Here is a 57,669-nt window from a genome sequence, read left to right on the forward strand (position 1 = left end):
AACGCTTCGATACCGTGTCGACGATTTCCGGGAAGATGATCCAGCACGCGATGCGCAAGGGCATTCATCCGCACAAGCTCGTGCATTTCGCGAACTGGGCCGACACCCACTCGATTCATCCGCTCAAACGTCCAAGCGAATTGCGAGCGACGCTACACATATCGCCCAGCGCAACCGTGGTGCTGTATTCCGGCAACATGGGTGCCAAGCAAGGGCTGGAGATACTGGCTGAAGCGGCACAAAGGCTCGCATTGCGCGACAACCTCGTGTTCGTCTTCTGCGGCAACGGGCCCGCGCGCGACGATCTGATCGCGCGCTGCGGCAGCCTCAGGAACTGCCGGTTCATGGACCTGCAGCCCGCCAACCGGCTCAATGAGCTGCTCAATCTGGCCGACATTCACGTGCTTCCGCAACGTGCCGACGCTGCCGATCTTGTCATGCCGTCGAAGCTGACCGGTATGTTCGCGAGCGGCCGCGCGGTGATTGCGATGGCGAGCCCGGGGACGGAGCTGCATGACGTGGTGTCGCGGCGTGGCGTCGTGGTGCCGCCTGGCGAACCGGATGCGCTGGCGTCGGCGATTGATGCGCTGGCCGTCAACGCAGCAGAGCGCAGCCGGCTGGGGTTGACCGGGCGCCAATTCGCCGAGGCCGTGCTGTCGCGCGAGGCCGTTCTGAACGAATTCGACGCCAGGCTGCGCACATTGCGCGCCGCTCCGTCCAGCACCACTGTGTCCGGTACGCAGCATCCGGATTTCTGAAACCGCATTCGATCCTTCTACACACGGCAACATGAAAATCACCATCATCGGCACCGGCTATGTGGGCCTCGTCACGGGCGCATGCCTTGCCGAGATGGGCAACGACGTCTTTTGCGTCGACGTCGATCAACGCAAGATCGACATCCTGAACGACGGCGGCGTGCCGATTCACGAGCCCGGCTTGAAGGAGCTGATCGATCGCAATCGTGCAAGCCAGAGGCTGCACTTCTCGACCGACATCGAGGCCAGCGTCGCGCATGGCGATATCCAGTTCATCGCGATCGGCACGCCTCCCGACGAGGACGGTTCCGCCAATCTTCAGTATGTGCTCGCCGCAGCGCGCAATATCGGCCTGTACATGGACGGCCCGAAGGTGGTCGTCGACAAGTCGACCGTCCCGGTCGGCACCGCGCTGCATGTGCGCGATGCGATCGCCACGGAGCTCACGCGCCGCGGGCTGCGCCACGAATTCTCGGTCGTTTCAAACCCGGAGTTTCTGAAGGAAGGTGCGGCCGTTGACGACTTCATGCGGCCCGACCGCATCGTGATCGGCACCGACGGCGACGACGCTGGTGAGCGTTCGCGTGAGCAGATGAAGCGGCTTTACGCACCGTTCAACCGGAACCATGAGCGCACGCGCTATATGGACGTGCGCTCCGCGGAGTTCACCAAGTATGCGGCGAACGCAATGCTGGCGACGCGGATCTCTTTCATGAACGATCTCGCGAATCTCGCGGGTCAGGTCGGGGCAAATATCGAAGCGGTGCGGCGGGGGATCGGCTCGGATCCGCGCATCGGGTATGACTTCCTTTACGCCGGTGTGGGATACGGCGGCTCGTGTTTTCCGAAGGATGTGCGCGCGCTGGTGCAGACCGCTGCCGAGTACGGCCGGTCGCTGCGGATTCTCGAGGCGGTTGAAGCGGTCAACGACGCGCAGAAGAAGGTGCTGCTCGAGAAGATCAACGAGCGGTTTGGTGACGATCTGTCGGGGCTCACGTTCGGGCTGTGGGGGCTTGCGTTCAAGCCGAATACGGACGATATGCGTGAGGCACCGAGCCGTGAGTTGGTGGCCGGGCTCCTGAAGCGCGGTGCGAGCGTACGGGCTTACGACCCGATCGCGACGGATGAAGCGCGGAGAGTGCTCGCGATCGATCTGGGAGACGATCCGGCGGCGCATTCGCGACTTGAGTTCGTGACGACGTCGGAATACGCCGCGGCCGGCGCCGATGCGCTCGTGATCGTCACCGAATGGAAGGTGTTCAAGAGCCCGAATTTCGCGGCGCTGGTCGAGTTGCTGAGCGAACCGGTGATCTTCGATGGCCGGAATCTGTATGAACCGGAGACGATGGCCGAGCTGGGGATTGAGTATTACAGCATTGGGCGGCCGTATGTGACGGGAATGCGTAAAGCGGTGAGGACGTTGAGAGTCGCAAAAGGGTGAAAATGCCGCCCGAGCGTTCAGGGTCGCGGTCCCGTCGCGACGGCCTTTGGCGAAGGTGCGTGCGTTTGTCGAGGTAATGCGGGAAAGGATCGGTGAGATGCCGGGGCGAACCGCGAAGGACCGCAAACTTCGCGGCCCCACACCGTTTACAACGCCGTGATGACCAGCCTGCCAGGCTCGATCGCTATACGTGCCTTTCGGCCTGGGACAAAACCTGCGTCATTAATGATCCAAATTCCACCTACCCTGAACCCGTCGGCTTATACACAATTTCCATCGTGACCGCCGGCACGCAACTTCTGCAATGTCTTGGCAGTGACATGAACCTGTTTGAGTCCCAGCCAAATAGCTTTTGCGCCGGGTTCGCCGTCGCCCTTGCGGCCGAGTAATCCGCCCAAGCGCGCGATCAAGCGCAGCACCTCGTTGAGTTTTGGCTTGGCCCGCAGCTTGACGTCAGTCAGCAAATACGCACCGCGAATTTCATCGGTATCGAAGAACAGTTTGGCATCCAGATCGGGGCAACGGCGGCCCATGTGCATCAGATGAGTGATCCCCAAGCCACGACCAGAAACAGCGCCAGCGCGCATTCGAGCCGGTCGATCGCGCCCAATTGCAATGCCTCGATACGGTAACCGTTCGTCAGCACGTTGAACAAAATCTCGATTTCCCAGCGCGCCCGATACCAGTCGATCAGTTCAATTGCTTGCTGCAGCGTCGTGGCGTCGCGATTGGTCAGCAAGCGCCATTCGATCGGCTTGACGCCGCTTGGCGCATCGAACTCGCGCGCCACCAGACAGATGGCCGCCACGCTTTGTCCCACGCCGGCCGGCAGTTCGATGCGCTGCAGCCACACGCGCTGACGCACTTGGCGGGCCTTCACGCCGTGACGCGATCCCAGCGTGAAGGCGATCTCGCCAAGCGGTATGCCTTGTGTCGTCGTCGCCCACAGCTTCGCCGCCTCGGGCAACGCGCGGTCGTGGGTCCAGCGAATCAGCCAATCCGCCGGCGTGCCCAATTCTTGCGCTCGCACCATCAGCGCAATCACGTCCGCCTCGTGATCAGCGACGTACACCGGCCGTGTGTTCGGCAAGCGCGATGCCGTTTCCGCAACCCGCTCGTAACCCCCGATCCAGCGCAGGCTTTCCTTGAGCCCGCCACGCTTGCCCTGCGCGTCCTTGGGCTCGCGTGCCCACATCCACGCGTCCAGCACGCCCAGCGGCACGCGCTCGGGCGTCACTGCGTAGGTCGGATGCAAATACATCCCGCGCTGCGCCTCGTAAGACAACGGCCCAAGGCCCATCGCGTGCCGGCCGTTGAAATCCAGTTCCGTCGTGTCCTGCAGGCACAGCACGACCGACTGAGCGGCCATCCGTTGCTCGGTCTGCCGCCAGTGGGGCTCCAGAATCGCTCCCCACTCGGCCTCGTCGTTGTCGAAGAAGCGGTACGCTGCCATCGTCTCGCCCCGGCCCCGACATGCCCGCGGTACGCCGGCCGTCGGCCGTCGGCTTCGACGACAATCGTTCCATCAATGTCTTCGCTCGCCTGTTCAAGCGCGCGTCGCCAAGGTCGAGGTCGGCAAATTCGATTTCCGTCCAGCCGGGTGCTTCCAGAGCCAAGGCGTTCACGCAAAAAAGCGAAAGTAAACGCGATGCGCAGAAAGTTTACAAGCCCCGGTCCATCTCATTGCTCGGCAGCAGTTTGTTTCGGCCTACGGTTGCGGAGGGGCGACTTGTGTATAAGCCGATGCTTTAAACCAGCTTCTGAAAAGCGGCAGGAGCATCCGCTGTTGTAAGGCTACCCGCGACGCAACACATTGGTCATTGACCTGCGTCGCGTTTCTGAAGCTCGACGGCTTTCACCGAGATCAAATACTCGTATACACACTGCAGAAATGTGTAGTGCCACCCGGCAGACCCGTCGAGAAACGACCGGCGAACAATCAGCATGTAGAAAAACTTGAACAGCGGCCGACATGGCATCCGGTAAAAAAGCGCTTTTTGATGAAACCGCCGCACGTTGAAGTCACGATCGAACAACGCCTTGACCAGCGAATATTCGGTCCTCCGGCGTTGGAGCAACTCGCCCGCTTCCATCGATGAGTAAACATTGTGCTTACCGATCCAATGAGACATGCCCTTCGAAAATGGAAAATGGATCAGCGGCCCCGACAACTCGTGAATATGTCCATCCACGATCAGCACTTCGTTGACTTCGCGCTCGTAATGAACACGCGACGGCCGAACGAGCCGGACAAAGTACGGCGAAATCTGTGCATGCTTCAGCCATGTTCCCAGAAAATAGTCTCTTCGACGCAGGCGAGCTGCCGCGACGTCATGCGGCACATCCAGCACGAATTTCCGGATTTCACTCAGCAATTCCGGAGAAGGCCGCTCATCCGCATCGAGGATCAGCAGCCACTCGTACTTGAAGTCAAAATTCCGCAGCGCATGGTTTCGCTGCGCCGCAAAGCCATCGAACTTTCTCGACACGACGTGTGCACCAAATGACTTCGCGATCTCTACCGTCCGGTCTTCGCTGATCGAATCCAGAATCCAGACGTCGTCGACGCCGGCGATGCTCTCGAGGCATCCCGGCAAGTCGCGCTCTTCATTCTTCGCCAGGATCAGGACAGAAATTCCGTTCGTCATTCCACCACTCTCCGCACGCGCGTGTTGATCCGGCGGGCAGGCATCCCTGCATACACTGCCCACTGCTCCTTTGGCGATCGCGATACGACCGACCTCGCCCCGACCACCGCACCCTCGGGAATGACGACCCCAGGCGCTAGAAAGGCCTCCGCGCAGATCCACGCGTGGTCGCCCACCGTGATCGGACTGGCGATGAGTTGGAAGTTCTTCGAATTGATATCGTGCGATCCGCCACACAAGTGTGCGCCCTGTGACACGACAGCGTAATTTCCGATCTTGATATCCGCCATGTTGTAGATGACCGCGTCGTCCGCAATGCCAACATACGAACCAATCTCCAGCTTCCACGGCGCCCAGATCTTCACTCGCGGATAAACGTGCACATGACGGCCCAGCTTGGCCCCAAACAATCTCAGCACGAACGACCTCCATCGGTGAAATGGCCGGGGGCTGAATCTGAATAAGACAATATACGCGACACCCCATACAGAGCGAAGCAACCGGTTCGAGAAACCGAACGACGGTTGAGTGGTTGGATCGTTACCGTCAATAATCATACGATCAGAAAATGGAGATAGGTACTGAGACCGGACGGGTCAGCACGGTACCGCGCGCCGCGAAGCCGCAACGGATGTGCCGATTTGTAAGTCTACCGTCGCGCCTCACACACCAAATCGCATCAATCCGCCAAAATCTAGCTCTCCTTGCACATCGCGCTCAGGTAACGCTTCGATACCGTGTCGACGATTTCCGGGAAGATGATCCAGCACGCGATGCGCAAGGGCATTCATCCGCACAAGCTCGTGCATTTCGCGAACTGGGCCGACACCCACTCGATTCATCCGCTCAAACGTCCAAGCGAATTGCGAGCGACGCTACACATATCGCCCAGCGCAACCGTGGTGCTGTATTCCGGCAACATGGGTGCCAAGCAAGGGCTGGAGATACTGGCTGAAGCGGCACAAAGGCTCGCATTGCGCGACAACCTCGTGTTCGTCTTCTGCGGCAACGGGCCCGCGCGCGACGATCTGATCGCGCGCTGCGGCAGCCTCAGGAACTGCCGGTTCATGGACCTGCAGCCCGCCAACCGGCTCAATGAGCTGCTCAATCTGGCCGACATTCACGTGCTTCCGCAACGTGCCGACGCTGCCGATCTTGTCATGCCGTCGAAGCTGACCGGTATGTTCGCGAGCGGCCGCGCGGTGATTGCGATGGCGAGCCCGGGGACGGAGCTGCATGACGTGGTGTCGCGGCGTGGCGTCGTGGTGCCGCCTGGCGAACCGGATGCGCTGGCGTCGGCGATTGATGCGCTGGCCGTCAACGCAGCAGAGCGCAGCCGGCTGGGGTTGACCGGGCGCCAATTCGCCGAGGCCGTGCTGTCGCGCGAGGCCGTTCTGAACGAATTCGACGCCAGGCTGCGCACATTGCGCGCCGCTCCGTCCAGCACCACTGTGTCCGGTACGCAGCATCCGGATTTCTGAAACCGCATTCGATCCTTCTACACACGGCAACATGAAAATCACCATCATCGGCACCGGCTATGTGGGCCTCGTCACGGGCGCATGCCTTGCCGAGATCGGAGTCAGTATCAGATCGTACTGCACCAAGTCTGACAATGTCGCCCAATTCGTTGAGCAACTCGAGTCGAGCCGATCCAAGCGCCAGCATCTTTCGATCTCCTTGGCAATCGGCCCTGACCGTGTCAAAGAAGCTCCGGATATCGGTATCTAGAATCCCGCTCACAGGCCGCCACCTGATCGCTGCCGCCAGTGCATCGAGCGCGTCGTGCTTGCGTCGCCCCATGTAGCGCGAACGCGCCAGTTCGCGGTTGGAATCCCCCTGGCGCATGCGCACGAGAACCTGTCGATATTGGTGCATCTCGATTCTCCGCCCGCCCATCGCTGCCCCCCTTGGGGGATCACGCACCACAAGTTAAGCCGGCAATGAGCGTCACGATTTGAGATTCCCGTTTCCTTCCTGGCTCCTTTATGCCGAAAGTCGATTGGCTCCTATATGGCGGAACATGACAGCTAGTGTCAGCATCCCTGAGACTAGTTAATTCACCGTGGCGATCGTACATAGAAATCACCGAGTTCGATTGGGATTGGCGGAACCCACCAGTATCTTGACGGGTTTGCGAGAGAAGCGTTGATTCATTGGCCGCGGCAGTCATCAATGAGGCCCAGCCAGTGCGTTTGGTACCTTCGAGAAAATATGAACACAGCCTACTGCCGCGCAGCAGGAAGCTGAGACGACTGCGGCACGAATGCACGGATCCGCCGAACAATCATCGTGTACTCCATGCGTTTTCCATGTGTCTGGGCACTCATGATGAGATAGAAATGCTGGCGCGCAGCGATCTCGGGAACCTCTGGCCCGGCGGCGCTCATTTCCTCGACTCCGTCGACCCACCAAGTCACACGCCTCGCAATCGGATCGTAGCTGGCTCCATATGTGTGGAATTTCGTCGGGTCAACGCGGCGGCGAGACACGTTGTTGTGATTCTGGTGTCCGGAATAATGTGGCCATTCACCTTGCCAGTTGTGAACGGTCCCAGTAATGCCGGGACCATTCCCGCCCTCGTGCACATCGAGTTCCATCCAGCGTTCGAATCCGGGCGGATCCCCGGGATAGTGGTCCGTTTTTTTATTATCATGCTCGACCGGCAAAAGCCATAGTGCAGGCCAGTTGTCGCGGTCGTCGCGCGTCATCCTCGCTTCGAATTCGACGTAGAATCCTTCCCGCCCAGGAAGGAGAGGGATTGCCCCAAGCGAAAAATCTCTCGCAACGCTCACGAGATCTCCGCCTTGTGCGATCGCAAGCATCCCGTCTTGGTCCGAGTAGAGATCCATGGATGGCAGGGTCTTGGCGTACCATTTTCCGCTATAAAATTTATATTTCCCGTTTCCGTCCGGCGATATGTCTTTGATAGAAACTTTTTCGTTAAATACTAGTTTCGTGTATCCCAAATGCATGGCGCCCGGCGGTAAATTATTCTGACTTGCTAGAATGTTTGTGGGTTGACATAAAGTCAAAAAAAATAGAAACAACACGCTTAATTCGAACCCCAAAAATCTCATATTCCACCTCCGCGTTATTCAACAAAATAATATTGCCCGAGACGGACAAAATATAGTATTGATCAGACAATGATGTTGGGCGTGTTCTTTGCTGGGCTGACTGAAGCATAATTGCATCCGAATTCTATACGCGCGAGGGGTGCGAAATGCTCGTTTTGAGAAGAAGTGGTGGCCGCTTGGCCCTCGTAAACGTATTGCGCTCCCGATCTGAAGGGAAGATACATCTTCCCTTGCTGATTGCTTTCATCGGCGGATCCTGCTATGGAACTAAAAACTCGATCGCCGAGGCAATGCTGATACTGCCTTCCGCGATTCTCGCGGCGCTTGCTGTTTTGTTCGCGGTCGTACGGCCAAGCAAGGCTGATACTGCGATGGGCCGCACGGTCGTCGTTGGAGTTGCTATCGCATGCTTTGGTCTGGTAGGGGCCCTGTTTCAAAGTGATGCACAGAGTGCTGTGTTCGCGGCCATCTTTTTGGGGACGTGGCTTTCCATCGCCGCATGTGCCGGTGCACTCGAAATTGCAGACGTCACAAAATCATTCGCCTTGTCCGGCGCAATCGTGATGCTAGGTTTCGTAGCCATAGACCACGCGAATATCTCCACATCGCTCAGTGTGACCGGCGTTGGGAAAGACATTCTTTCACGCTATATGGGGCCATTTGGGGCCCACCCGAACCTAATGGGTCATATTGCAGGCAGTTACCTAGTGGCAATGTTCTGGCAGGCGCGCGACGAGCGCTTTGTCGTAAAGATCATGCTCTGGGCTGGCATGGTGGCGAGCGCACTTATCTGTGTCGCCGCGTCGTCTCGAGGAGGTCTGTTCGCCGCGATCGGCTCTTGCATGCTCGTGTACGCGTATGAGAAGTCGAAATCACTGAAGGGAACCCTTGGCCTCGCCGTTATGGCAACTGCAGCGCTCGTTGCGACAATTCTGTTCTTCCCGAATATTCTGGAGCGGACGGATATTCTGCTCGACCTCTCGAATTCACAGCGCGGCCTCAACAGCGGTTTTTCTGGTCGTACACAAATGTGGCAGGTTGTGCTCGACCAGTTCGGAACGGCTAATGAGCCTTTAGTGTGGGGGGCTGGTTTTCGAAGCACTTGGCTCACCCAACTGACGGACGCAATCGACAATGGATACCTTATGATTGCTGCGGAGATTGGTGTTATTGGTCTGGCTCTTTGGCTGTATCAGGTCCTTCGGTCTCTTCGGGGCGCATACATGGCATCGAGGGCGACCGGTAGCACCGTCAATCTGATGATCCTCTCAATCATTATTTTCTTTCTCGCAGAATCGATTGTTGCACGATATTTTCTTGCGATCGGAAATGGCGCATCAGTATTCTTCATGATTCTGATCATCTTGATTCCGAGTCAATTCAAGTTCCGGCGCGTAGTAAGTGTTAGGGGTACGCCGTCGGAGCATCGGGCACCACGATCATCAGCGACGATTCCGCACAAATTCGGTCATGGTAAGTCCCGCTCCACCGGACTCGACGATACGCAGCTCGCCTCGTCTTCGCCAGGCTGTGAATCGCTTTAGAGGGTGCTCCCAAAGGAGAGGCTCGGAACTGTTTGCTCCGGACCTAACGTGCTCACATCGCCCGCGGTAATCAACGGACCGAGGAGGCGGGCATAGCCCCCAATACCGCTGAGCGTGCGCGCCTCGGCAAAGCCGGGCGCGATTTCGCTCCTGCAGGGTTGTCACGCGATGCCGTACTACGTGCGTTCAAAGCCAAGCTGTACTCGCTGCGCTCCGTATCATCCGATACCTAGCGTGCTTTTGAACAGCACCCCGTCTTGACGAACCGGGGCCGGCGCGGAGGATTTGGTATGCGTCATGTTGTGAGTAAGGCAGTCGCGCACAAGATCACGCGTTTCGCAGTCTGGTGTCGGCGCCAAAAATCTTGCAGAAGATCACGGCATGCAATCGAGCACCCGCCAGACACTCGAGCGGCCGATGAAACCATCATTTTGGCGAAAGGCTTATTGAATCGCAAAAGCGCTTGATTGACCAGTTGCAGGATCGGTCGCATCGGGTGATCAGTTGGAACAAAGTCCTCCAACTTGACTATCGTTGGCTGCGGATTTTGCGTTTTTTAATTTCTAACGTCTCATTCACCGCCATAGTCCACGAAAACAAAGTTCCTACGGCGCACCCTAAGAGTCGGCCTACACCGGGATCAATCCGAGGTGCTTTGTTGACGGCAGTCGAACTATTCTTTAACATTTGCAAAAATCAAGTGAATTTTAAATCGATCTCGACACATATATCTTCCGGTAAAAAATACATATGACTAATAGAATTTTAATGATCACTATTGCGCTGGCAATATCTATTTCTGACTGCACATCAGCCAACGCGCAGAGTGCATCAAATGATAGGCAGGCGCGTCGTCAGTGGCGCAACCTGGCAACGCCCGCGGGAACGTTGATGTCGCCTCATTTTGGAGCAACGCAAGGGAATAAGGATTGGGGAAACGGTGTCGCTGGTCGCGCAAATAATCAAGCTGCGTCAGGCAACCATCAGGCGCAAAAGTCGAAAATGACTCCCCGAACATCCATGATTCCGTTGTTCGGCGCACCGAAGGACTATGACGAGAGATACGAATCGAATCTCGGTGACGAACTTGGTAATACACGATTTTCCAAGCAGACGGAAGGCTACAGCCTCACGCCGAATGAACGGTTGATTTCACCCGAATCTGCTACGCGCGCGGTGGACGCCTGGACCGATGTAAACGGCTCTGCTGGCCGGAGTGTCAAGGGAGGGGGCAGAGCACAAAGCAAGAAATTTAACGTGAATGCTGCGGTGACTTCGTCTGCGTTGCACGATGCATCACAGTTCGGATCATTCAACAACGCACACGGTGCAGATACTGGAAACAGCGTTTACCGCTCACCTTGGTAAGCGAACTAAAAGGTAGGTTAAAAAGACCCCTCCGAACGTAAGGGAAACTCTAAAAAATGGCCGGTGATTGTGCTTGCAACGAATCGTCAAGCTAGCGAGCATGTAACGCATGCAACAAACTGACCTTGGACTGAACTTTTCGACGAAGCGCGGGTGCAAACGAGAATTCCTGGATCCTCGCGGTGGTCAACGACATCGTGCGCGACAAAGGGTTAACGCTGCGTGCGGGCACAGTGGTAGACGCGACGCTGATCAGTGCCCCGAGTTCGACCGCGAACGCCTCGGGCGAACGTGCCCCGGCGTTGCACCAGAGCAAGACAGGGAGCCAGTGATATTTCGGCATGAAAGCGCATATTGGTGGCGATGCTGCAAGCTGACTGGCACACACCGTTCGAGGCACGTCGGGCAACATCAGCGACGTGCTCGAAGCCTACAGTCTGCTTCATGACGAGGAACCCGACGCGTTTGGCGATGCGAGCTATCAGGGCGTGCAAAAGCGCCCGACCGCGCGAGGGGCTGTGAAGTGGCATGTAGCGATGAAGCCAGACAAGCGTCGCGCTCTGGACAAAAGCAAGCCGCATGACCCGCTCAGCGAACGAGTCGAGCGAATCAAGGCCGACATTCGGACTACGGGTCGAGCACCCGTTCCGAATGTCAAACGGCAGTTCGGCCACCCCAAGGTCCGCTATCGAGGCCTGAGGAAGAACACCGCGCAACTTACAACCTTGTTTGCGCTGTCCAACCTATGTGTGGCGCACAGCAAGTCGCTTGATGCTGGGGCATGAGCGCATCTCTGGCGCGTGCCGATGCCATACGCCGCCCGCAAAGCTGCTCGGCGCGCGCCCGCCAGCTTGGCTTCGGGTTGATAGATTGGCGACCTGACGCATTCACTTCCTAGTTAAACCATCAAGCACACCTAATCCGAATTTGCGAAAACCACCCTTAACGAATTTTCCCAATTCTTAATTTTATCAATCGATAACAAAAGCTGGTTTTTTTTCAATTCCAATCAGCCAGTTATATACGCCTGCCATTTGCATCGCAATTGCATTCCAAGAAAATTTTTCTTCAGCAAGCGATCTCCCGAGCTCACCCATTTCTCTGAGCTGCGCATCAGTTACGCCACAAAGTTCCACAATAAAATTTCGCAATTCTTCGACTGAATTTCCAATTTCGAACGCAGCGCCGCGCTCAACTCCAATTGGCAAATTGCACTCACGCGTGATTGCAACTGGTTTTCGGAAAGACCATGACTCCAGTGGCACCATTGGCAATCCCTCGCTGAATGAAGGCAAAATTACGCAGTCGCATGCCGCATAAGTTCTCGCCTTGTCCGCGCCGAACTGTGATCCAATAAAATGGACGCCGTCAGCGTTTACTCCTTCGCCGACCATACTCCGCAATTTATCGGTATAAGATGCGCTACCCCATCCCCCAACAATCAAATTCCAACGGTCTTTAATAGATCCATTTTTAACACATTCCTTCCAAGCAGAGAGCAAATTTTCGATGCCTTTCTTCGGATGTAATCTGCCAAAATACAACAATAAATTTTTCGACGAGAAACCGTCTTGCCACCAGGATGGTAGTTCATTACCGTTAGTATCATGAATCACTACTCCATTAGGTACTACCGCAATCGGCTGCTTAAGTCCGGCTGCGCGAATCGCATCTGCCTCTTCAAAATTAAGGGCATGAAAGCAAGCGGCTCGATTCAAATGACTACGCTCGTAGGCACGCAATGCTATCCACTTCTTTAACCTAGAACGATTGAGAATCCATGGATCGAGCATGCCGTGCGGCGAAATAATATAAGGCTTACTTTGTCGTCGGTGCCATGCAATGACGTCAGCCGACGGATGCATCCAGATTCCGTGCGTATGAATAAGATGCACATCTGTCGCCAATAGCGCCTCACGCAACTGGGGGGAATAGCCGAGCATCGCGGGTCCAACTGGATCGAATGTCGTAACTTGAACGCCGCCCCACTGCGCAAGATCCTCCTCAGTGTGAGCGTCCCGCAGAGCGAACACTTGAGGTGTCACTCCCGCCCCCGGAAGATCGAGCGCGAGCCCACGCATCGCGTCAAAAAGACCGCCGCCCGAGCGCGAGGCGGATGCGGTGACGAATCCGACGCGATGGCTCACACGGCGTTCGGACTTTGTTGCAGGCGACAACTTCATACATTCTCCCGCAGCAAGTCCGCAAACCGCGGGTATTGGCCCCTATAGCGCCGAACCGCCAAATCGATAGCCTCCCGTCCCTCGGAAGGGTCGTTGTAATCGGAAATCATTCTTTTCGCGACCAGTGGGACATCGAAGGTGTCGATGTCGTGGACACGCGAGCTAAGTCCCAAGTCAGCCATGATGCCACTTGTCTTTGGTAAGTACGAAAGCGCAACCAGAGGCAATCCTGCAATCAATCCGAAAATACATGAATGAAAACGGCTTCCCAGAAATACGGAAGCACCCGCGATGATTCGTCTGACATCGGCGACCGGACGATCTTTCTGATCCAAGATAACGAACCCCGGACAGCGCGTCACTATCTCACGCCCAACCGGCAAATCGGAGGCAACCTGATTCACGATGACAACTCGGACATCTAGTGTCTTATGCAAAATATTCAAGAGCTCGCACAGCTTCCGCACATATCTTTCCTTGGCTTCAACTCGATCGCCTGCCAGGGGGAAGGCCCATTCAATCACTGAGACAGCGATATATCGCTCGTGCGGACCGATTCCAAATTCCGACTCCACCAACTCTCTTGCCGCGGGTACCGCCTCATGCCAGAACGCGAGATCGCCGGTCCGGACCACGCGATCTTCCGACAGCGCCAGCGTCTCTACCGCGAAGTTGTAAGACTCACTTTCGCGCGCGCAGACAAGATTTGCCTTCGAAAGAATCTTTGACGCAAACCATTGTCCAACGCGCGACCTGATGGGGCCAACGCTTTGCGGGGCGAGGATGATCTTTGTCCCGAACCTCGCTGCCGCCCAAATTTGAATCAAATTTGCATAATAAGATGGGTTCGAGTCCTCAAGATAACCACCAGGGCAACTTATCAAAATATCAGCCTCCCTGATTGCGCTTATTGCCTTTCTCTGTTCGTAGGGAATCAACAAGCCCAACAGCCATGGCTGCCCAAAAAGAACATAGCCGATCGTGACTCCTTGACGGACAACATTACAAATTCGCCTTCGCCACACATTTTTCGACATGCAATTCCCAAGGCGCTCATACCAGATAACCTGAGGAAGGTGAGCACGTTGCACCGCAGGTTGATAAGCGATGCCACTGACCGACGCACCTGGAAATGCATCGTAAATTTCGTCAATGCACACTTCGATCAGCGCCGCATCACCCTTATTCACGGCACCAAATACATTCGCCACAACCACGTTGCCAACTTTCATTTTGAAAGACCTTTAGCGAAATTTAATACATTTTCTGAGAACCTCTGAAGATTCCAATCATGGAGATTCCATGGATAGCAACTCTTTAGTTTTATTAAAATGTCGTCGTCTAGTAACGTGCTTACGCCCAAATCTATATCCGACTCCGTTCCATCCGTCACGAAACCGTTCTCACCATGTCTAACTAGCTCGTGTGCCGCGCCACACCGATCCGTACACAGAACCGGAGTTCCGCATGCCAACGCCTCGTTCAAACACAGGCCCCACTGGTCGTAGTCACTCAGAAGCATCAAAAATCTTGCCAAAGATAAAAAAATGGGCATATCACGATTAGGCACAACTTTCCTGAATATCACCCAATCGGCGAGACCTTGCCGATCACAACGCGCACGCAATTCTTGCTCCAGTTCTCCAGAACCAATGATGACCAAGAAAACCCCTTTGTCTCTCGCCTGAGAGCGGGCATACGTATCGATGACTCTATCAACACGCTTACGCGCGATAAGCCGTGAGACGCAAACAATATATTTTTCCGGCAACTCCAATTGCGCTCGATGTTCAGCCTCGCGCTGACGTGCGGCCGCCGCTGCTCTCATAAAGACATCGTTATCCACGACGTCGTAGCCGATACGTATATTTTCCCCGGGAATTCCCAGAAATTGAAAATAATAGCTCTGCCTACGTCCCGCCACGATCGCACCATCATACATACGTGCGAGCAATGCCTTTAAAACCTCTCGACTCGGTCGACGCAAGCCGTCGTCGAATTTACTGTCAGCACAAAATATGATTCTGGCATTTCTTTTAAATAATCTATAAATCAACCCAATACATGAATATGAAAAATTATATCCAATCGTTACTATCAAATCCGGAGCTTCTCGTGATATTTCGTCAAGTAGCCGAGCCACGAACTTCACGCGCCCTCGCTGTCGCCCGCCTTCATCCAGGTACCTCCAATTTCTTTCGCGAGCGTCATTCTCAGAATTTTTGTATTCCCGATGAAGATAATCCCCTGAATTACAACTCATAATCAGCACGCCAAGGCTAATCCTCTCTCTCGACAGCCGATCTTCAAGGTCTTTCAGGCGAGCCGTATGATAATCTCCAACGCTACCGATTAAAAACAGGACCTTCATGCTTTTTCTCGCTGTATTTTTGAGATATTTCGTATTCACCGAACAAGACCAAGAAAATATCGAGACCAAGTAAGCAAATCGCAACAGACAAAAGCCCACCACGGTGAACAGCGACTAGCGCAAACACAATCACACCAATCGCAGAAATTAGATAAGCAAGTGCGAAGCGCATATGACGATTAATCGCAATTACGAATATAGAAGCCGACTGCCACATCGAATTTGCAATCATGGATAGCAACAGCACGTCAAAGAGCGACGAATCAAATGAGACGTGCTTTCCGGTCCACGACTCATAGAACCGCTCACCGAGAAAGCTCATTCCAATTCCAATTGCCCCCGCTACTAAAATCGTTACAAGCATCAACCGCCTCTTTATTTTTTTCACTTCATTTATTTTTCCCGTGGCGTACATTTTTGACACTTCCGACCATACCGAATTCGACAGCAGATTCATCATTTGCACGGCCACACGTGTTAGCGTTCTCATTGTCGAAAACACCGTCACCTGCGCCGGCCCCAGCGCGGTCCCAATTACCCATAGGACGCCCTGAAAGTTCAATCCATTACTTAACGGAAATCCTAAAAATGCTAGCGAAGGGATTATGGATTTTTTGATCCAGGCCCAGTCGATCGCAATCGGAAATAACGTAGCCCAAGGGCAATATCGATTCTTTACAATTTGCTGCACAAAAAATCCGACCAATCTTGCGACTGTCATTCCTAGAGCTACGGCGACCGGCGTCTTGAACACCAGAAGCGCCACGAGTCCAAACGCCAACGCCATGAATCGGGTAGAATTCAGGATCGCAATCGACAACGCATAACAATTGGCACTACGCAATGCCGCCGTATTGGGTCCGTACATCACACTCAAACAGACGTCGCAAATAAGAATCAATGCAACAAACCGCACCTCGTCCGACGTCATGTATTGGAACACTTGAAATCCTGCCCCGAACGCCCACCACACGACCCCCGAGACGATAAATACAAATGAAACAAAGAGCGCAACTGTGGCCGTTAGCGTTCGATAAATAATTTGAAGGCGATCATAATCTCCAACCGTGGCGCGCTGGTCCATCTCGTTTGCCGCGACAGTCGATAGCCCGAGATCGCTTAACGCCAAGTAAGTAGGGATTGTGGAGATAAGAATCCATTCCCCGTACTTCGCCGCCCCCCAGACGGACAGAAATAGAGGAATCGATACCACTTGCGCGAAAATACTTACGACCGGGCCGAGGCCGTGGGCAAAAAATGCCTTGATAACGCGATTTTCCGTCATGGTGGGATCCTGCGTATGCCTGTAACTATCAGCTAGTCATACCGGGACTAGACAGTACTTTTTTGCATTCTTATCTCGTATTTGTACTCAAATTTTTTGTTTCCGTATGTGTGACTACACGTGTTCACGGGATGACCGGTGAAATTCAATTCGTTCAGAATTCAGCCCACCCTATTTAATTGTATTAACGCTAGTTTGATTTCTCTCGCCGCGCCCACACTAGAGAGCGACACCAACAGAGTAAATTCCTCCAGGCACCCCGATAACTAGCAAGTCCTTTACTGTCAACACTGGCCTCTACAAGCACGTTGTCGCATTCTGCCCACCATCCCATCAAGGTTCCTTCGAGATTCGGATGCAGCAGCAGATCGGCAGCAATAGATGGCAGTTGGCCGGTGGGGGTGAAGTCGAAACATCTGACCATGGCATCTCGCCGAATACCGACATCACAACGTTCAAGACGAAGCTCTTAGTGTCGTATCGCACACTATGATTGCCGTCCACTGTACGTCCAGGCTGCATCGATCAAGCAACTCAATCTGTAGGATCAGCGTATGGCTCCAATCCATTTCAGTCGGCGATTCCGCATATGAGACAATTATCAGACTGAGGTAGTCGGATCGGTCGACTCCGACAGGTGTGCCAGAAGAGGGAACCTGAGTGCCGCGAGTGGACACGACAATCGTTGTCACACGAACACGTCGATAGGACAGCTCTCATCAAGTCACATCGCCGCCGTCCACTGTCGCTACCCGATCAAACTCGCTCGGCTACCTGTGCTTCATTACACTGCAGAAAGTCCCGGTAAGTGGAAGCCAGTCCGTCGTCCAGACCGATCTTCGCCGTCCACCCCAACTCGTCGAGCTTGCCCACATCGAGCAGTTTCTGAGGCGTGCCGTCCGGCTTCGTCGTGTCGAATTCGATATGTCCGTCGAAGCCGACGGCCCGCATCGCAGCGCGCGCCAGTTCCTCGATTGTCACGTCCGCACCGCAGCCGACGTTGTATAGGCCCGAGTCAATGCCCTTCTCCAGGATAAAGACGGTTGCATCGGCCATGTCGTCGACATGCAGGAACTCGCGGCGTGCACGGCCAGTGCCCCATACCTGGAGGCTGTCCCGCCCTTCAAGTTTCGCCTCGTGTGCCTTGCGCAGAAGCGCTGGCAGCACATGGCTGGTTTTCAGGTCGTAGTTGTCGTTCGGGCCATAGAGGTTCGTCGGCATCAGCGACACATATTTCGTTCCGTACTGCCGGTTGTACGACTCGCACAGCTTGATGCCCGCGATCTTCGCGATCGCATACGGCTCGTTCGTCTTCTCCAGCGGACCGGTCAGCAGATATGCTTCCTTGATCGGCTGAGGGCACTCGCGCGGATAGATGCACGACGAACCGAGGAATGCCAGCCGCTCGACGCCTGCCCGATAGGCTGCGTGTATCACGTTGGCTTCGATCATCAGGTTCAGGTACAGGAAATCGGCCGGATACGTATCATTGGCCAGAATCCCGCCTACTTTGGCGGCCGCGAGTACCACGACGTCGATTGCGCCGTCGCGGAAAAATGCTTCGACGGCGGCCTGATCGGTCAAATCGAGCTCGGATCGGCTACGCGTTACGACATTGCGATAACCCTTCGCCTCAAGATCGCGCACGACTGCCGAACCGACCATTCCGCGGTGTCCGGCAACGAAAATTCGCGTGTCCTTGTCCATGGCTCTCACTCGTTGTATTCGAACGTCTTGAAGCCAGCGAGCGTCACGAGCGCGTCGCGCTTCGCCACCTGATAGTCCGATCGCACCATTTCAGTGACCAGCGACTCGAACGACGTTGTCGGCTTCCAGCCCAGTTTCTCGTGCGCTTTGGTCGGATCGCCCAGCAACGTTTCAACTTCAGTCGGACGGAAGTAACGCGGATCGACACGCACGATCACAGTGCCGGGAGCCACTTTCGCTTCTGAGCCCTCGACTTTTTCGACGATGCCAATCTCGTCTACGCCTTCGCCCTCGAATCGCACGGTAATACCGAGTTCCGCGGCCGCCTGATTGACGAAATCACGCACGCTGTATTGCACGCCCGTTGCGATCACGAAGTCTTCCGGCTGCTCTTGCTGCAGCATCATCCATTGCATTTCGACGTAGTCACGTGCATGCCCCCAGTCACGCAGCGCGGACAGATTGCCCAGGTACAGGCAATCCTGCAGACCGGTTGCGATACGCGCGATGGCGCGCGTGATCTTGCGCGTCACGAAGGTTTCGCCGCGCACCGGCGATTCATGGTTGAACAGGATGCCATTGCACGCGTAGATACCGTATGCCTCGCGGTAGTTGACGGTAATCCAGTACGCGTACATCTTGGCGACTGCATACGGGCTGCGTGGATAGAACGGTGTCGTCTCCTTCTGGGGGATTTCCTGCACGAGACCATAGAGTTCTGACGTCGACGCCTGGTAGAAGCGTGTCTTCTTCTCGAGCCCGAGAATACGGATGGCCTCGAGAATCCGCAGCGCGCCAATGCCGTCGGCGTTCGCCGTATATTCCGGCTCCTCGAACGAAACGGCGACGTGGCTCTGAGCGGCGAGGTTATAAATCTCGTCAGGCTGCACACGTTGGATGATGCGCACGAGGCTCGTCGAATCCGTCAAATCACCGTGATGCAGCACGAAGCGCCGGTCGGATACATGCGGGTCTTGATAGAGATGGTCGATCCGGTCAGTGTTGAATAGTGACGCGCGGCGCTTGATGCCGTGTACTTCGTAGCCTTTGTTCAGCAGCAGCTCTGCGAGATACGATCCGTCTTGCCCCGTCACACCGGTAATCAAAGCAACTTTACGATTCATGGTTTGATACTCCTATTGGGACGTGCTGCGCGTGTCGATGTCTCGCACACAGTCCGCGATGTTGTTCACTCTGAAACGCTCTCGTATCCGTAGTAGCCGGAGTAGTAACTGCCGTAGCCGAATCGATGACGCGGCACGTCAGTCAGCAGCGCACCCTTCAGCGCCGCGCCGCCACCGCGAAGTCGATTCGCACATTCGATGAGTTCCGCGCGCGGATGCTGGCCATGCCGCACCACGAGCAGCGTGGCTCCCGCATGCCGGCCAATCACCGTCGAGTCGGTCACTGCCAGCACCGGCGGGGTATCGACGATGACAATGTCGTAGCGTCGCGAAACCTCGTCGAGGAGTGCCTTGAACCGATCACTCAGCAGCAGCTCGGCCGGATTGGGCGGCAACGATCCCTTCGGAAGCAGGTCCACACCCGTCACGACATCACGCTGCAATGCGTCGTCGAGGTTGAAGCCCGTAATGACGTCCGATAGCCCAGGCTGTTTTGTCACCCCGAGATATGAGTGAACGTTGCCGCGCCGCATGTCCGCATCGATCAGCAATACGCGCGTGCCACCGCTCGCGAGCACGGCAGAGAGGTTCACCGAGACGAATGATTTGCCAACATCCGGACGGGGGCCAGTGATCACGATCACGTTGTTGGAAGCGTCGAGCAAACCGAACTGCAACGCCGTGCGCAGGCTGCGTATACCTTCGATAGCCAGGTCCTCGGACTCGAGCGATGCAAGTACGTGCGGCCCAGCCCGACCGCGATCCATCGCCAGTTGCAGTTCGATCTGCGCCTGACTGTGAGGAATCGTCGCGTAGACTGGTAGGTCGATGACCTTTTCGATTTCGTCACTGTGCTTCAGACCACCGAACAGCGCATGCTTTGCGAACGCCGTCACCGTGCCGATGACGAGCCCGAGGAACGCAGCCAGCGCGATGACGAGCGGCCGCTTTGGCTTCACCGGGTCATCGGCCACCACGGCAAAGTCGACGACGCGAACGTTTCCGACCTGACCGGCCTTGACGATGCGCAGTTGCTGCGCGCTGTCCAGCAAGTTCGTGTAGAGCTCAGTGTTCACGCGTACGTCGCGCAACAAACGCAATGCCGATTGTTCGGTATCCGGCAGGGTCAACACGCGCTTATTTAGCTGTTCTTGCTGCGCGTTGAGAGCTGCAATCTGGGCCGTCAACGCGGCAAGGGCTGGGTGCTCGCCCGTGAAGCGCTGTGCCATTTCAACGCGTTGTTGCTCCAGATCGACGAGCTTTGTCTTGCCGTCGACAATTTGCTGCAGCAATAGGCGGCTCTCTTCGGACAGGTCGACGGTGCCCTTCTGGTTGCGGAACGCGTTGTACCTGTCCTCGGATTGATCGAGCTGCTTGCGCAATTGCGGCAGTTGCTGATCAAGGAACGCAAGTGTGTGCTCCGCCTCGGCAGACTTCCGGTCAATGTTCTGTTGCACATATGCGGATGCAAGCGTATTGAGGATTTCAGCCGTCCGCGCACTATCGACACCATCCAGCGAAACGCCGATCACGCCGGATTGCTTTGTTTTCTCGCCAATGACAAGATCGTCCTGCAGTCGCTTGATCGTCGCCTGCGTCGATGCGCGACTGAGCACAAATTCCGAATTCGGGCGGGCTCGAAGACGCGCCACCATCAGTTCGACCGGGCCGTACTGATCCATACCGCGTGCGATCTTGCCGACCGTTCCCTTCAGGACGACGTCGCCCTCCGGGTCGACCAGTTCATAACCGCTTCCGTCGCGGGCGATCAGCTTGTAATTCGCGTCGTAGCGTTCCTTCGGGACCTCGAACCGGGTGACTTCGATCTTCTCGCCGCCCCATGCGAAGCTTGTCATCCCGAACCACGGCGAAGCCAGTTCCTTATTTCCGGCCAAGCGCGCCAGCATGGCCCCAACTGCCGGGAAATAACGTGGCTGCGCCGATATGTCGAGGTGCAGCGCCTCGACCGTGTGACCGACCACAAGGCGCGAACGAATCAGTTCGATCTCTGCGTCGGCGGTCTGCTTCGTGTCGAAGATCGATGCGAGCTCGCCCAGTGCATTCTGCGCTGAGTTAGCACTGTCTTCTACCTGAATCATCACGTCCGCACGATAAGCCGGCCTCGCAACGAACGCGTAGACCGTGCCAAGTAGGAGCACGAACGCGGCAGTCACAACAATGAGTTTCCAGCTCTCGGCGACCACGGCGATATAGTCTGACAGGTGAATCTCGTCACCATCCTGCATATCGATGATTCTGGATTTATTTACGGATTCCATAGTCAATTCTTGATCCGATTCATTTTGTCAACCCAACGCTTCATACTCTTTTCGATTTGATTCAGCGCCAATTCAAAAACCGATCGTCCTCGCCGGTATGGATCGATAACGTCGATCTTTTCGAACTCGCCGATACGAAAAACTCGGCCCTTCGAGAATGGATAGCCGGCTTCGATTCTTCTTCGCTGGCTCTCCGTCATCGTGAGAATCAGGTCCGCTGACCGCATGTGCTGCAGGTTCAAATCGATTGCGATGTGTTCACCAAGGTCAATACCGCGCTCAGCCATCAATTCGACGGCCAGTGGATCTGCGCGCCGCCCTGCCAGCGCCGAACATCCAGCTGATCCAACTCGAGCCGACGGCAATTCCCGGGCCAGCAGCGCTTGCGCCATCGGGCTCCGGCAAATGTTCCCTTCACACACGACAAGGATGTTGTCGATCATTTCGCCAACACTGCGCCGGTCAAACCTGCATTGATTGCGGGCAGCAGCAGGCTCAGCACGCGACTGACACGCACCAGCGCGTTACCGTCGACATACACGACATCCTTTGGCTGCAGTTCAAATTGGTTCGCTAGCACCATCGAAACTGGCGAGCGAGCATTGAGATGAAAAACCTGAGGGTTGGCTTCCGACGCTCCGCGAATCACGTACAACTGAGCAGCATCCGCACTGGCGCTATTCACACTGCCAGCCTGGGAGAGTGCATCACTCAACGTGAGCCGTCCGTTCCTCAACGGCAGTGCCGTAATTGGCTTGTTGACTTCGCCCATGACGAAAGCACCGTTGTCTTCTCGTGAGACGATGCGTAGCAGATCCCCGTTTCTAAGCAAAATTCTCGAGGGATTCACGTTTCGGTCCAGCATCCGCGTGAGGTCGATCCGGTACGACTTGCCATTCCGCACGACAACCATCCGGCTCTGGTCTGCCGTTGGATTGAATCCGCCCGCTCGGTTGATCGCCTCGTTCAACGTCATGGGGACATCATTGACTGCCACGACACCGGGTGTATGGACTTCTCCGTCGACGTAAACTTGCTTCGCCCGGAACGAAGAGACGCGCACCGAAACCTGCGGCCTCACAAAAACGCGTTGCAACGCGGACTGGACGGCGCGTTGAGCTTGTTCGATACGCATACCGGAAACATGCACGTTGCCGGCGTATGGAACCTGTACGTTGCCGTTATCGTCGATGACGAAGCCCTGAACAGGGTCGTTCGGCCGTGAGTTCGTCGACGTTTGCGCACCCTGTGCAACAGCAAGTTCGGGGTGATCCCAGACCGTGATCTGCAATACGTCACCCACGCCGAGCGTGTACGGCTCCGGTTTTCCTATCAGGTCTTCAAACTGCGTTTCGCCTGTCCGTTTCCCCTCCTCGCGCATCTCCTGAATCAACGCCATGTTGATATCAGTAATCGGAATATGAAGTTCCTGCTGCGACGTGTTTTCATCGCCAGCAGTCACCGGCAATGTCGCTTGCGACGACATACGCATACCCGGCGCAACAGCACAAGCCGACAGCACCGCGCTCATCGTTGCACCGATCACGATTCGGGCGCCATGACGGCGAAATTCCGCTGCCCGGCTTTCGCGCCGATCCCAAATACATCTCATCTCGTCTTCCCCGGTTTATGTTTAGAGATGCGACAAATCACGACGTCGAAACCCGCTCAGTAAGCATTCGCATTCACCAACCCCTTCGCCACCGTCGCCAACACGATCCGCATATCCAGCGCGAACGACCAGTTCCGCAGGTAATAGAGGTCATACTCGACACGCTTCTGCATCTTCTCGAGACGATCGGTTTCCCCGCGATACCCGTTCACCTGGGCCCATCCGGTGATCCCCGGCTTGATCCGATAGCGATGGATGTACCCGTCGACGACTTTCTGATAAAGCCGATCGTGCTCGATCGCATGCGGCCTCGGCCCGACCACCGACATCTCCCCGCGCAGCACGTTGAGAAACTGCGGCAGCTCGTCCAGACTGGTTCGCCTGAGAAAGCGTCCGACACGGGTGATGCGCGAGTCGCTCTTCGTCGCCTGCGTGACCACGCCAGCCTGTTCGGCGTGCACGCGCATCGTGCGGAACTTCAGGATCTGGAACTTGCGCCCGTCCGCACCCTTGCGGTATTGCTTGAAGAACACCGGCCCGCGCGACGACAACTTCACCGCGATGGCGATCAGCACCATCAGCGGCATCAGCGCCACCAGCGCGACTGCGGCGAACAGGCGATCGAACACCTCCTTCTGCCACATCGCATGACGCGGAAGCGGCGACGCCACGAGATTGATCGCCGGCGCGCCGATGAGGTCGATCATCGCGCCGTCGAACAGCGCGACGCTGCGCACGTCGGGAATGAAGCGGATGTTCACGAGATCGTCGCCGAACGTATTGACGAACCGCAGAACGGTCGCCTCCTCCGACAAAGGCAGCGCGAGCCAGATTTCCTGGACACCGTTCTCCCGGACGAACTGCGCGAACGCGTCGAGCTCCGTGAATACCGGCAAGCGATGCGAAGCATTCGCGGCAACCGGGCGCAGGTCGAATACAGCCGCCGGCCGGAATCCGCTCGCCGGCGACTCCTCGATGTTTCGAACCACCTGTTGGCAGTGCTGAGCGTGTCCTACAACCGCGACACTGCGCAGGTTGATGCCCGCATGACGAACACTGCGCAGAAACAGATGCGTGCCGATTCGCGACGCGATCAGTGCGCCCCCAGTCATCGCGGTCCAGTACACGAACCACAGCCTGGAAATCACGTCCGAGCGATGGAGCGAGAACATCAACACGATCCCGCACGCCTGAACGACGAGCCACGCGAGCGAGATCTTCCCGCTCAACCTCAGCATCGACCGTCCCCGCCACGATTCGTACACGCCGAATACCGGAAACAGCACCAGCGTGAACGCGATCGCGAACGTGACGAGCGCGCTGTCGAAGTGCCCCTCGGAAACCGTCTGATAGCGAAATTGCGACGCAAGCAACGAGCCGGCGACGATCAACGCGATATCCACGAGTCGAGCCATCAAGCCTTGTAGACCGAACATTTCAATCTCCCGTCTGACGCCAACGATCACAGTCGAATCGGGGCATTACGCACGCCCGTACGTATCGTCGAACCGCACGATGTCGTCCTCGCCGAGATACGATCCCGATTGCACTTCGATGAGCTCGAGCGGCAACTTTCCCGGGTTCTCGAGCCGATGCGTCACACCAAGCGGAATGAAGGTGGACTCGTTTTCGCCGAGCATGAATTGCTCGTCGCCGCGGGTAACGAGCGCAGTTCCGCTCACGACGATCCAGTGCTCGGCACGGTGGTGGTGCAGCTGGAGCGACAACCGTCCGCCCGGATGCACGACGATGCGCTTCACCTGGAATCGGGCGCCGTGATCGATCGAGTCGTAGTAGCCCCACGGGCGGCGCACCTTCCGGTGCGTGTCGGCTTCCGGCGCCTGTTGCGCGCGGATCCGGTTCACGAGGCCCTTCACGTCCTGGACGCGCGAGCGGTCCGCCACCAGCACCGCGTCGGCGGTTTCGACCACCACCGCATTGGTCATGCCGACACATGCGACGAGCCGCCCTTCCGAATGCACGAAGCTCGACGTCGCACCTTCGAACACGACCTTGCCGCGCCCGACGTTGCCGTCCGCATCCTTGTCGAGCGCCTCCCAAACCGCATCCCACGAGCCGAGATCCGACCAGCCGGCATCGAGCGGCACGACCACGCCCTCCACCAGGCTCGCGTCGGACACGAGGCGTTCCATCACCGCGTAGTCGATCGAATCCGACGGCGACTTGAGAAAGGCATCCTCATGCGGCCGGAAGAAAGGACCATCGTGCTTGCCGTGTACATGTGCCGCGAGGCATGCGGCGTGCATATCGGGCTGGAGCGTGCGCAACGTGTCGAGCCAGACGCTCGCGCGCACGACGAAGATGCCGCTGTTCCACCAGTACGAGCCCGATTCGACGTACTGCGCCGCGAGTTCGGCGGCCGGCTTCTCGACGAATCGCTCGATGCGGTGCGCACCGGCGCCAAGGGCCTCGCCGATCTTGATGTAGCCGAACCCCGAATCGGGCCGGGTCGGCGGCACGCCAAGCGTCGCGATCGCGCCGCGCCGCGCATGCTCCACCGCGAGTGCAATCGCACGATGAAACGCGGCGGTATCGGCAATGGCGTGATCGGCCGGCATCGCGACGACGATCGCGTCCTTCCCGTCCGCACTGGCGGCAGCGACCGCCAGCGTCAGTGCGGGCGCCGTATCGCGCCGGGTCGGCTCGACGATGACGCGGGCATCGAGCCCGCTGGCCCGAAGCTGCTCCGCCGTAACGAAACGATGCTCGTCGCCGCAAACGACGATGGGCGCCGACACATCGCCTTCCTCGATCGAAAAACCCGTCATGCGCTGGACGGTTGCCTGCAGCAGAGAATCCGCACCCAGTACGCCGATCAGCTGCTTCGGATACTGTTCGCGCGACATGGGCCACAAGCGCGACCCCGATCCGCCCGCGAGAACGACAGGCGCGACGCTGACCTTCACGTCGACTGCGTCGCCGCGACCGGAGCCGACCGGTCCTGTTTCGCCGTGCTCTGTTTCGATGGATGCCGACATAATCTGCACTCCTATTCTCTCAGGCAATAATTCGATCTGAAAATCCGGGAATGAGCTCCGTCCCTTCGCCGAAGCTGATTCAGCCTTCTCTACAACTCCAGTTCCGTCTGGCTCGAGCGCGCCTGGAACCGGTATTCCGAGGGTGTCACGTCGAGGTGTCGCCGAAAAATCTTGGCCAGGCGATCACCGTTCCCCCACCCGCATTGCCGTGCGATCGTGCCGATCGGCAAGTCGGTTTCCATCAACATCTGCACCGTGCGCTCCAGGCGAACCCGCAGCAGAAATTCGGACGGCGTCATGCCGATTTCCTGCTTGAAATGCCGCAGGAAGTTCCGTTCGCTCATTGCAGCAACCCGCACTGCATCGCTGACGGATATGGCTCTTCCACAGTTCTTGCGCAACCAGCTCGCCGTCGCGCGGACCCGATCGGCTGGCGTGCCATTGCGCACTTCACCCTCCTGCTCGGCCGGCTCGAATGCGTCGCCCAGCGCGAGCCGCGCCACAATGCCTCGCACCGCATCGCCACCCAGGTCGCGTTCGATGAGCGCCAATGCGGCTCTTGCCGGCTCGTAGCCGCCGCGACCCACGCGCACCGCATCCACTGCATCGATCACGTGCGAGCCATTCAGCGCCGCATCGATCAACATCCTGCCTTCGCCGATCGTCTCGACCATGCCCGCCTTCGGCAGCACGATCCGCAACCAGTCGATCACCCGGGCGTCGCGCGACGCGCGCCTCGCACCTTCGCCACCCGCGACGAACAGCGCATCGAATGCGTGCGCCGTGCCCGCATCGCATGCGAATGTCCGCACGCTGATGGCCGACGACCAGACGATGTTTCCACCCTTCGACGAATAGAAGCGAATGTCGTACAGCGGAAGTCCTGTCGCGCGCGGCGCATAGATTTCATTGGCTACTTCGAACACCTCGAATACCGCGCCCGCCGCAAACAACGAGAACCCGTCGAAGACGACAACGCCGATATCCCGATTCCTGCGTGACCGCTTTCCCCCAACATCTGCTGCCGCTTCATCTCCCGAATGATCGACACTCGTGTGCGTCATGGCGTGCTCTCGGACAATCAGTCCAATCAACTTCGGTCGTCGTTTTTTACTCCGTTGCGACGCATCATACCGAGGGCGCCGAATGGCGTTTAAACACTGGCCGATTCGAACAAACAGTCGTCGGATTAGTCTGCGGGAATTCCCTGATCGGCCAAATGTTGGCGGTTTCCGACTACCTCGCGGCAGCGAAACGGATGACGAAGAGCTTGCAGAAACAGCGGCGCTCGCATGACGAGCGAGTGATATCCGACGGCAGTCGTTCGGTGATCGAAGCGTCGTGGTGCGCCCACGGGCCGTCAGGCGTTCGGCAAGATGCGCGGCACCTTCGTGCATGAATCACAACGGCAAGCAATGTGGTGCGACATGATCATGTGCTGGCGAGCATCGCTGTGGAGCAGCAGTCGATTCGGCCCTCGAACTCGACAGTACGGTGGCGCAACGCGATCGGCGTCGTTGACGATCAGCCTGCATCGATGCGTCGTATTCGGCCACGGGTGCCGCGCAAGGCCGATTAGCCCGGATCCGCCAGCCCGGCGCCTGGCGAAACGCGCTGACGACGCGATGCAGCAATCCGCCGCCCCTTCAGTTCCTTGTATTTTTTTGTTCGAGCCGGCCGGTACTCGCTCCAGCCGCATGACGACGCACACGCGAGCCGGGCGTCTACGACATCACCGCGCTCGCAACGAGCGATGCAATCGCCACGGGTAGCGCGAGCAGCGCCGACAGCGCCATCCTTTTCAAGATTCGAGCTCGCGCCACCTCACGCGAGCCGCGGGCCCGGCGCGACTGAAATTCGAGCAGCAGCAGCCCCTGACCATGTCGTGCGCCGGCCCAAAGGCCGGACGCGGTGCTGAAGACGAGGTAGACGAGAATCCAGACGAAGCAAATCCTCGAGAAGATAAGAAGCGCGACGTTCATGGCGGCGATGCTCCGTTTTCGGCGAGATACCGCGCATCAGATGGCGCGCGGTTCGATGCCGATAGCGTACATTGCAATGCAGCATGCCGGACATGACAATTGATCCGACGATTCCGCCAACCGGTTACCGTACGTTTCCTCCGGGCGGCGCGCGACGCGAAGCACCGCGCGCGTGCAACAACGTTCGCACTGCTTCGTAATGTTCGAAGCCAGGCCACACGGATCGTCTTGCGGATCCACGACTCGAACGACGGCGACTGACATTCACCGTACGCGCAGCTCGACCCGTGATGAATAAAAAGGCCTGCGTGCCACACGGCACGCAGGCAAAATTCCGAGGAGAGTTCCGGGGTGAACGCGTCTCCTCGAAAGGCCAGACAAAAGCGTAACGTCGAATCGACCGTTTCAAAACGAGATGGCGGCTTCGACCACGATCATGGCCGAATGAAAATGTATTGATGCACGCGCACACGTTTCTCGACGGGCATTGCGCCGTCACGCCCGATCCGCTTCCTGCAATTGGCGGATTGCTTCGGTGTTTTGGCCGACGAGCGCAACCTCGACTGGCCATGATGAGATTCGTGCAGACGGACATTCAACGTTCGCTCATCGACGAAGCCGGCATGTCATCGTCGTGACCGAGTCGCCTCGAACGCGCAACGATGCCGGTGCACTTCGACAGACTTCCAGGAGCCCATCCGCCATGCTTCCGCTGGACACTTTCTTGCGCGTCGTCGACGCAACCCCGCTCGTTGCGATCGACCTGATCATCTCGAACGGCGATGGCGCGTATCTACTCGGTCACCGTGTCAATCGTCCCGCGCAGGGTTTCTGGTTCGTGCCGGGCGGCCGGATTCGCAAGAACGAGCGTCTCGACGATGCGTTCAATCGCATCGCGCGCGACGAACTCGGATGTAGCGGTCTGGAACGTGCGGATGCCGAACTGATCGGCATCTACGATCACCTCTACGAAGACAACTTTGGCGGCGAACCGGGCATCTCGACGCACTATGTGGTGATGGGATACAAGCTCCGGGGCAAGTTCGACCTCGTGTCGCTGCCGAATGCCCAGCACACTGCCTACCGATGGGCGACCGCCGACGAGATCGTCGCCGACCAAACGGTCCATTCGAATACGCGAACCTACTTCGGCACGTCCGCCTGAAATCGGGCGAACGCTGCTCCGGCGGACAAATCGACTACCCGACGCCGGTCGTTAGCCCGGCGCGAGCATCAAAGCGACGATGTACCGTTGCGCATGTCCGAGCCGCCGACCGACGCGAACATTCTGTCCCGAGCGGCCGCGCGATACTCCGTCGGCGACATCGACAGATGCTGGCGGAACAGCTTGGCCAGCCGGTCTCCACTACCGAGGCCGACCCGCCGCGCGACCTTGTCGGCGGGCAAATCCGTCTCGACCAGCATGGAGCATGCCTTTTCGAGCCGCACCCGCAGCACGAATTCGGTTGGCGTCACGCCGATTTCGTTCTTGAAGCGCCGCAGGAAATTCCGCTCGCTCATCGCAGCGGCCTGCGCAGCATTGGCGATCGAGATGCGATTCGCACTGTTGGCTCGAAGATGCTGAGCGGCCGCGCGAATCAATTCACTGGCTCGCGCCTCCTGCGCCCCGAACAGGACGCTCGCAAATTTCCGGTTCGCCCCCGGCATCATGTACGAAACGATCTCTTGCGCGACTTCGTAGCCGGCGTCACGCACGACGATCGACAACGCGGCCGCGAACATGCCTTCGCCATCGTCGTCGGATGGCCCCGATTCGCCCGTACCGCCAACGGCAAGCACCGCCTGCGGCACGACTTCCGGAACTTTCTGGTTCAGGCGAATCGCCGTCAGCATTTCGGCGCCGGCATTGTCGCCCTTGACCACGCGGGCGCGCTGATGGGCATGCTGCAACCAGCTGATGAACGCATCGTCGAGGCCGCTTGCCCGCCCCTGTCCACCGAGCACGAACATGGCCTGCACACTGCTCGCATCGAGCGGGCGGGCCGCTTCCGTCCAGATCTGTACACCCGACGACGAACGAACGGCACCGCCGTGACTGGAATAAAGCCGCAATTCATAGCGATCGGCAAACGCGACGTTCACGCCTTCGAGCTGATTTGCAAGTTCGAATACCGCGGCCAGCCGGCCCATTTGCATGATCGAAAATCCGTCGAGCAGCAGGATGATGACGCTGTCCCGCCGACGACCGACGCTTCTTCCCCGGTCACCACTCACTCTGAACCCCGTAGTCGTTTCGTTCGGCGCTATTTGCATCATCTCGGCCTCTTAACAATTTTTTGCATTTTCTGCAGCGCATCATATGCGGCTAAATCGTCGGCCGATCCGTCGGTGTCCGATCCCGCCTCATTGTTGACGGAATCAGTCAAGGCGATGATATGGAACCAATTATTTGTTGATAATCAGGAATAGGAGCTGGCGTGACGGCACAAAGTCATGGAGATTTGATCCAGATCATTGACGAAACATTTTTGCAACACAACGAGCAGCGCATGTTTCACTCCGGAAATAGAACATGCGTTCAGTTCCTTACAGATCCTTACAGCATGGGTCATAAGGAATCGACGCGTTCGCGTTGTCCGCCGCCTCGACGGCTGGAGGGATGAGACAAAAAATATGCGCAATGCCTCCCTCTGCGGGAGGGGATATTACCTTGCAAGCTTTACCATGCAAGCGCGATACGAAAAAATCATAGATGGCAAGCGCTTTAACGTTTGCCTATATTAAGTAAATTCTTCCAGATGCATTCGAAATATTATTTGACGATGATAGCCGAATTTCGGCAGATAAATCCGCGCGACTGGGAATGCCCGAATATTTCGTAACATCAAACCCGACGTGCGCCACGGCCCGCGCGTCACATCACCAGGGCCATCGGTTTCCGGAACATGCGACTCTGCCGCCGGCCGATCGTGATGCTTGCCGGGTCGTCGACCGCTCGAAGGCGCATGCGGCAACTCGCGAATCGGAGATATCGCCCTGCCAATCGCTAAGGAAACCGAATTGTCACGGGCGTGATCGTACGACGTGCGCGTTGACATCCGACGCTTGGCGGCGCCCGCCTCAACCAATCACGCTCGGGAATCGAATTCCTGCCGGCATGACTTCGGTCGCGATGATTGCTCTCGCTGTGAAGCATCGTCGAACAGGCTTTACATACACCATTCGATCGGACGGTCGACCCGCACATCGATCTCGCTCATCGTGCAGCGATTATCGGCTCGCCATCGTCTTCGAATTTTCCGGCCACTGATTCCTGCGTCTTCAACGCCCATAACCGGGAATTTTCCAATGTGGGACGCAGTTTGAAAACGCCTTCCTTCCCGGATGATGTCGCTTGCGGAACAACCATGAGTTAATACCGCAGCGCCTGTAGACCAAGCATGCAGAATGCACTGCACCCCAGCCTCGGAAATGAGCGTGTCTGCACCACCATCACTCGATGCGGTTTCCTTGCCGGTCCGACTCCGCACGTCTCGCCCCGGATCTTTCGATACGCCTCGGCACGGTTTCCCGAAGAGTCGGCACATACCCCGGACGATGAGGCTGCACGATGAACGAGAGTGCCGACTCCGCGCCGGCTCGCCCCGGACTCGCCAATAATAAAATCGAAAATCGCTCCCAAAAAACCATGAAGTCCGATTAAATCAAATCATTGGCGTATCACGACTATGTTATCCCGCCGCACCCTCATTTATTCATCGAAAAAAATCACCCTCCCTTCTCTCCGCAAACTCCACTTCGATCAAAGACATCGTCAATTCGACCAGCCTGCACGAACCGAAATGCATCACTCTCCGTTATTTTTTTGAGACACCTCGCCATTTTAATTTCGCACTAGAAATCTCTCGATGTAGTCTGCTTCCGTTCATTTGAACGCAGGCATGCTTGCAAAAGGAGAGACCATGAAACACGCATTTTTTCCTGTCCTTGCGATCGCGTCGGTCACGATGGGCGGCGTAGCCCACGCGCAGTCGAGCGTGACGCTTTACGGGACGATCGACACGTCGCTCACGTACGTGCGCAACGCCGATGGCGGCAAGAACCTTTGGGCGCTCGGCAACAGCAGCGCCGGCAATCTGTCGGGCAGTCGTTGGGGGCTCAAGGGTTCGGAAGATCTCGGCGGCGGCCTGGCGGCGATCTTCCAGCTGGAAAACGGTTTCAATCCGAGTACGGGCGGCCTCGGTCAGGGCAGCCGCATTTTCGGCCGCCAGGCCTATGTCGGGTTGACCAGCAACCAGTATGGCTCGCTCACGCTCGGTCGCCAATACGATCCGCTGATCGACCTCGTGCAGCCGATTACCGCCGACAACTACTTCGGCAGCGTGTTCGCCACCGCCGGTGATGTCGACAACTACGACAACAGCTTCCGCGTCGACAACGCGGTCAAATACACGTCGCCCGTCATCGCCGGACTCCAGTTCGAGGCGATGTATTCGCTGGGCGGTGTCGCGGGCAGCACCGGCTCGAAGCAGTCGTATTCGGCCGGCGTGTCGTACGCCAACGGTCCGCTGAGTCTCGCCGGCGGCTACTTCTATGCAGCCAACGCGAATCCCGTCACGGGCAATCGCACGACATGGTCGAGCACGTCGGACGGCACGTTCGACGGCGCGATCAATACCGGCTACCAGACGGCCCATTCCATCGGCATCGCTCGCGTGGCCGGTCAGTATGTGATCGGTGCGTTCACCGTGGGCGCCGGCTACAGCAACGCCCAATATCGACGCGACGGCGCATCGGTGTTCGCGAAGAACGAACACTACAACACCGCCCAGGGCTTCCTGAACTATCAGGCGTCCGCGGCGCTGCTCGTCGGGGTCGGCTACAGCTTCACGAAGTCGGGCGGCGACACCTCGGCGAACTACCACCAGGCATCCGTCGGTGCCGATTACAACCTGTCGAAGCGGACGGATGTCTACATGACGGCCGCTTATCAGCACGCAAGCGGGAATACCGCGAACGGTGCCGGCGGTGCAATGCCGGCACAGGCGTCGATCGGTTCATACGGCTACAACGGCACGAAAAAGCAGGCCCTGGTCAATTTGGGGCTGCGTCATCGGTTCTGATCGTCACTTCGGGGCGCCGGCATGTCCGGCGGTCGTCCCCAAACACTTGTGACGGCCGGCCGGCGCGGCGCTCGACGAACCGGCCGTGCTCGCCGGCAACGGCCGCCTTGCCGATATCGTGGCATGACTCGACGAGCATGCATGCGGCGTTCGTGCAGACGGTACGGGAGCCGCTCGATGCGCTGGACCTGCACGCGATCGAGCAGCTGACCGCGTTGCTGAAACACATCGGCATCGCCGATGCGTCGAAACATACGCCGTTCAACGCCGAACCAGAGATGGATATGCCCGAACCTGCATAACCGTCACCGGCGCGCCGCCGACGGCGTGAAGCGCCACACCCGCCGCATCGTCGACACCAGCGCCGCATCGTCACCCGGCGCAGCTGACCCGGCCTGCGCGACTTCCCGCTTGCGCCGTTTCGGATCGAGCCCGGTGCCGCCGCTCCGCCGCCGCGCCGCATGCCGCTCGATGATCCGCTGCAGCAGGCAGAACACGCACAGCAGCGCGCCGATCACGATCCGCGTCCACCACGAGCTCAGCGTGCCGTCGAACGTGATCAGCACCTGGATCGTGCCGAGGATGCCGACGCCGAACACCGAGCCGATCACGTACCCAACTCCGCCGGTGAGCAGCGTGCCGCCGATCACGGTCGCGGCGATCGCATCGAGTTCCATTCCCTGCGCCTGCAGCCCGTAGCCGGACAGCACGTACAGCGTGAACACCACGCCGCCGAGCGCCGAGCAGAAGCCGCTCAGCGCATACACGCCGACCTTCGTGCGCGCGACCGGCAGCCCCATCAGCAGCGCCGAGCGCTCGTTGCCACCGATCGCATACACGTTGCGGCCGAAGCGCGTGAAATGCGCGACGTAGAGCGCGGCGGCCAGCGTCGCGAGCGCGATCAGCGCGCCCGCGCTCAGCGTCCCGCCGCCCGCCGGCACGCTGATGCCCGCGAGCGCATGAAAGGTCGGCTCGTTGATCGTAATCGACTGCGTCGTGATCAGGAAGCACGCGCCGCGCGCGAGAAACATCCCGGCCAGCGTGACGATGAACGGCTGCAGCCGGAAGTAATGAATCAGCGCGCCCATCGCCGCACCGTACAACGCGCCGAACACGAGCACGAGCGGCACGATCGCCCAGACGGGCCAGTGCCATCGCTCGGCGCCGACCGCGCAGAAGATCGTTGTCAGAGCAACGACCGAGCCGACCGACAGGTCGATGCCGCCCGACACGATCACGAACGTCATCCCGATCGCGACGATCAGCAGGAATGCGTTGTCGACGAGCAGCCCGGTCAGCACCTGCATCGAGAAGAAACCCGTATACATCACGGATCCGAAGCCGAACAGCGCGGCGAACAGCACGATCGTCACGACGATCGGCAGCGTGCGCGGGTCGGCGAGCCGTGCGAGAAATCGGTTCATCGCGGCGTCGCTCCGGTGGTGGCGCGCGAACGCGCGGAAGGCAGCAGCCGCGACGCGTGCCGGACGACCAGCGCGCGCGCCGCGTCCGACTGGATCAGCGTCACGACGATCACGACCATCGCCTTCACGACGAGCGTCGCCTCCGGCGGCACGCCGATCGAATAGGTCGTGTAGGTGAGTGTCTGGATGATCAGCGCGCCGAGCACGGAGCCGGCGAGGCTGAAGCGGCCGCCGAGCAGCGACGTGCCGCCGAGCGTCACCGCGAGGATCGCGTCGAGCTCGAGCAGCAGCCCCGCGTTGTTGCCGTCGGCGCTGCGCACGTTCGAGCTGGCGAGGATGCCGGCGAGCGCCGACATCACGCCGGAGCACAGATACACGCCGAACACGACCGCCCCCGCGCGCAAGCCCACGAGCCGCGTCGCGACCGGGTTCACGCCGATCGCGCGGATGAACAGGCCGAGCGCCGTACGGTTCACCAGCAGCGCGGTCGCCGCGATCGTCGCGAGCGCGATCCAGACCGCGCACGGCACGGCCGCGAGATAGCCGCCGCCGAGTGCGAGGTAGCCGGGCGCACCGATCGGGATGATCTGCCCGCCGGTCAGCAGCTGCGCGATGCCGCGTCCGGCGACCATCAGGATCAGCGTCGCGATGATCGGCTGCATCCCGACGAACGCGACGAGCACGCCGTTCCACGCGCCGGCGAGCAACCCGACGCCGAGCGCGGCGGCGAGCGCCGTGCCGACCCGCGCTGGATCGCCGTCGAGCACGATCGCCGCGGCGGCGCCCGCGATCGCGACGATCGCACCGACCGAGATGTCGATCCCGCGCGTCGCGATCACGAGCGTCATGCCGAGCGACACGATCACGAGCGGCGCCGCGCGATTCAGGATGTCGACCGGCGCGCCGAACAGGTGACCGTCGAGCAGCGCGATCGCCAGGAAGCCCGGCCGATGCGCGACGTCGAGCGCGAACAGCAGCGCGAGCGTCAGCACCGGCCACACGAGCGGATGACGAAGCAATCCACGGAGCCGCATCATGACCGGCCTCCCGCAATCAGTTGGTACACGTGTTCCTCCGACGCGTCGGCACCGGTCAGTTCGGCGACCTTGCGGCGGTCGCGCAGCACCGCGATCCGGTGGCTCACGCGCACCACTTCGCTGATCTCCGACGAGATGAACAGGATCGCGAGCCCTTGCGCGCACAGCGCGAGCACGCGCTCCATGATGTCGAATTTCGCGGCGACGTCGATGCCGCGGGTCGGCTCGTCGAGGATCAGCAGCTTCGGCTCCGTCGCGAGCCAGCGCGCGAGCAGCACTTTCTGCTGGTTGCCGCCCGACAGCAGCCCGATCGGCTGCTCCGCGTCGCGCGCCTTGATGCCGAGCCGCGCGATGTACGTGTCGGCGAGCTCGCGCTGGCGCGCACGGCTGATCAGCCGCCACCAGCCGCGCCGCGCCTGCAGCGCGAGGACGATGTTCTCGCGGATCGACAGCGCGGCGACGATGCCCTCCTTCTTGCGATCCTCCGGGCAATACGCGATCCCGTTTCGGACCGCGTCGTGCGGCGACGCGAGCCGCGTGCGTGCGCCGTCGATCTCGATCGCGCCGGTGTCGGTGCGCTCGGCCGCGAACGCGAGCCGCGCGGTCTCCGTGCGCCCCGAGCCGAGCAGCCCGGCCAGCCCGACGATTTCGCCGGGCCGCACGTCGAGATCGAGCGGGCTCATCATCCCGCGCCGGCCGACCTGCCGCATCGACAGGAACGGCGCGGCCGCATCGGCATCGCGCTGCACGGCCGCCGCGCCCGCCTGCAGCGTGCCGGACATCGGCTCACGGCCGGTCATCTTCGCGACCAGCAGGTCGACCGGCAGGTCGCGCGCGAGGTACTCGCCCTCGCGCTCGCCGTTGCGCATCACGGTGATCCGGTCGGACACCGCGTAGGTCTGTTCGAGAAAGTGCGTGACGAACAGGATCGCGATGCCCGACGCCTTCAGCCGGCGCAGCACGTCGAACAGCCGCGCGACCTCGCCGTCGTCGAGGCTCGACGTCGGTTCGTCCAGAATCAGCACGCGCGCGTCGACCGACACGGCCCGCGCGATCGCGACCATCTGCTGCACCGCGATCGGATACGCGTCGAGCGAGCGCGTGACGTCGAGCGACAGGTCGAGCTCGGCGAGCGCATCGCGTGCCCGCGCGTGGATCGTCTTCCAGTCGATCGCGCCGCGCCGCATCGGCTGCCGGCCCGCGAAGATGTTCTCCGCGACCGACAGGTTCGCGCACAGGTTCACTTCCTGGTACAGCGTCTGGATCCCGGCCGCCTCGGCCTCGCGCGGCGCGGCGAAACTCACCGGCGCACCGCCGACGCGAATCTCGCCCGCGTCGTGCGCGTGCACGCCGGTCAGCACGTTGATCAGCGTCGACTTGCCGGCGCCGTTCTGGCCCATCAGCGCGTGGATCTCGCCCGGAAACAGCCGGAAGTTCACGCGCTGCAGCGCGTGGACACCCGGAAACGCCTTGTCGATGCCGATCATCTCGACCACCGGCGGACTCGTCATGGATCGCCCTCGATTCGAAGCGGCGGCCGGACGGCGGCGAACGCGCCGCCGTCCGCGTGCGCCGGGATTCAGTACTTGCGGGTCGGCAGCACCTGCGCCGCGACGCTCATCGGGAACACCGTCTCGTTCGTGACGATGCGCTTCGGCAGCTGCTTGCCGGCGACCACGTCCTTCACCGCGGTCATCAGCTGCGGGCCGAGCAGCGGGCTGCATTCGACGTCGACGTTGATCTTGCCGGCGACCATCGCCTGGAAGCCGCCCTTGGTCGCATCGAACGACACGACGCTCACGTCCTTGCCGGGCTTGATGCCGGCCTCTTCCATCGCCTGGATCGCGCCGAGCGCCATGTCGTCGTTGTGCGCGTAGACGACGTTGATCTGCTTGCCGTAGGTCTTCGCGAACGCTTCCATCACCTGCTTGCCGCCGGCGAGCGTGAAGTCGCCGCTTTGCGACGCGATCACCTTGAACTTCGGATTGTTCTTGATCACTTCGAGCAGGCCCGCGCGGCGGTCGTTGGCGGGCGCCGAGCCGACCGTGCCCTGCAGCTCGACGATGTTGACCGGGCCCGCATCGTTCCTGTAGCGCTCTTCCAGCCAGTGGCCCGCGCGCCGCCCTTCCTCGAGGAAGTCGGAGCCGATCATCGTCACGTACAGCGACGGATCCTTCACGTCGACGCCGCGATCGGTCAGGATCACCGGGATACGGGCCGCCTTCGCTTCGGTCAGCACCGGCTCCCAGCCCGACTCGACGACCGGCGAGAACGCGATCACGTCGACCTTCTGCGCGATGAACGAGCGGATCGCGCGGATCTGGTTCTCCTGCTTCTGCTGCGCGTCCGAGAATTTCAGGTTGATGCCGGCCTCCTTCGCCGCGCCCTTCACCGACACGGTGTTCGCGGTGCGCCACGCGCTTTCCGCGCCGACCTGCGAGAACCCGAGCGTGATCGGCTTTTGCTGCGCGTGCGCGCCGGTGGCCAGCACCGTCGCCGCGGCGACGATCGCGCCGGCCGCCAGCTTCCTGATGAATGTCATGGTCCGTCTCCGATGGTGTCGTTGTATGCCGCGGCGCCGGCCTGGCGCGGTGCCGTGTCGTGCTGTTGTGGTTCTGCGTGGCACGGGCGCGGTTCGGGGCGAGGCGGCCCGGCCGTTGCGGCCGGCCCGAGATGTACGCCCCGGATCAGTCTAGGAACAAGTCCGATAACCTTCCAATGAAATATTGGATTGAAGCGATATCGGTATCGGCATACGTATAAACACCTAAGCGGGCGGGGCGGCGTCGTCAAATGAACTCGGGGCGATCAACGAGAACGCCACCCGGATTGTTTTTCTCCATGGTCGGCCGGCGCAACGGTAACGGCATGGCGCCGCAAGCACGGCGCACGCTTCTTGCTGTCACGCTCCGAATCGCGCGAACGACAAGGAGAAGACGATGCCAGCAGCAGCGACGAGCGGAGCCCGCCGCGCCGATGCGCGGATCGACCGCGCGCGTCGATCGACGCATCGCAGCATGAAGACGCGCACGCCCCGCGCGGCACCTCCGGACGCGGACGTGTCCGCCGCCCCGCTGCGCCACGTCGACGACCGGCGCCCCGGCTACACGCGCCGGCGGCTGCGCAACGGCTTCGCGTACTACGCGCCGGACGGCACGCGGATCCGCGACGCCGACGAGATCGCCCGCATCAACGCGCTCGCGATTCCGCCCGCTTACACCGACGTGTGGATCTGCACGGACCCGCGCGGCCATTTGCAGGCGACGGGGCGCGACGCGCGCGGACGCAAGCAGTATCGTTATCACCCGCAGTGGCGCGCGACACGCGACGCGAACAAGTACGCACGGATGGCTGAATTCGCCCGCGCGCTGCCGCGCATCCGCGCACGCGTCGCGCGCGATCTCGCGCTGCCCGGCATGCCGCGCGCGAAGATCGTCGCGACGGTCGTCCGGCTGCTCGACACGACGCTCGCGCGGATCGGCAACGCCGAGTATGCGCGCGAGAACGCGTCGTACGGGCTGACGACGCTGCGCAAGCGCCACGTGACGATCGGTCCGGGCCAGGTGCGGCTGCGCTTCACGGGCAAGAGCGGGATCGAGCACGACGTGACGGTCGACGACCCGCGCGTCGGCCGTATCGTGCGCCGTTGCGCGGAGCTGCCGGGACACGAGCTGTTCCAATATCTGGACGAAGACGGCACGCGCCATTCGGTCGGCTCGTGCGACGTGAACGACTATCTGCGCGACGCAGCGGGCGCGGCGTTCACGGCCAAGGATTACCGGACGTGGGCAGGCAGCGTGCAGGCGCTCGCGTTGCTGCGGCGCGTCCCGCAGCAGGACGTCGCGCACGCCAGCAAGCAGATCGTCGAAACGGTGCGCACCGTCGCCGAGGTCTTGCGCAACACGCCGGCCGTGTGCCGGCGCTGCTACATTCATCCGGTGGTGCTCGATACGTTCGAGGCCGGGATGCTCGCGGCGCTGCAGGTGCGCCGCACGCCGAGGGGGCTGCGCGTCGACGAAGCGGCGTTCGCGGCGCTGCTCGAGCAGGCGGCGCGGCAAGCGGTCAAGCGGTCGAACAAGTGAGGCTCACCGACATGCCGCCCGCTGCCGCTCAGCTCGCGATCGAATTCGCAATACTGCGAAAGATCAGCGGCCGCTCGTCCTCGCGCCCTGCCCGCCGCGCGAACTGCACGACTTGTTCGACCCGGCCGTGATGTTCGGACTTCGCGCAGACCGGATCGGCCTGCGCCGGATCGCCGGCCAGCATGTACGCCTGGCAGCGGCACCCGCCGTGATCCGTGTGACGCTCGTCGCAGGTGCGGCACGGATCGCGCATCCACCCGTCGCCGCGAAACGCGTTGAATGCGTCGCTGTCGTACCAGATCTCCTGCAGCGACCGGTCGCGCACGTTCGGCAGCGCGAGGCCCGGCAAGCCGCGCGCGGCATGGCACGGCAGCGCGGTGCCGTCCGGCGCGACGCCGAGGAACACCGAGCCCCAGCCGTTCATGCAGGCCTTCGGCCGCTGCTCGAAGTAGTCGGGCACGACGAACAGGATCTTGCACCGTTCGCCGACGAGCTTCCGGTAGCGGTTGACCGTTTCCTCCGCTTCGCGCAGCTGTTCGGCGGTCGGCATCAGCTGGTCGCGATTCAGCATCGCCCAGCCGTAATACTGCGTGTTGGCAAGCTCGAGAAAATCCGCGCCGAGGTCGAGCGCCATCTCGATGATCTGGCCGACGTGCGGCAGGTTGTACCGGTGCAGCACGCAGTTCAGCACCATCGGATAGCCATGCGACTTGATCAGCCGCCCGACGCCGCGCTTGAGGTCGAAGGTGCGCGTGCTGGTCAGGAAGTCGTTCAGCTCGCGCGTCGAATCCTGCAGCGACAACTGGACATGATCGAGGCCGGCCGCCTTGAGCCGGCCGATGCGCGTGGCATTCAGGCCCACGCCCGACGTGATCAGGTTGGTATAGAAACCCAGCGACCGCGCATGCTCGACCAGCACCTCCAGATCGTCGCGCTGCAGCGGTTCGCCGCCGGAAAAGCCGATCTGCGCGGCGCCGAGCGCGCGCGCGTCGCTGATCACCGTGCGCCACGCGTCGGTGTCGAGCTCCGCGCCGTGCGTCGCGAAGTCGACGGGGTTGTAGCAGAACGCGCAGTGCAGCGGACAGCGGTACGTGAGCTCGGCGAGCAGCCACAGCGGCGCGCTCGGGCGGTTCGGAGGCGGTGTCATGTCCATGTCAGTCGAGCCAGCCGCGCAGTCGCGCATGATCGAGGAAGCGATAGACGTCCGACGCGAGGTCCGACGTGCTGAACAGCCGCTCGAGCTCGTCGATGATGTCGTCGAGCTCGCGCTTGCCGTCGCAGCGCGCGAGGATCTCGCCCGCGCTCGGGTTGAGCCGGACCATTCCTTCCGGATACAGGAGCACGTACGCATCCTGGGCCGCCTCCCACTGCAGACGGTACATGCCCCTCAGCGAGGGGCGCAGCGGCACGCCGCTGACGGCTTCGTTGGAGTTCATGCGGGGTACGCCTTTTCAATCGCATCGAGAATCGACCACAGCACATCCAGCTTGAACGACAGGATGTCGAGCGCGCGCCGTTGCGCGTCCGGTGTCGTGAAATGGCTCAGCGTCACCGCGAGCCCGTGTTCGACGTCGCGCTGCGCGAGCGGCACGCGGCTGCGGAAATACTGCAGCCCGTCCGCCTCGATCCACGGATAGTGGGACGGCCAGCCCGCGAGCCGGTCGAGGTGGATCTGCGGCGCGAACATCTCGGTCAGCGACGAGCACACGGCCTCCTGCCATGGTGCGTGCCGCGCGAAATTGACGTAGGCGTCGACCGCGAACCGCACGCCGGGCAGCACGTGCGCGAGCGACCACAGCTCCGAGCGCTCGATGCCGACCGCCTCGCCGAGCCGCGCCCAGGCCTCGATCCCGCCTTCCTGACCGCCGTGACCGTCGTGGTCGAGAATCCGCTCGACCCACAGCCGGCGCGTGTCGCGGTCCGGACAATTGGACAGGATCGCCGCGTCCTTCAGCGGAATGCTGACCTGATAGTAGAAGCGGTTCGCGACCCAGCCGCGGATCTGCGCCGGCGAGCACGCGCCGGTGTTCAAGCGCCGGTTGAACGGATGATGGATGTGGTAGCGCGATTCGAGCGCGCGCAGGCGCGCCTCGAACTCCTGCGCACTCCAGGGCGTCGCGTGCAGCGCCGCGGCGGGAATCGGTGCGTTCATGGTCAGACCTCGAATTGCATGCCGTCGTGGGCGACCTCGATGCCGTGCTCGCGCAACTGCGCGCGCTGCGCGGAACCTGGGTCGAGAATCGGATTCGTGTTGTTGATGTGCGTGAGGACCTTGCGCGTGTGCGCCGGCAACTGCCGCAGCTGCTCGATCATCCCCGGCCGCGCCGCGTCGCCGCACTGCGCGAGATGCCCCATGTCGGCCGCGTGCTTCGACGACAGGCCGAGGTCGATCATCTCGGTGCCGGTCCAGAAGGTGCCGTCCACCAGCACGAGATCGGCGTCGCGCATCGCGGCGCGCGCGCCGTCGTCGACGTCGGCGAGCCCCGGCGCGTAGAACGCGTGCCGGCCGGTCGCCGTATCTTCGATCAGGAGTGCGATGTTGTCGCCCGGCACGCTCGCCTCGCGGCGCGGCGAATACGGCGGCGGCTTGCTGTCGACCGGCACGGCGGTGAAGCGAAGGCCGCCGGCGCCCGCGATCGCGAACGGCTGGCCCGGCGCGATCGGGTGGACGTCGACCCCGCAGTAGTGGCCGAGCAGCGGCACGAGCGGCAGCCCGGTCGACAGGTCGTCGAGCACCGGTGCGCTCGCGTACAGCGGCAGCGGCGACGTGCGTTCGCGCAGCATCAGCAGGCCCGTCACGTGATCGATCTGCGCGTCGCACAGCACGACGGCGACGATCGCGCTGTCGCGGATCGCGCGGGCGGGCTGCAGGTCGGGGGCCGCGCGCAGTTGCGCGAGGATGTCCGGCGACGCGTTCACCAGCACCCAGTCGCTGCCGTCGCCGCTGACGGCGATCGACGATTGCGTGCGCGGCACGATGCCGTCGGTGCCGGCCCGCGCGCGACGGCAGTTGCCGCAGTTGCAGTTCCATTGCGGCAGTCCGCCGCCGGCGCCCGAGCCGAGTATCTTGATCTTCATCTGCGTGTGCTCCGGGTGCCGCCCGCATCGTGTCCGTCGATGCGGGCGGCACTGCGCGCGTCGATCAGCGGTTGGCGATGTACATCGTGATTTCGAAACCGAAACGCAGGTCGGTATAAGCCGGGGTGGTCCACTGCATGATGTGTCTCCTTGTTGAGTTGGTGAGTCGAACAAACCGCATCGATCGAGCGGCCGATACCCATTCAGCAAGGAGCGTGCCGGGGCCGGATTTGCGTCGCGCGGCGGTGTGCGCAGGCGTGCGGCCACCGCCGGGTGGTCACGGCACCGGAATCCTTACGATTGACCGACATAAATATTTCAGAATCCGTCGAGCGACGGTTCACGATGCGCGCGGCCTGGTGAGCAAGTGTTGAATCCTTGAACACCGGGTGTTGCAACCTGACACACCGGTGTGACAGTCGCGGCTTCCGTCAGGGTTCGTCAGGGTTCGTCCGGCTCCAGCGCATCCGGCCCGGCGGCCGGCATCTTGCGGTAGATCGTGTTGCGCGACACGCCGAGCGCGCGTGCGGCGGCGGACACGTTGCCGCCATGACGCGCAAGCGCGGCCGCGATCGCGGATGCGGCCACGTCCTGCAACCGCGCATCACCGGCCGTGGTCGCGTTCGCGAACGCTGGCGCTTCCGCTGCGAGCGCTGGCGGCGCAGCGGCGCCCTGCGCCGCCGCGCCGCCGTCGCGCCGCACGTCGTCGAAGAAGTCGTCCGGCAAATGCTCGCAGCGGATCTCGCAGTCGTCGTCGACCATCGCGGCCGCGGTGCGCAGCAGGTTCGCGAGCTGCCGGAAGTTGCCCGGCCACGCGCAACGCTCGAACAGCGCCATCACGTCGGGCGCGACGCTCAACGGTCGGCGTCCGGGCCCCGACAGCGTCTCCCGCTGCAGCATCTTCTGGACGACCACCGCGAGGTCCGTGCGGTCGCGCAGCGGCGGCAGCCGTACGACGAGGCCGTTGAGCCGGTAGTACAGGTCCTCGCGGAAGCGGTTCTGCGCGATCATCTCGCGCAGGTCGCGGTGGGTCGCGCAGATGATCGCGATGTCGACGCCGATCGCCTTCGTCGAGCCGAGCGGGTTGACGATGCGCTCCTGCAGCACGCGCAGCAGCCGCACCTGCAGCGGATACGGCATGTCGCCGATTTCGTCGAGAAACAGCGTGCCGCCGTTGGCCTGCAGCAGCTTGCCGGTCGCGCCCTTGCGGCGGGCGCCGGTAAACGCGCCCTCCTCATAGCCGAACAGTTCGGATTCGATCAGCGTCTCCGGAATCGACGCGCAGTTGACGGCGACGAACGGCCCGTCGCGGCGCGGCGAGTCGTTGTGGATCGCCTGCGCGAGCAGTTCCTTGCCGGTGCCGGTTTCGCCGGTGATCAGCACCGGAATGTCCTTGCCGATCACCTTGCGGACCTTCGCGATCACCGCCGCGACCTGCGGATCGCCGGTGTCGAGATAGCTGAGGCGCGACAGGCTCGCCGCGCCCTGCGCGGCAGGCGGCCGCGCGGCGGGGGCGGCGCCGTCGTGCACCTCGGCGGGCCGGCTGCCCTCGGCCCGCAACGCGCGCCGGAACTGCACGCGCGCACAGACCACCGCGCCGTTGCCGAGGTTCAGCGACACGTGCGGCTCGGTGCTCGCGCGCATCCGGTCGATCAGTTGCGCGCTCGTCACGTCGAACAGCGACGCGAGCGTATGCGCGCGCAGCGCGGCGAGCGGCATCCCGAGCTGGAACTGCGCGCTGCGGTTGGCCGACAGGAAGCGGCCGTCCGCGGTGAACGCGACGATCCCTTCCATCAGCGTGCCGAGGAATTCGGGGCGGCCGTGGAACGACACCTGCAGCGTTTCCTGGAAGGTCGTCGTGAACAGGTGGTTCTCGATCATCTGCACCGACATCTTCGCGAGCGCCATCGTGTGCTGGTGATAGCTGCGGTGGTCGCCCGTCACGTCGAGCACGCCGATCGCGTCGCCGTACGGATCGAGAATCGGCACGCTCGAGCAGGTCAGGAAATGGTTCGCGGCCAGGAAGTGCTGGTCGCCGTGCACGACCATCGGACACAGCTCCGCGAGCGCGGTGCCGATCGCGTTGGTGCCCTGCCGGTTCTCGGCCCAGTTCGCGCCGGGGCGCAGCGCGACCCGCTCCGCGCGCCGCAGGAAGTCATCGTCGCCGATCGAATGCAGGATCAGCCCTTCCGCATCGGTCAGCACGATCATGCTCTGCGTGTTGACGATCTGCTCGTGCAGCGTCTCCATCACGGGCATCGCATGCACGCACAGCACGCGGTTCTGCTCGCGCTTGAGCGCCAGCGCGGCGCCGGACAGCAGGTCGTAGTCGGGACGTGCCGACGCCTGCAGGCCGAACGTCTCGGACCGCTCATGGGACTTCTGGATCGTCGGCGTCGGCCAGCCGGGCGCATGCGTGGCCCGTGCGTTGGCCGTCGGATGAACGTCATCGCGCATTGTCTCCTCCGGGGATCCTTCCGGTCGCTGCCGGACTGTTTGCGCTTGATGCAAGCAAACATCGGGCCACGATGGGATGCGCGCACGATCTGGTTTCGTTGCATCGCCGCGCCGACCGAAATTGAAAGGGAAATGAAATGACGGCACTGGCTTGCCGTCGATGCGGCGTCCCGAGCGCGTGATCGACGTGATAACGTGAAACGCACGCGTGCCGCCACCCGGACGAATCCCTATCTTCATCGCCGGCGCGAATCTGGCTTCATACGGGTCGGGCGTGGCCGCATCGCGCGATTGCCTTTCCCGCTCCGTCTCCCTCTACGCCCGGCCGACATGTCGCAATCACGCAGCCACCGCTCCGCCTTCCCCGTGCGCCGCCTGTCCCGCGATGCATGCACGATCGCGTGGACCGAGGCCGGCAACCCGCGCGGCGCTCCGGTCGTCGTGCTGCACGGCGGGCCCGGCAGCGGCAGCCGGCCGGCCGTGCTGCGCCTGTTCGACCTGACGCGCACACGCGTCGTGCTGGTCGACCAGCGCGGCGCGGGTGCATCGACGCCGCGCGGCGGCCTGCGTCACAACGACACGATGCGACTGATCGGCGATCTCGACGCGCTGCGCGCGCGGCTCGGCATCGCACGCTGGGGCGTCGTCGGCGGGTCGTGGGGCGCGGCGCTCGCGCTCGCCTACGCGGGACGGCATCCGTCGCGCGTCACCGGCGTCGTGCTGCGCGGGTTGTTCCTCACGTCGTCGCGCGAAGTGCGCGGCCTGTTCGTCGGTGCACGCGCACGCGCGCCGCGGGCCTGGCAGCGCCTGACGGCCGCCGCCGGCACCGCGCGCGCCGATCGCCTGATCGCCTGCTGCGCGCGGCGTCTCCAGCCGGGCGCCGACGCGGCGCGGCAGCGCGCGGTCGCGCTCGCATGGAACGCGTATGAAGACGCGATCCTGTCCGGGCGGCCGGCGCGCGGCGCGCGGCCGGCGCAAGCCGCGATCGACCGGCTGATCGACAAGTACCGGATCCAGGCGCACTACCTGCAACGCCATTGCTGGCTCGGCGAACGCCGCTTGCTGGCGCTCGCCCGGCAAGCCGCGCAAGCCGGCGTGCCGATACATGCCGTGCACGGCACGCGCGACCGCGTGTGCCCGGTCGACAACGTCGATCGACTCGCGCGCGCGGTGCCGGCCGCCATCGTCGAGCGTGTGCCGGCCGGGCATCTCGCGAGCGATGCTGCGCTCGCGCGTGGCATCGCCCGCGCGGTACGCAAGATGCTCGACGTCGCGGCGGCAGACGCACCACAACATGCCGAGCCGCCCGTTCAGTCCCACGCATAGCGCGCGCCGACCCATGCGCCGCGCGGCGCGCCCGGCCCGACGAACTGTTCGTTGACGGCATTGAGCCCGTCGAACGAATGGTCCGGACCATTGAAGACGTTCCGGCCGAGCATCCCGAAGCTCGCATAGCGCTTGTCGAGCAGGTTGGTCACCGACGCGAACAGCTGCAGCTGCTTCGTGACCTGCCAGGTCGTGTCGAGGTCGATGAGGAAATAGCCGGGCACCTTGCCATTTTCGTCCTGGTTGTTCTCGTCGCCGCGCGCGAACACGCCGCTGCGATACGTGATGCGGGTGCCCACGGTCCACTTCGGCGTCGCCGCATAGTCGAGCCGCAGCTTCACGGTGCTCGACGGAATCCCCGGAATGCGGTCGCCGGAGCGGACGACGATGTTGCCGCGCGCATCGGCGCTCGAATTGCTCGCGCTGCTTTCGGTCCACGTCGAGCGGTAGCTGGCGTCGACATAGCTGTAGCTGACGCCGATGCCGAGCGGCCCGAGCTGCGTATGGCCCGCGAGTTCGAAGCCTTGCCGGCGCGTCTTGCCGACGTTCTGGAAATAACCGAGCGTGCTCGCGCCGCCGTTGCTGCTGATGAACTGGATGTCGTCGTCGAGCGTCGTGCGGTAGACGGCCGCGCTCCATGTCGTCGCCTGGCCCACCCGGCCGCGCGCGCCCAGCTCGATCGTCTTCGCGATCACGGGCTTCAGTGCCGGATCGGCGAGAAAGTCGTTCGGCAACGAGCACGGCGCGGCCGGATCGGCGCACGCGAGCTCGATCGCGGTCGGCGAGCGCATTCCTTCGTTGTACGTCGCATACGCGGTGAAGCCCGGCGCCGGATTCCACGTGACGCCGACGGCCGGATTGAACCGCGCGAACGTATGGCGCGCGGTCAGCAGCGGCTGCAGGCCGCTCACGTCCTCGATCGCCGCGCGCGACACGTTGTAGCGCCCGGCCAGTGTCAGCGACCATTGCCGCGTCAGCGCGAGCGTGTCGTCGAAGTAGACGCCGTAGTTCGCGTTGCGCGTCTTCGCGCGCGTCGTCTGCGTGAAGTCGCCGATGCCGACCGTCGCGCGCGTCGCCGTGAACATCGCATCCTGCGACGATTGCTCGAACCCCGAGTTCGCGAGATCGGCGGATGCGCCCGCCACGAACTGGTTGTCCATGCCGGCGAGCTTGCCGAGCAGCGTCAGCTGCAGGTTCGCGCCGTAGCTGTCGGTCGCGATCACCGAGCGCGCGTTGGTCGCCTGCACGGTGTCGGTGGCGCCGCTGCCGTCGACGCTGCCGAAATCGTCGTTCACGTTGCTGCTGATGTTGGTGTTGCGATAGTGCCGGTAATAGACGTTGCCGCTCAGCTGCACGCGGTCGCCGAACGAATGGTCGCCCGCCACGGTGACGTATGCGGCGCTGTTGCGGTTCAGGTCGGGATAGGTGTAGGCCTGCGCGCGATTGTCGAGAAACGTGCGCGGAATCGTCTGCGAGCCTTGCAGCGCGTTGTCCGCGCCGCCGGCCGAGATCGACAGCGTCGTATCGGCGTCCGTGTAGCGCAGCTTGCCGAAGCCCTGCCGCACGCGGCTCGCGTTGTGATCGGCCCAGCCGTTGTCGTTCGCGACGTTGCCCGTCACGTAATAGTCGAGGTGGCTGCCGATGCGTCCGCCCTGCTCGATCTGCGCGGTCTTGCGTCCCCACGAGCCGATCGATACCTGCGCGGCGCCGCCCGGGCTCGTCCTGCCGTTCTTCGTCGTGATCGCGAGCGCGCCGCCGAGCGTGTTGAGGCCGTAGGTCGGATTGGAACCGGGGATCAGCTGCATCGTGTCGATCGCCGCTTGCGGGATCAGGTCCCAGTTCACGACGTCGCCGAACGGCTCGTTGACACGCACGCCGTCGACGAACACCGACAGCCCCTGCGGCGTGCCGACGACCGGCGACGCGGTGAAGCCGCGGTAGTTCACGTCCGTCTGGTACGGATTGCCCTGTGCCTCGTTGATGTCGACGCTCGAGACGTTCTTCTCGAAGTAGTCGGTCAACACGCTGTCGTGCTGGCGCGCGAGGTCCTCGCCGCGAATCGTCTGCACGTTGGCCGGCACGCGCGAGAGCGGCGTGCCGATCCCGAGCAGCGGCGTCGTGCCGACGACGACGATCGGCGCGAGCGTCGGCGCATCGGCGTTGCCGGCCGGTTCGACCTGCGCCGACGCGGGCGCGAGCCAGCCGCCGAGCATGCCGCCGAAGCACAGCGTCACGCCCGCGCGCCGTGCGGCGAAGCGGCGCTTCGCCCCATCGGTTTCCTTCATGTCCACGTCTCCTCTTTTCTTGTCGTCGCGTCGTTATATCGTTGTCCGTATCGATAGGTCGGCGGCCATCTCCGCCGCCCCCGTTCGCTCATGGCGCCGGCCCGGCAGCGCCGTCCGCCGTCGCGATCGCGACATGCGCGACACGCGCGCGTCCGATCGACGCGATGACGCCGGCCACGGTGCCGAACGGCTCGTTGCGGTCCGCGTGCAGGCTCACGCTCGTCTGCGGGTCGTGCGCGACGCGGCGTGTCAGCACGGCTTCGACCTCGGCCGGCGCGGCCGGCGTGCCGTCGATCCGGATCGCGCCGTGCGCGTCGACGGTCACGGTGACGGTCGACGCACGCGGGTCGCGCGCGGGCGCGGCTGCCTTCGGCAGGTCGACGCGGATCGCATGCGTCATCAGCGGCGCCGCGACCATGAAGATCACCAGCAACACGAGGACGACGTCCACGAGCGGCGTCACGTTGATCTCGCCGAGCGGTTCGCCCGCGTCGGCTTCGCGCTCGTCCGTCCTCATACGGCCGCCCGGCGCACGCCCGCATTGCTTGCCGCCGGCAGCGCGGCATGCACCGGCGCGTCGATCCGGAAGCGGCGCTGTTCGGCCAGCGCGATCAGGTCCTGCCCGAACTCGTCGAGCCCGGCCGTCACGGTCTTGAGCTGCCGCAGGAACAGGTTGTAAGCCAGCACCGCCGGAATCGCGACGCCGATCCCGATCCCGGTCGCGACCAGCGCCTGGCCGATCGGCCCCGCGATCGCATCGATGCCGTTCGTGGCCGACGCCGTCATCGACTGCAACGTGTGGACGATGCCGAACACAGTGCCGAACAGCCCGACGAATGGCGCGACATTCGCAATCGACGCGAGCACGGTGAGCCCGCGCTCGAGCGGCCGCCGTTCGCGCCGGATCGCGCGCGCGAGCGTGCGTTCGAGCAGGTCGCGGCGGTCCCACGCAACCAATGTGGCCGGGGCGTGCGGCTCGGGTGCGTCGAGATCGCGCAATGCGGCGCACACGGCGCGCTGCAGGCGCGCGTTGGAGCTGGCGGCCGCCTCGTCGTCCGTCGGCATCGACAGTGCCGTGCGATCGCCGCGGCCCGCGGCAAAGCGGCGGTTGCCGAGCACGACGCGCGCATGCAGCAGTGCCTTGACGACGATCAGCGTCCAGGTGAGCGCCGACAGCACCGCGAGGAGCGCAAACGCGCCGACGACCGCGTAGTGGATGTAGTCAGACATGAAGGACTCCCTAGTTTCCGAGTTTGAACACGACCGGCACCCTGACCCAGCCGTCGATCGATTCCGTGCCGCGTTTCGCCGGCACGAAGCGCCAGTCCGTGACCGCCGCGACGGCCGCCTCGTCGAGCGCGTCGTGTCCGCTGCTCGCCGACAGCAGGACCTGGTCGGGCCGGCCGCTCGCGACCACATGCATGTTCAGGAACGCGGTGCCTTCCCAGCCGCGCCGCTGCGCGGCGTCCGGATAGTCGGGCGCAGGATTGCGCAGGTAGGCCGCCGCGAAGCGCGGTGCGGTGACGGGTTCGGGCGCGGTTGCCGATGGTGCGGCGGGCGCCGCGTGCGCAGGCACCGTCGCGGTATCGGCCGATGCGTGTGCGGCGGCCGGCGACGCCGGTTCCGGTACCGCCCCGGCTCGCTGCAATTCGCCGTCCGGCCGCGCCACGGCGGTTGCGGCTGGGGGCTGGCGCGAAGGACTTGTGCGATCGACCCGACGCGGCACCGTCGGGTTCGGCCGAATCTCCCGAGGCATGACCGTTTCGCGGCGCGCATGCGAAGGCCCGTGCACGGGAGGAACCGGTGTTGCGCGATCCGTACGGCGCTGCTCGCCCGGTTCGGCCACCCGCGCGGATTCGCTCGCGTCCACCTCGACGGCGAGCGCACGGGCTAGCGTCGGGCGGGCAGCTGGCACCCATGCATGCCACAGCGCGACCGTGATGGCCGCGTGGACGGCGAATACCGCCAGCGCGACCGTGTGCAGCGGTTCGCGTGCGCGCACGGCCTGCGACATCGCGATCGTCGCCGCATCCGCGCCGACGGGCGCGATGCCGTATGCGAGCGCGACCACGCGGCGGCGCTCGGACCTGCGATTGGCATCGAACGGCATCGGGACAGGCATGGCGGTTTCTCGCTGCGCGGAATCGTTGCCGGTGCGAACGGCAAGAAGCATGCCGATGCCCGCATCGCCCGCCTGGCGCCGGTCGAAGCCGCCACGCGTCGATCCGCAACCGCCGACCTGTTGCAGTTCGTGCCACCGCTGTTGCACCTGTGTCAATTTGGATCAACGGTACGGCGCTCGCGCAGTCGTATGCGTGAGCGCCGTTCGGATCGAGCGCGCCGCCGCGGGCGCGCGGTCCGTTGCATGCGTGCGTCGCACCGGGTAACGGCGCGCCATCGACTCACACAGTCGACGACGATCGCCGTCCCTGCGCCGCACCGTCATCCATTCAGGCATGCCCTCGCGCATGACCGCCGCGATTGGCCGTGCGCCACGTATCGCATGCGCGCGGCTCCCGTCCGCTCACGGCGTTGTCATGTTTCGCAACACTCGGCCCGCGGCTGTCCCCGAACGCAACACCCGCGGATCACCCGCGCCGCGCCGCCCGCGTCGCCGCAACGCGCGCAATCGGCCGCTGCGCCTTGCCCGGCAAGGCGCGCGCCGCAGTGGCATGCGATTTGCATGACTGGCTGCGCACTGGACCCGGATCCCCACCCTGCCGGCCCGGCCATGTGTTGGCCGCGGTGCGACCACAATGACTCAGGAGACAACCATGAAAAAACTCTCGGCTTCGACGAGCCGACTGGCAACGATCGGCATCGCGGCGGCTGCCGCGATCGCCTTGAATCCCGGCCTGGTGGACGCTGCCGCGGATTATCCGGCCGTCACGTACCAGCGGCTCACGGATGCACAACGCGATCCGGGCTGGCTCACCTACTACCGCACGTACAGCGGCCAGGCGCATTCGCCGCTCAAGCAGATCGACGCGTCGAACGTGAAGCAGCTCACGCAGGCGTGGAGCTACAAGTTTCCGGCCGAGCTGAAGCAGGGTTTCGAGGCCACGCCGATCGTCAACGGCCGCTACCTGTTCGTGACCACGCCGAAGGACAACGTGTACGCGTTCGACGCGGCCACCGGCGCGCAGCTGTGGAAATACGAACCGAAGCTCGGCGCGGAATCGTTCAAGACGGCCTGCTGCGACGTCGTGAACCGCGGCGTCGCGCTGTACGGCAAGAACGTCTACGTCGCGATGCTGAGCGGCGAGGTGGCCGCGCTCGACGCGCAGACCGGCGCGCTCGTGTGGAAGAAGCAGATGTTCGAACCGGGGCTCGGCTACGCGTTCTCGCTCGCCCCGCTCGCGCTCGACGGCGCGATCGTGGTCGGCAGCTCGGGCGGCGAATACGGCGCACGCGGCTTCATCGCGGCGCTCAGCCCGAACGACGGCACGCTGCTGTGGAAGCGCTTCACGATCCCCGGCCAGGGCGAGAAGCACGCCGATACCTGGCCCGACGGCATGCAGGCGCACGGCGGCGCACCGGCCTGGCTGACCGGCACCTACGACGCGGCGACGCGCACGCTGTACTGGGGCGTCGGCAACCCGGGGCCGTGGCTCGCGGACCTGCGGCCGGGCGACAACCTGTACTCCGATTCGCTGCTCGCGCTGGATCCGAAGAACGGCGACCTCAAGTGGCACTACCAGTACACCAAGCACGACACCTGGGACTACGACGGCGTCAACACACCGGTGCTCGCGACGATCAAGTACAAGGGCAAGGAACACGACGCGATCGTCCATGCCGACCGCAACGGCTACTTCCATGCGATCGACCGCGACACCGGCAAGCTGATCTATGCGGAGCCGTTCGTGAAGGCGACGTCGGTCACCGGCTACACGGAAGACGGCGCGCCGATCCAGGATCCCGCGAAGTATCCGAAGGTCGGCACGACGATCGACACGTGCCCGAGCTTCCTCGGCGGCAAGAACTGGTGGTCGATGTCGTACGACCCCGTGCGCCATCTCGCGATCGTCCCGGCGCTGCATGCGTGCATGAGCCTGTCGGGCAAGTCGGTCAACTACATGGAAGGGCTGCCGTATCTTGGCGAAGGCTTCGAGATCAAGCCGGAGCCCGGCAGCGAAGGCTACGGCGAACTCCAGGCGATCGACGTGAACACCGGCAAGAAGGTGTGGAGCCACTGGAGCAAGCTGCCGTGGAACGGCGGCGTCGCGACGACCGCGAGCGGCCTCGCGTTCAGCGGCTCGCTCGACGGCCACCTGTACGCGTTCGACGTGTCGACCGGCAAGGTGCTGTGGGAGAGCCCGAAGCTCGCGAGCGGGATCATCGCGCAGCCGTCCGTCTTCGAAGTCGACGGCAAGGAGTACGTAGCAGTTCTCGCCGGCTACGGCGGCGCCAATCCGATCTGGGGCGGCCCGATGGCCAAGGCGGCGGACGACGTGCCGCGCGGCGGCACGCTGTACGTGTTCGCCCTCGACCGCGGCTGATCGACGTCCGTTCAACCGCATCGCACCCGCGCCGCCGGCGCGGGTGCCGCCTCCCTTCTCCTTTTCAACCGAGCGTACGATCATGAACCTCCGACTTTCCCGCCTCGCCGTGGCCAGTGCGCTCGCGGCAGGCACGGCGCTGCCCCCGGTGCCGTCCACGGCCGCGACGGCGGTACGCGTCTGCTCGCTGCCCGGCACGCCGACGGCCGCGCTCGACAAGGCCGTCGCCCGCGAGGTGTTCCGCACGGCCGGCATCGTCGCCAGCTTCGCCGCACACGACGCGGGCGGCAGCGACGACGACGGCGTATCCGCGCACGAACTCGCCGGCATCCTCGAACGCGATTGCGACGTGCTCGCCGGCTTCCCGCGCTCGGCCATCGCCGACGCATCCGACACGAAGCTGCTGTTCTCGCAGGGCTACCTGCGCTCGGGCTACGTGAGCGTCACGCGCCGCGACGCCGTCACGCCGCCGACCGGCCGGGAAATCGTCGCGGCCACCTACGCGAGCCCCGCGCAACTGATCGCGGTTCAGCAGAAGAACGCGCGCTTCGATCTCGAGAACACGTCCGAGCAAACGGTCGACGCGGTCGCCCGCGGCCGCGCGCATCGCGCGATCGTCTGGTATCCGGCGGTCGTCGCGTACCAGGCCGCGCATCCGAAACAGGCGTTCCGCATCGGCGCGACCGCGTCGCCGTATGCGGAGTGGCAGCTCACGTTCGCGTTCGCGCCGCGCTCGGCCGCGTTGCAGCAGCGGATCGACGCGGCACTCACGCGGATGAAGGACAACGGCCGGCTGGCCGCGCTGACCCGCAAGTGGGCGCTGCCCGGCAGCGCGCTCGAAGCGCACGAGTCGAGCACGCCGTCGCGTTTCCTCGACGGCGCGACGGCGAGCGCAGGCCGCGCGCCCGGTAGCCTGCTGCGCGCGCGCAACGTGCCCACAGGCGGCTTCATCCGCGTCGCCGCGAGCACCGGCGACGCAGCGCCGACGTTCGACGCGGCCCAGGTCGCACACGGCAAGGAAATCTACGGCAATGCGTGCGCGAAGTGCCACGGCGCCGACCTCGAAGGCAACACCGCGCCCGCGCTGAGCGGCCCGTCGTTCGCGCCGCTGTCGCATTCGCACCTGACGATCGGCGGCGTGTTCGGCTACATGGCGACCAACATGCCGGCGGACCAGCCCGGCAAGCTGAAGGACGAAGACTACGCGGACCTGATGGCCTTCCTGCTCGCGTCGAACGGCTATGCCGCCGGCAAGAGCAAGTTGACGGCCGATAGCGCCCACGCATCGACCGCGCCGCTCATCGCCGGTCCCGCCGCGCACAAGGACGCGAGCCAGTAACACCGGGGCAAGCGGCTCCGCCACGCGATGCGGGCCGCGCCCTTCCCCACGATTTCATCTTCACCAGGAAACGACCGTGACGTACCCGACCTCCCGCAGAACCTTCATCATCCATACCATCGGCCTGTGCGCGACGCTCGCCGCCGCACGCACGGCACTCGCGGCGCCGCCGCTCGTCGACGAGAACGACGCCGCCGCGAAGACGCTCGGCTATCGCGCGCGTGCGTCCAGCGTCGACGCCGCGCAGTTCCCGAAATACCAGGCCGGCCAGCGCTGCGTGAACTGCCGCTTCTACAAGGGCGAAGCGGCGGATGCCGCCGGCACGTGTCCGATGTTCGGCGGCAAGCTGGTCGCGGCGGACGGCTGGTGCAACGTGTATGCGAAGCGCGCGTGACGCGTCGCGCGACGGGATGCCGGCGCGGCACGCACCGGCGCCCGCGGCCGGCATCGACGACGGCGCGCCGCCCCACGCCGGCGCACATCTGCACGCGCTGATCGCGACCGGCCTGTCGCGCGGCTTCGTCACGCGCGGCGACATCATCGACGCGCTGCCCGACGACGATGCGGGCGACGGCGGCATCGATGCGGCCGCCGCGGTGCTCGCCGAACTCGGCATCGCGGTGTGCGACAGCGCCGATACCGCGAGCGGCTGGACGCTCGACCGCTACTTCCGGCCCGCGCCGCCCGCGCGTGCATGGGCCGACGGCGCCGGCACGCTCGCCGCGGCCGACCTGCTCGCGCCGCGCACGACCGACCCGGTCCGGCTGTACCTGCGCGAGATGGGCACGACACCGCTCCTCACGCGCGACGAGGAATTCGCGTACGCGCAGCGCATCGAGCGCGGCCGCGCGGCGTCGGTCGCGGTGCTGTGCGGCGATCCCGATGCACTCGACGCGCTGGTGTCGATCCGCACCGAGATCGCCGAATGCCGGACCGCCGCATCGACCTACGTGATCTTTCTCGCCGACGGCCCGCGCGACGACCGCCCGGCGGACAGGGTCGATGCGGACGCTACGGCCGCTTCCACCGGCGAACCCGCACGCGACGACGAGACGCCGCCGGAGGATTCGGCCTGGCGCGACGCCGTCGTGGCACGGCTCGCCCGCATCGACGCGCTCGCCGGCGGCATGCGCGCGGCGCTGCTGTCGGGCGGCAGCGCTTCCGCCGCGTATCGCGCGCAAGTCCGCGACGTCGCGGCGCTGCTCGGCACGGTGAGCCTGTCCGCCCGCGCACTCGAACGGATGAGCGAACCGTTGCGCAAGCGCGCATGCCGGCAGCGCGCGCTGCGGGGCCGGCTGGCGCGGATGCTGGCCGACGTGGGCGTCCCGCCGTCGTTTGCGCGGTCGACCGACGACGACCACGCGGGCTGGCTCGCGTCGTGCATCGCCGCCCATCCGGCCTGCGGGCCGACGCTGACGCGGCGCGCGGCCGAGTTCGTCGACGCACGCGCCGCGATCGTGCGCGATGCCCCGGCGTCGGCGCTGCCGCCCGGCGCGACCGCGTCGCTCGATGCGCGGCTCGCCGCGATCGAGCGCGCGATGCAGCCGGCGAGGACCGGACTGTTCGACGCGAACCTCCGGCTCGTCGTGTCGATCGCGAAGCGCTATCCCGATCGCGGCCTGGCGTTCGCCGACCTGATCCAGGAAGGCAACATCGGCCTGTTGAAGGCGATCGAGCGCTACGACTACCGGCGCGGTTTCCGTTTCTCGACCTACGCGACCTGGTGGATCCGGCAGGCGATCACGCATGCGCTCGCCGACCTCGGCCGCACGATCCGCGTGCCGACGCATACGGTCGACGCGCTGAACAAGCTGACGCGGCTCGCGCGCGAGCATCGGCAACGCACGGGCACGGCCGCGACGCCGGCCGAACTGGCCGTCCACATGGGCGAGCCGGTCGACAAGGTGCGCGACCTGATGGCGATCGTGAAGGAGCCGGTGTCGGCGGATTTGCCGGTGTCGCCGGAAGGCGACATGACGTTCGCCGACGTCGCGCCGGACCTGTCGTCGCCGTCGCCCGAAGACGCGGCCGGCGCCGCCCAGTTGCGCCATACGATCGCCGCCGCGATCGACCGGCTGCCGCCGCGCGAGGCGACGGTCCTGCGGTTGCGCTACGGACTGCACGCGGACGAAGGCTGCTCGCTGCGCGACATCGGCCGCCAGTTGAACCTGTCCGCCGAACGCGTGCGGCAGATCGAGGCGTCGGCGCTCGCGCGGCTTCGCGCATCCGACGCGCTCGGCACGCTCCGGTCGTTCATCGCGTAGCGCGGCGTCCGGCCAGCGGCGTGCACGCCGCGTATCGTGTGCCGTGTTGACGCCTGCAACACCCGCTGCTGCATTTCGACGCAACGCGCAGGCCGGCAAGCGCACCGAGTGCCTGGTCTTTTTATGCTTTGCACTGCATATCGATCTACGTGAACCGCACTGCAACGCGCACGCACGCCGCTCCGGCCGAATACCCGTTCGATTGGCATGCAAGTTGCGTTTCAACAGTCAGGCCGCACACCAACGATTTCCACGGAGAACACCTTGACTGCCCTCGTATCGATCCTGCAGGAACACCGAATCTTCGAACCGTCGGCCGACGCGCGCGAGCGCGCCAACATCTCCGGCATGCCGGCCTACCGCGCGCTGGTCGCCGAAGCCGAGCAGGATTACGAAGGCTTCTGGGCGCG

At 62.5% G+C, this 57,669-nt stretch carries 45 protein-coding genes and 3 pseudogenes; 16 read left to right on the top strand and 32 right to left on the bottom strand.

Annotated elements, in window-relative coordinates; translation table 11 throughout:
* Window positions 1-758: WcaI family glycosyltransferase (locus DIE02_RS31910; protein WP_124489083.1), on the top strand; the 758-nt coding region annotated here is incomplete at its 5' end.
* Between the two features lie 31 nt (window positions 759-789).
* Entirely contained in the window at window positions 790-2,199 is a 1,410-nt protein-coding gene (locus DIE02_RS31915; RefSeq protein ID WP_124489084.1) for a UDP-glucose/GDP-mannose dehydrogenase family protein, read from the top strand.
* Window positions 2,200-2,459: 260 nt separating this feature from the next.
* Here DIE02_RS31915 and DIE02_RS31920 read toward each other — a convergent pair.
* The 3 genes and pseudogenes from DIE02_RS31920 to DIE02_RS31930 form a co-directional block, all read right to left on the bottom strand.
* Window positions 2,460-3,785 (bottom strand): annotated as a pseudogene (locus tag DIE02_RS31920) (IS4 family transposase).
* Between the two features lie 231 nt (window positions 3,786-4,016).
* Window positions 4,017-4,847 (bottom strand): glycosyltransferase family 2 protein, encoded by an 831-nt coding sequence (locus DIE02_RS31925; RefSeq protein ID WP_124489085.1) that lies wholly within the window; start codon window positions 4,845-4,847, stop codon window positions 4,017-4,019.
* Complete coding sequence (locus DIE02_RS31930) at window positions 4,844-5,266, bottom strand: putative colanic acid biosynthesis acetyltransferase (RefSeq protein WP_311766908.1); 423 nt, start codon at window positions 5,264-5,266, stop codon at window positions 4,844-4,846. The genes DIE02_RS31925 and DIE02_RS31930 overlap by 4 nt, the downstream gene beginning before the upstream one ends.
* Window positions 5,267-5,584: 318 nt before the next feature.
* Between DIE02_RS31930 and DIE02_RS31935 the strand changes: the two genes are divergently transcribed.
* On the top strand, window positions 5,585-6,328 hold the full coding sequence (locus tag DIE02_RS31935) for a WcaI family glycosyltransferase (protein ID WP_260427350.1): 744 nt from the start codon (window positions 5,585-5,587) through the stop codon (window positions 6,326-6,328).
* A pseudogene (locus DIE02_RS36230) lies at window positions 6,321-6,461 on the top strand (hypothetical protein); the annotation flags it as partial. The gene DIE02_RS31935 and the pseudogene DIE02_RS36230, both read left to right, overlap by 8 nt.
* 611 nt (window positions 6,462-7,072) lie before the next feature.
* On the opposite strand, the gene DIE02_RS31945 reads toward DIE02_RS36230, so the two are convergent.
* On the bottom strand, window positions 7,073-7,900 hold the full coding sequence (locus tag DIE02_RS31945) for a hypothetical protein (RefSeq protein WP_124489087.1): 828 nt from the start codon (window positions 7,898-7,900) through the stop codon (window positions 7,073-7,075).
* Between the two features lie 257 nt (window positions 7,901-8,157).
* Here DIE02_RS31945 and DIE02_RS31950 point away from each other — a divergent pair, with 257 nt between their 5' ends.
* The 3 genes and pseudogenes from DIE02_RS31950 to DIE02_RS31965 all read left to right on the top strand — a co-directional run.
* The gene (locus DIE02_RS31950; RefSeq protein WP_185641040.1) at window positions 8,158-9,471 is read left to right on the top strand and encodes an O-antigen ligase; all 1,314 of its coding nucleotides are present in this window, start codon (window positions 8,158-8,160) and stop codon (window positions 9,469-9,471) included.
* Window positions 9,472-10,239: 768 nt separating this feature from the next.
* On the top strand, window positions 10,240-10,839 hold the full coding sequence (locus tag DIE02_RS31960; protein ID WP_124489089.1) for a hypothetical protein: 600 nt from the start codon (window positions 10,240-10,242) through the stop codon (window positions 10,837-10,839).
* A 173-nt stretch (window positions 10,840-11,012) separates the two neighbouring features.
* Window positions 11,013-11,624: pseudogene (locus DIE02_RS31965) on the top strand (IS5 family transposase); the annotation flags it as partial.
* 186 nt (window positions 11,625-11,810) lie between these two features.
* On the opposite strand, the gene DIE02_RS31970 reads toward DIE02_RS31965, so the two are convergent.
* From DIE02_RS31970 to DIE02_RS32030, 13 genes are all read right to left on the bottom strand, one after another.
* Window positions 11,811-13,022 (bottom strand): glycosyltransferase, encoded by a 1,212-nt coding sequence (locus tag DIE02_RS31970; RefSeq protein ID WP_124489090.1) that lies wholly within the window; start codon window positions 13,020-13,022, stop codon window positions 11,811-11,813.
* Window positions 13,019-14,254: a polysaccharide pyruvyl transferase family protein gene (locus DIE02_RS31975; RefSeq protein ID WP_124489091.1), complete on the bottom strand. Its 1,236-nt coding sequence runs from the start codon at window positions 14,252-14,254 to the stop codon at window positions 13,019-13,021. Before DIE02_RS31975 ends, DIE02_RS31970 begins: the two co-directional genes overlap by 4 nt.
* Entirely contained in the window at window positions 14,251-15,393 is a 1,143-nt protein-coding gene (locus tag DIE02_RS31980; RefSeq protein ID WP_124489092.1) for a glycosyltransferase family 4 protein, read from the bottom strand. The genes DIE02_RS31975 and DIE02_RS31980 overlap by 4 nt, the downstream gene beginning before the upstream one ends.
* Window positions 15,368-16,678 (bottom strand): lipopolysaccharide biosynthesis protein, encoded by a 1,311-nt coding sequence (locus DIE02_RS31985; RefSeq protein WP_124489093.1) that lies wholly within the window; start codon window positions 16,676-16,678, stop codon window positions 15,368-15,370. Before DIE02_RS31985 ends, DIE02_RS31980 begins: the two co-directional genes overlap by 26 nt.
* A 756-nt stretch (window positions 16,679-17,434) precedes the next feature.
* Window positions 17,435-18,385 carry a GDP-L-fucose synthase gene (locus tag DIE02_RS31990; protein ID WP_124489094.1) on the bottom strand — a complete coding sequence of 317 codons (951 nt, stop codon included), beginning with the start codon at window positions 18,383-18,385 and terminating at the stop codon, window positions 17,435-17,437.
* A 5-nt stretch (window positions 18,386-18,390) separates the two neighbouring features.
* Complete coding sequence (gene gmd / locus DIE02_RS31995) at window positions 18,391-19,509, bottom strand: GDP-mannose 4,6-dehydratase (RefSeq protein WP_124489095.1); 1,119 nt, start codon at window positions 19,507-19,509, stop codon at window positions 18,391-18,393.
* Window positions 19,510-19,574: 65 nt separating this feature from the next.
* A complete protein-coding gene (locus DIE02_RS32000) occupies window positions 19,575-21,788 on the bottom strand; it encodes a polysaccharide biosynthesis tyrosine autokinase (RefSeq protein ID WP_124489096.1) in 2,214 nt (737 codons plus the stop codon).
* Window positions 21,789-21,790: 2 nt separating this feature from the next.
* On the bottom strand, window positions 21,791-22,231 hold the full coding sequence (locus DIE02_RS32005; RefSeq protein WP_124489097.1) for a low molecular weight protein-tyrosine-phosphatase: 441 nt from the start codon (window positions 22,229-22,231) through the stop codon (window positions 21,791-21,793).
* The gene (locus DIE02_RS32010; protein WP_260427351.1) at window positions 22,228-23,319 is read right to left on the bottom strand and encodes a polysaccharide biosynthesis/export family protein; all 1,092 of its coding nucleotides are present in this window, start codon (window positions 23,317-23,319) and stop codon (window positions 22,228-22,230) included. Before DIE02_RS32010 ends, DIE02_RS32005 begins: the two co-directional genes overlap by 4 nt.
* Before the next feature lie 137 nt (window positions 23,320-23,456).
* Window positions 23,457-24,836, bottom strand: coding sequence for an undecaprenyl-phosphate glucose phosphotransferase (locus tag DIE02_RS32015; RefSeq protein WP_124489099.1), 1,380 nt, complete (start codon window positions 24,834-24,836; stop codon window positions 23,457-23,459).
* A 45-nt stretch (window positions 24,837-24,881) separates the two neighbouring features.
* Window positions 24,882-26,399 carry a mannose-1-phosphate guanylyltransferase/mannose-6-phosphate isomerase gene (locus DIE02_RS32020; protein WP_124523752.1) on the bottom strand — a complete coding sequence of 506 codons (1,518 nt, stop codon included), beginning with the start codon at window positions 26,397-26,399 and terminating at the stop codon, window positions 24,882-24,884.
* Window positions 26,400-26,488: 89 nt separating this feature from the next.
* Complete coding sequence (locus DIE02_RS32025) at window positions 26,489-27,463, bottom strand: GlxA family transcriptional regulator (RefSeq protein WP_044846979.1); 975 nt, start codon at window positions 27,461-27,463, stop codon at window positions 26,489-26,491.
* A gap of 660 nt (window positions 27,464-28,123) precedes the next feature.
* Complete coding sequence (locus DIE02_RS32030; RefSeq protein ID WP_124489101.1) at window positions 28,124-28,381, bottom strand: hypothetical protein; 258 nt, start codon at window positions 28,379-28,381, stop codon at window positions 28,124-28,126.
* A 703-nt stretch (window positions 28,382-29,084) separates the two neighbouring features.
* Here DIE02_RS32030 and DIE02_RS32035 point away from each other — a divergent pair.
* Entirely contained in the window at window positions 29,085-29,546 is a 462-nt protein-coding gene (locus DIE02_RS32035; protein ID WP_059681343.1) for a GDP-mannose mannosyl hydrolase, read from the top strand.
* A gap of 68 nt (window positions 29,547-29,614) precedes the next feature.
* Here the strand turns inward: DIE02_RS32035 and DIE02_RS32040 are convergent, their stop codons facing one another.
* A complete protein-coding gene (locus DIE02_RS32040) occupies window positions 29,615-30,658 on the bottom strand; it encodes a GlxA family transcriptional regulator (RefSeq protein WP_185641041.1) in 1,044 nt (347 codons plus the stop codon).
* Between the two features lie 1,646 nt (window positions 30,659-32,304).
* Between DIE02_RS32040 and DIE02_RS32045 the strand changes: the two genes are divergently transcribed.
* Entirely contained in the window at window positions 32,305-33,465 is a 1,161-nt protein-coding gene (locus DIE02_RS32045; protein ID WP_124523754.1) for a porin, read from the top strand.
* Window positions 33,466-33,602: 137 nt separating this feature from the next.
* Window positions 33,603-33,767 carry a hypothetical protein gene (locus DIE02_RS35720; protein WP_185641042.1) on the top strand — a complete coding sequence of 55 codons (165 nt, stop codon included), beginning with the start codon at window positions 33,603-33,605 and terminating at the stop codon, window positions 33,765-33,767.
* A gap of 3 nt (window positions 33,768-33,770) precedes the next feature.
* Here the strand turns inward: DIE02_RS35720 and yjfF are convergent, their stop codons facing one another.
* From yjfF to DIE02_RS32065, 4 genes are all read right to left on the bottom strand, one after another.
* Entirely contained in the window at window positions 33,771-34,889 is a 1,119-nt protein-coding gene (yjfF, locus tag DIE02_RS32050; RefSeq protein ID WP_124523756.1) for a galactofuranose ABC transporter, permease protein YjfF, read from the bottom strand.
* Window positions 34,886-35,926, bottom strand: a complete 1,041-nt coding sequence (locus tag DIE02_RS32055; RefSeq protein WP_124523758.1) for an ABC transporter permease — start codon at window positions 35,924-35,926, stop codon at window positions 34,886-34,888. The genes yjfF and DIE02_RS32055 overlap by 4 nt, the downstream gene beginning before the upstream one ends.
* On the bottom strand, window positions 35,923-37,437 hold the full coding sequence (locus DIE02_RS32060) for a sugar ABC transporter ATP-binding protein (RefSeq protein ID WP_124530181.1): 1,515 nt from the start codon (window positions 37,435-37,437) through the stop codon (window positions 35,923-35,925). Before DIE02_RS32060 ends, DIE02_RS32055 begins: the two co-directional genes overlap by 4 nt.
* 68 nt (window positions 37,438-37,505) lie before the next feature.
* Window positions 37,506-38,468, bottom strand: coding sequence for an ABC transporter substrate-binding protein (locus DIE02_RS32065; RefSeq protein ID WP_124523762.1), 963 nt, complete (start codon window positions 38,466-38,468; stop codon window positions 37,506-37,508).
* 475 nt (window positions 38,469-38,943) lie between these two features.
* Between DIE02_RS32065 and DIE02_RS32070 the strand changes: the two genes are divergently transcribed.
* Window positions 38,944-40,008: a DNA topoisomerase IB gene (locus tag DIE02_RS32070; RefSeq protein WP_124523776.1), complete on the top strand. Its 1,065-nt coding sequence runs from the start codon at window positions 38,944-38,946 to the stop codon at window positions 40,006-40,008.
* A 28-nt stretch (window positions 40,009-40,036) separates the two neighbouring features.
* Here DIE02_RS32070 and pqqE read toward each other — a convergent pair whose 3' ends face one another.
* The 6 genes from pqqE to DIE02_RS32100 all read right to left on the bottom strand — a co-directional run bounded on the left by pqqE (window position 40,037) and on the right by DIE02_RS32100 (window position 45,543).
* The gene (gene pqqE / locus DIE02_RS32075; RefSeq protein ID WP_124523763.1) at window positions 40,037-41,155 is read right to left on the bottom strand and encodes a pyrroloquinoline quinone biosynthesis protein PqqE; all 1,119 of its coding nucleotides are present in this window, start codon (window positions 41,153-41,155) and stop codon (window positions 40,037-40,039) included.
* Window positions 41,156-41,162: 7 nt separating this feature from the next.
* Entirely contained in the window at window positions 41,163-41,444 is a 282-nt protein-coding gene (gene pqqD, locus DIE02_RS32080) for a pyrroloquinoline quinone biosynthesis peptide chaperone PqqD (RefSeq protein ID WP_124489108.1), read from the bottom strand.
* Window positions 41,441-42,160, bottom strand: a complete 720-nt coding sequence (gene pqqC, locus DIE02_RS32085; RefSeq protein ID WP_124523765.1) for a pyrroloquinoline-quinone synthase PqqC — start codon at window positions 42,158-42,160, stop codon at window positions 41,441-41,443. The genes pqqD and pqqC overlap by 4 nt, the downstream gene beginning before the upstream one ends.
* Before the next feature lie 2 nt (window positions 42,161-42,162).
* Entirely contained in the window at window positions 42,163-43,086 is a 924-nt protein-coding gene (gene pqqB / locus DIE02_RS32090) for a pyrroloquinoline quinone biosynthesis protein PqqB (RefSeq protein WP_124489110.1), read from the bottom strand.
* Between the two features lie 64 nt (window positions 43,087-43,150).
* Window positions 43,151-43,225, bottom strand: coding sequence for a pyrroloquinoline quinone precursor peptide PqqA (gene pqqA, locus DIE02_RS32095; protein WP_006410019.1), 75 nt, complete (start codon window positions 43,223-43,225; stop codon window positions 43,151-43,153).
* Window positions 43,226-43,527: 302 nt separating this feature from the next.
* The gene (locus DIE02_RS32100; RefSeq protein WP_124523766.1) at window positions 43,528-45,543 is read right to left on the bottom strand and encodes a sigma-54-dependent Fis family transcriptional regulator; all 2,016 of its coding nucleotides are present in this window, start codon (window positions 45,541-45,543) and stop codon (window positions 43,528-43,530) included.
* Window positions 45,544-45,873: 330 nt separating this feature from the next.
* On the opposite strand from DIE02_RS32100, the gene DIE02_RS32105 reads away from it, so the two are divergent.
* On the top strand, window positions 45,874-46,869 hold the full coding sequence (locus DIE02_RS32105; RefSeq protein ID WP_124523768.1) for an alpha/beta fold hydrolase: 996 nt from the start codon (window positions 45,874-45,876) through the stop codon (window positions 46,867-46,869).
* On the opposite strand, the gene DIE02_RS32110 is transcribed toward DIE02_RS32105, so the two are convergent.
* The 4 genes from DIE02_RS32110 to DIE02_RS36235 form a co-directional block, all read right to left on the bottom strand.
* Complete coding sequence (locus tag DIE02_RS32110) at window positions 46,854-49,154, bottom strand: TonB-dependent receptor (protein WP_124523770.1); 2,301 nt, start codon at window positions 49,152-49,154, stop codon at window positions 46,854-46,856. The two genes, DIE02_RS32105 and DIE02_RS32110, sit on opposite strands and share 16 nt — an antisense overlap.
* An 88-nt stretch (window positions 49,155-49,242) precedes the next feature.
* Window positions 49,243-49,671 (bottom strand): biopolymer transporter ExbD, encoded by a 429-nt coding sequence (locus DIE02_RS32115; protein WP_124489114.1) that lies wholly within the window; start codon window positions 49,669-49,671, stop codon window positions 49,243-49,245.
* Window positions 49,668-50,384: a MotA/TolQ/ExbB proton channel family protein gene (locus tag DIE02_RS32120; RefSeq protein WP_124523772.1), complete on the bottom strand. Its 717-nt coding sequence runs from the start codon at window positions 50,382-50,384 to the stop codon at window positions 49,668-49,670. The genes DIE02_RS32115 and DIE02_RS32120 overlap by 4 nt, the downstream gene beginning before the upstream one ends.
* Window positions 50,385-50,394: 10 nt before the next feature.
* Window positions 50,395-51,276, bottom strand: coding sequence for an energy transducer TonB (locus tag DIE02_RS36235; protein WP_260441541.1), 882 nt, complete (start codon window positions 51,274-51,276; stop codon window positions 50,395-50,397).
* 652 nt (window positions 51,277-51,928) lie between these two features.
* On the opposite strand from DIE02_RS36235, the gene DIE02_RS32130 reads away from it, so the two are divergent.
* The 4 genes from DIE02_RS32130 to DIE02_RS32145 all read left to right on the top strand — a co-directional run bounded on the left by DIE02_RS32130 (window position 51,929) and on the right by DIE02_RS32145 (window position 57,259).
* Window positions 51,929-53,656: a methanol/ethanol family PQQ-dependent dehydrogenase gene (locus tag DIE02_RS32130; protein ID WP_044849070.1), complete on the top strand. Its 1,728-nt coding sequence runs from the start codon at window positions 51,929-51,931 to the stop codon at window positions 53,654-53,656.
* Window positions 53,657-53,738: 82 nt separating this feature from the next.
* A complete protein-coding gene (locus DIE02_RS32135) occupies window positions 53,739-54,995 on the top strand; it encodes a c-type cytochrome (RefSeq protein WP_124530182.1) in 1,257 nt (418 codons plus the stop codon).
* A gap of 76 nt (window positions 54,996-55,071) precedes the next feature.
* On the top strand, window positions 55,072-55,389 hold the full coding sequence (locus DIE02_RS32140) for a high-potential iron-sulfur protein (protein ID WP_124489117.1): 318 nt from the start codon (window positions 55,072-55,074) through the stop codon (window positions 55,387-55,389).
* A gap of 16 nt (window positions 55,390-55,405) precedes the next feature.
* Window positions 55,406-57,259 (top strand): sigma-70 family RNA polymerase sigma factor, encoded by a 1,854-nt coding sequence (locus DIE02_RS32145; protein ID WP_124530184.1) that lies wholly within the window; start codon window positions 55,406-55,408, stop codon window positions 57,257-57,259.
* The last annotated feature ends 410 nt before the right edge of the window (window positions 57,260-57,669 follow it).

The sequence above is a fragment of the Burkholderia sp. Bp8991 genome (assembly GCF_003853795.1).
GTDB lineage: Bacteria > Pseudomonadota > Gammaproteobacteria > Burkholderiales > Burkholderiaceae > Burkholderia.

What these genes read in the sequence shown, in the direction of transcription:
- DIE02_RS31915 (WP_124489084.1), top strand. Translation starts at nt 790, where the DNA reads ATGAAAATCACCATCATCGGCACCGGCTATGTGGGCCTCGTCACGGGC.
- DIE02_RS31925 (WP_124489085.1), bottom strand. Translation starts at nt 4,847, where the DNA reads ATGACGAACGGAATTTCTGTCCTGATCCTGGCGAAGAATGAAGAGCGC.
- DIE02_RS31960 (WP_124489089.1), top strand. Translation starts at nt 10,240, where the DNA reads ATGATCACTATTGCGCTGGCAATATCTATTTCTGACTGCACATCAGCC.
- DIE02_RS31970 (WP_124489090.1), bottom strand. Translation starts at nt 13,022, where the DNA reads ATGAAGTTGTCGCCTGCAACAAAGTCCGAACGCCGTGTGAGCCATCGC.
- DIE02_RS31975 (WP_124489091.1), bottom strand. Translation starts at nt 14,254, where the DNA reads ATGAAAGTTGGCAACGTGGTTGTGGCGAATGTATTTGGTGCCGTGAAT.
- DIE02_RS31980 (WP_124489092.1), bottom strand. Translation starts at nt 15,393, where the DNA reads ATGAAGGTCCTGTTTTTAATCGGTAGCGTTGGAGATTATCATACGGCT.
- DIE02_RS31985 (WP_124489093.1), bottom strand. Translation starts at nt 16,678, where the DNA reads ATGACGGAAAATCGCGTTATCAAGGCATTTTTTGCCCACGGCCTCGGC.
- DIE02_RS31990 (WP_124489094.1), bottom strand. Translation starts at nt 18,385, where the DNA reads ATGGACAAGGACACGCGAATTTTCGTTGCCGGACACCGCGGAATGGTC.
- gmd (WP_124489095.1), bottom strand. Translation starts at nt 19,509, where the DNA reads ATGAATCGTAAAGTTGCTTTGATTACCGGTGTGACGGGGCAAGACGGA.
- DIE02_RS32000 (WP_124489096.1), bottom strand. Translation starts at nt 21,788, where the DNA reads ATGGAATCCGTAAATAAATCCAGAATCATCGATATGCAGGATGGTGAC.
- DIE02_RS32005 (WP_124489097.1), bottom strand. Translation starts at nt 22,231, where the DNA reads ATGATCGACAACATCCTTGTCGTGTGTGAAGGGAACATTTGCCGGAGC.
- DIE02_RS32010 (WP_260427351.1), bottom strand. Translation starts at nt 23,319, where the DNA reads ATGAGCGCGGTGCTGTCGGCTTGTGCTGTTGCGCCGGGTATGCGTATG.
- DIE02_RS32015 (WP_124489099.1), bottom strand. Translation starts at nt 24,836, where the DNA reads ATGTTCGGTCTACAAGGCTTGATGGCTCGACTCGTGGATATCGCGTTG.
- DIE02_RS32020 (WP_124523752.1), bottom strand. Translation starts at nt 26,399, where the DNA reads ATGTCGGCATCCATCGAAACAGAGCACGGCGAAACAGGACCGGTCGGC.
- DIE02_RS32025 (WP_044846979.1), bottom strand. Translation starts at nt 27,463, where the DNA reads ATGACGCACACGAGTGTCGATCATTCGGGAGATGAAGCGGCAGCAGAT.
- DIE02_RS32030 (WP_124489101.1), bottom strand. Translation starts at nt 28,381, where the DNA reads ATGAACGTCGCGCTTCTTATCTTCTCGAGGATTTGCTTCGTCTGGATT.
- DIE02_RS32035 (WP_059681343.1), top strand. Translation starts at nt 29,085, where the DNA reads ATGCTTCCGCTGGACACTTTCTTGCGCGTCGTCGACGCAACCCCGCTC.
- DIE02_RS32040 (WP_185641041.1), bottom strand. Translation starts at nt 30,658, where the DNA reads ATGATGCAAATAGCGCCGAACGAAACGACTACGGGGTTCAGAGTGAGT.
- DIE02_RS32045 (WP_124523754.1), top strand. Translation starts at nt 32,305, where the DNA reads ATGAAACACGCATTTTTTCCTGTCCTTGCGATCGCGTCGGTCACGATG.
- DIE02_RS35720 (WP_185641042.1), top strand. Translation starts at nt 33,603, where the DNA reads ATGCATGCGGCGTTCGTGCAGACGGTACGGGAGCCGCTCGATGCGCTG.
- yjfF (WP_124523756.1), bottom strand. Translation starts at nt 34,889, where the DNA reads ATGAACCGATTTCTCGCACGGCTCGCCGACCCGCGCACGCTGCCGATC.
- DIE02_RS32055 (WP_124523758.1), bottom strand. Translation starts at nt 35,926, where the DNA reads ATGATGCGGCTCCGTGGATTGCTTCGTCATCCGCTCGTGTGGCCGGTG.
- DIE02_RS32060 (WP_124530181.1), bottom strand. Translation starts at nt 37,437, where the DNA reads ATGACGAGTCCGCCGGTGGTCGAGATGATCGGCATCGACAAGGCGTTT.
- DIE02_RS32065 (WP_124523762.1), bottom strand. Translation starts at nt 38,468, where the DNA reads ATGACATTCATCAGGAAGCTGGCGGCCGGCGCGATCGTCGCCGCGGCG.
- DIE02_RS32070 (WP_124523776.1), top strand. Translation starts at nt 38,944, where the DNA reads ATGAAGACGCGCACGCCCCGCGCGGCACCTCCGGACGCGGACGTGTCC.
- pqqE (WP_124523763.1), bottom strand. Translation starts at nt 41,155, where the DNA reads ATGACACCGCCTCCGAACCGCCCGAGCGCGCCGCTGTGGCTGCTCGCC.
- pqqD (WP_124489108.1), bottom strand. Translation starts at nt 41,444, where the DNA reads ATGAACTCCAACGAAGCCGTCAGCGGCGTGCCGCTGCGCCCCTCGCTG.
- pqqC (WP_124523765.1), bottom strand. Translation starts at nt 42,160, where the DNA reads ATGAACGCACCGATTCCCGCCGCGGCGCTGCACGCGACGCCCTGGAGT.
- pqqB (WP_124489110.1), bottom strand. Translation starts at nt 43,086, where the DNA reads ATGAAGATCAAGATACTCGGCTCGGGCGCCGGCGGCGGACTGCCGCAA.
- DIE02_RS32100 (WP_124523766.1), bottom strand. Translation starts at nt 45,543, where the DNA reads ATGCGCGATGACGTTCATCCGACGGCCAACGCACGGGCCACGCATGCG.
- DIE02_RS32105 (WP_124523768.1), top strand. Translation starts at nt 45,874, where the DNA reads ATGTCGCAATCACGCAGCCACCGCTCCGCCTTCCCCGTGCGCCGCCTG.
- DIE02_RS32110 (WP_124523770.1), bottom strand. Translation starts at nt 49,154, where the DNA reads ATGAAGGAAACCGATGGGGCGAAGCGCCGCTTCGCCGCACGGCGCGCG.
- DIE02_RS32115 (WP_124489114.1), bottom strand. Translation starts at nt 49,671, where the DNA reads ATGAGGACGGACGAGCGCGAAGCCGACGCGGGCGAACCGCTCGGCGAG.
- DIE02_RS32120 (WP_124523772.1), bottom strand. Translation starts at nt 50,384, where the DNA reads ATGTCTGACTACATCCACTACGCGGTCGTCGGCGCGTTTGCGCTCCTC.
- DIE02_RS36235 (WP_260441541.1), bottom strand. Translation starts at nt 51,276, where the DNA reads ATGCCTGTCCCGATGCCGTTCGATGCCAATCGCAGGTCCGAGCGCCGC.
- DIE02_RS32130 (WP_044849070.1), top strand. Translation starts at nt 51,929, where the DNA reads ATGAAAAAACTCTCGGCTTCGACGAGCCGACTGGCAACGATCGGCATC.
- DIE02_RS32135 (WP_124530182.1), top strand. Translation starts at nt 53,739, where the DNA reads ATGAACCTCCGACTTTCCCGCCTCGCCGTGGCCAGTGCGCTCGCGGCA.
- DIE02_RS32145 (WP_124530184.1), top strand. Translation starts at nt 55,406, where the DNA reads ATGCCGGCGCGGCACGCACCGGCGCCCGCGGCCGGCATCGACGACGGC.